General features: G+C 68.2%; 49 protein-coding genes, 1 tRNA gene and 1 pseudogene (1 of these 51 cut by a window edge). 34 read left to right on the plus strand and 17 right to left on the minus strand.

Annotation, left to right across the window (positions count from 1 at the left end; genetic code table 11):
• The 14 genes and pseudogenes from KV106_RS23000 to KV106_RS23065 all read right to left on the minus strand — a co-directional run.
• A protein-coding gene (locus KV106_RS23000; protein ID WP_057592141.1) for a YaeF family permuted papain-like enzyme crosses the window boundary here: on the minus strand, positions 1 to 124 show its beginning. The gene continues 665 nt to the left of window position 1, outside the view; 124 of the gene's 789 nt are visible here — the first part of the coding sequence; it begins with the start codon at positions 122 to 124; its stop codon lies beyond the left edge, outside the window.
• Entirely contained in the window at positions 124 to 1,254 is a 1,131-nt protein-coding gene (locus tag KV106_RS23005) for a sterol desaturase family protein (protein WP_057592142.1), read from the minus strand. The genes KV106_RS23000 and KV106_RS23005 overlap by 1 nt, the downstream gene beginning before the upstream one ends.
• 61 nt (positions 1,255 to 1,315) lie before the next feature.
• Positions 1,316 to 2,206 carry an ABC transporter permease gene (locus KV106_RS23010; RefSeq protein WP_261212580.1) on the minus strand — a complete coding sequence of 297 codons (891 nt, stop codon included), beginning with the start codon at positions 2,204 to 2,206 and terminating at the stop codon, positions 1,316 to 1,318.
• Positions 2,206 to 3,123 (minus strand): ABC transporter permease, encoded by a 918-nt coding sequence (locus KV106_RS23015; RefSeq protein WP_261212581.1) that lies wholly within the window; start codon positions 3,121 to 3,123, stop codon positions 2,206 to 2,208. The genes KV106_RS23010 and KV106_RS23015 overlap by 1 nt, the downstream gene beginning before the upstream one ends.
• 4 nt (positions 3,124 to 3,127) lie before the next feature.
• Positions 3,128 to 4,396 (minus strand): ABC transporter substrate-binding protein, encoded by a 1,269-nt coding sequence (locus KV106_RS23020; RefSeq protein WP_261212583.1) that lies wholly within the window; start codon positions 4,394 to 4,396, stop codon positions 3,128 to 3,130.
• A 58-nt stretch (positions 4,397 to 4,454) separates the two neighbouring features.
• Positions 4,455 to 5,558, minus strand: a complete 1,104-nt coding sequence (locus tag KV106_RS23025; protein WP_261212584.1) for an ABC transporter ATP-binding protein — start codon at positions 5,556 to 5,558, stop codon at positions 4,455 to 4,457.
• A gap of 83 nt (positions 5,559 to 5,641) precedes the next feature.
• Entirely contained in the window at positions 5,642 to 6,454 is an 813-nt protein-coding gene (cobA, locus tag KV106_RS23030) for a uroporphyrinogen-III C-methyltransferase (RefSeq protein ID WP_261212585.1), read from the minus strand.
• Positions 6,451 to 7,356, minus strand: a complete 906-nt coding sequence (gene ybiB / locus KV106_RS23035; RefSeq protein ID WP_261212587.1) for a DNA-binding protein YbiB — start codon at positions 7,354 to 7,356, stop codon at positions 6,451 to 6,453. The genes cobA and ybiB overlap by 4 nt, the downstream gene beginning before the upstream one ends.
• Before the next feature lie 194 nt (positions 7,357 to 7,550).
• Positions 7,551 to 10,286, minus strand: a complete 2,736-nt coding sequence (locus KV106_RS23040) for a nitrate reductase (protein ID WP_409976551.1) — start codon at positions 10,284 to 10,286, stop codon at positions 7,551 to 7,553.
• Positions 10,272 to 11,572, minus strand: a pseudogene (locus KV106_RS23045) (FAD-dependent oxidoreductase); the annotation flags it as partial. The gene KV106_RS23040 and the pseudogene KV106_RS23045, both read right to left, overlap by 15 nt.
• A 90-nt stretch (positions 11,573 to 11,662) precedes the next feature.
• Complete coding sequence (locus KV106_RS23050) at positions 11,663 to 12,472, minus strand: ABC transporter ATP-binding protein (protein ID WP_261212591.1); 810 nt, start codon at positions 12,470 to 12,472, stop codon at positions 11,663 to 11,665.
• Positions 12,469 to 13,392 (minus strand): nitrate ABC transporter permease, encoded by a 924-nt coding sequence (ntrB, locus tag KV106_RS23055; protein ID WP_261212593.1) that lies wholly within the window; start codon positions 13,390 to 13,392, stop codon positions 12,469 to 12,471. The genes KV106_RS23050 and ntrB overlap by 4 nt, the downstream gene beginning before the upstream one ends.
• Before the next feature lie 10 nt (positions 13,393 to 13,402).
• Positions 13,403 to 14,647 carry a CmpA/NrtA family ABC transporter substrate-binding protein gene (locus KV106_RS23060; protein ID WP_261212594.1) on the minus strand — a complete coding sequence of 415 codons (1,245 nt, stop codon included), beginning with the start codon at positions 14,645 to 14,647 and terminating at the stop codon, positions 13,403 to 13,405.
• 350 nt (positions 14,648 to 14,997) lie between these two features.
• A complete protein-coding gene (locus tag KV106_RS23065) occupies positions 14,998 to 16,290 on the minus strand; it encodes a nitrate regulatory protein (RefSeq protein ID WP_261212597.1) in 1,293 nt (430 codons plus the stop codon).
• Positions 16,291 to 16,370: 80 nt separating this feature from the next.
• Between KV106_RS23065 and tsaD the strand changes: the two genes are divergently transcribed.
• Entirely contained in the window at positions 16,371 to 17,423 is a 1,053-nt protein-coding gene (tsaD, locus tag KV106_RS23070) for a tRNA (adenosine(37)-N6)-threonylcarbamoyltransferase complex transferase subunit TsaD (protein WP_057592154.1), read from the plus strand.
• 69 nt (positions 17,424 to 17,492) lie between these two features.
• Here the strand turns inward: tsaD and KV106_RS23075 are convergent, their stop codons facing one another.
• A complete protein-coding gene (locus KV106_RS23075) occupies positions 17,493 to 17,867 on the minus strand; it encodes an Hsp20/alpha crystallin family protein (protein WP_261212599.1) in 375 nt (124 codons plus the stop codon).
• A gap of 122 nt (positions 17,868 to 17,989) precedes the next feature.
• On the opposite strand from KV106_RS23075, the gene KV106_RS23080 reads away from it, so the two are divergent.
• The 27 genes from KV106_RS23080 (at position 17,990) to KV106_RS23210 (ending at position 43,699) form a co-directional block, all read left to right on the plus strand.
• Complete coding sequence (locus KV106_RS23080; RefSeq protein ID WP_261212601.1) at positions 17,990 to 19,270, plus strand: branched-chain amino acid ABC transporter substrate-binding protein; 1,281 nt, start codon at positions 17,990 to 17,992, stop codon at positions 19,268 to 19,270.
• The gene (locus KV106_RS23085; protein ID WP_409976552.1) at positions 19,267 to 20,478 is read left to right on the plus strand and encodes a pyridoxal phosphate-dependent aminotransferase; all 1,212 of its coding nucleotides are present in this window, start codon (positions 19,267 to 19,269) and stop codon (positions 20,476 to 20,478) included. The genes KV106_RS23080 and KV106_RS23085 overlap by 4 nt, the downstream gene beginning before the upstream one ends.
• The gene (locus tag KV106_RS23090) at positions 20,479 to 21,276 is read left to right on the plus strand and encodes a helix-turn-helix transcriptional regulator (protein ID WP_261212606.1); all 798 of its coding nucleotides are present in this window, start codon (positions 20,479 to 20,481) and stop codon (positions 21,274 to 21,276) included.
• A gap of 83 nt (positions 21,277 to 21,359) precedes the next feature.
• Entirely contained in the window at positions 21,360 to 22,277 is a 918-nt protein-coding gene (locus KV106_RS23095) for a DMT family transporter (RefSeq protein ID WP_261212608.1), read from the plus strand.
• A 90-nt stretch (positions 22,278 to 22,367) separates the two neighbouring features.
• Positions 22,368 to 22,634 carry a 30S ribosomal protein S15 gene (rpsO, locus tag KV106_RS23100; protein WP_007837783.1) on the plus strand — a complete coding sequence of 89 codons (267 nt, stop codon included), beginning with the start codon at positions 22,368 to 22,370 and terminating at the stop codon, positions 22,632 to 22,634.
• 207 nt (positions 22,635 to 22,841) lie between these two features.
• Complete coding sequence (gene pnp / locus KV106_RS23105; protein ID WP_261212611.1) at positions 22,842 to 25,184, plus strand: polyribonucleotide nucleotidyltransferase; 2,343 nt, start codon at positions 22,842 to 22,844, stop codon at positions 25,182 to 25,184.
• Between the two features lie 96 nt (positions 25,185 to 25,280).
• Positions 25,281 to 26,279 carry an NAD(P)H-quinone oxidoreductase gene (locus KV106_RS23110; protein ID WP_261212613.1) on the plus strand — a complete coding sequence of 333 codons (999 nt, stop codon included), beginning with the start codon at positions 25,281 to 25,283 and terminating at the stop codon, positions 26,277 to 26,279.
• A gap of 13 nt (positions 26,280 to 26,292) precedes the next feature.
• Entirely contained in the window at positions 26,293 to 27,054 is a 762-nt protein-coding gene (tpiA, locus tag KV106_RS23115) for a triose-phosphate isomerase (RefSeq protein WP_261212615.1), read from the plus strand.
• A 37-nt stretch (positions 27,055 to 27,091) separates the two neighbouring features.
• The gene (gene secG, locus KV106_RS23120) at positions 27,092 to 27,496 is read left to right on the plus strand and encodes a preprotein translocase subunit SecG (RefSeq protein ID WP_261212617.1); all 405 of its coding nucleotides are present in this window, start codon (positions 27,092 to 27,094) and stop codon (positions 27,494 to 27,496) included.
• A gap of 117 nt (positions 27,497 to 27,613) precedes the next feature.
• Positions 27,614 to 27,698: transfer RNA gene (locus KV106_RS23125), tRNA-Leu, on the plus strand.
• 63 nt (positions 27,699 to 27,761) lie between these two features.
• A complete protein-coding gene (locus tag KV106_RS23130) occupies positions 27,762 to 28,121 on the plus strand; it encodes an NADH-quinone oxidoreductase subunit A (RefSeq protein WP_012748607.1) in 360 nt (119 codons plus the stop codon).
• A gap of 12 nt (positions 28,122 to 28,133) precedes the next feature.
• On the plus strand, positions 28,134 to 28,613 hold the full coding sequence (locus KV106_RS23135) for a NuoB/complex I 20 kDa subunit family protein (RefSeq protein WP_057592164.1): 480 nt from the start codon (positions 28,134 to 28,136) through the stop codon (positions 28,611 to 28,613).
• Between the two features lie 12 nt (positions 28,614 to 28,625).
• On the plus strand, positions 28,626 to 29,237 hold the full coding sequence (locus KV106_RS23140; protein WP_057592165.1) for an NADH-quinone oxidoreductase subunit C: 612 nt from the start codon (positions 28,626 to 28,628) through the stop codon (positions 29,235 to 29,237).
• A 1-nt stretch (position 29,238) separates the two neighbouring features.
• Positions 29,239 to 30,492: an NADH-quinone oxidoreductase subunit D gene (locus tag KV106_RS23145; RefSeq protein ID WP_057592166.1), complete on the plus strand. Its 1,254-nt coding sequence runs from the start codon at positions 29,239 to 29,241 to the stop codon at positions 30,490 to 30,492.
• Positions 30,493 to 30,502: 10 nt separating this feature from the next.
• Positions 30,503 to 31,042 (plus strand): NADH-quinone oxidoreductase subunit NuoE family protein, encoded by a 540-nt coding sequence (locus KV106_RS23150; RefSeq protein WP_057592167.1) that lies wholly within the window; start codon positions 30,503 to 30,505, stop codon positions 31,040 to 31,042.
• Positions 31,042 to 32,382: an NADH-quinone oxidoreductase subunit NuoF gene (gene nuoF, locus KV106_RS23155; protein ID WP_057592168.1), complete on the plus strand. Its 1,341-nt coding sequence runs from the start codon at positions 31,042 to 31,044 to the stop codon at positions 32,380 to 32,382. Before KV106_RS23150 ends, nuoF begins: the two co-directional genes overlap by 1 nt.
• 17 nt (positions 32,383 to 32,399) lie before the next feature.
• Complete coding sequence (gene nuoG, locus KV106_RS23160) at positions 32,400 to 34,577, plus strand: NADH-quinone oxidoreductase subunit NuoG (protein ID WP_261212624.1); 2,178 nt, start codon at positions 32,400 to 32,402, stop codon at positions 34,575 to 34,577.
• On the plus strand, positions 34,574 to 35,650 hold the full coding sequence (nuoH, locus tag KV106_RS23165) for an NADH-quinone oxidoreductase subunit NuoH (protein WP_057592170.1): 1,077 nt from the start codon (positions 34,574 to 34,576) through the stop codon (positions 35,648 to 35,650). The genes nuoG and nuoH overlap by 4 nt, the downstream gene beginning before the upstream one ends.
• 17 nt (positions 35,651 to 35,667) lie before the next feature.
• On the plus strand, positions 35,668 to 36,186 hold the full coding sequence (nuoI, locus tag KV106_RS23170) for an NADH-quinone oxidoreductase subunit NuoI (RefSeq protein WP_057592171.1): 519 nt from the start codon (positions 35,668 to 35,670) through the stop codon (positions 36,184 to 36,186).
• Positions 36,187 to 36,221: 35 nt separating this feature from the next.
• Positions 36,222 to 36,881 (plus strand): NADH-quinone oxidoreductase subunit J, encoded by a 660-nt coding sequence (locus KV106_RS23175; RefSeq protein ID WP_057592172.1) that lies wholly within the window; start codon positions 36,222 to 36,224, stop codon positions 36,879 to 36,881.
• Positions 36,878 to 37,186, plus strand: coding sequence for an NADH-quinone oxidoreductase subunit NuoK (gene nuoK, locus KV106_RS23180; protein ID WP_019653383.1), 309 nt, complete (start codon positions 36,878 to 36,880; stop codon positions 37,184 to 37,186). Before KV106_RS23175 ends, nuoK begins: the two co-directional genes overlap by 4 nt.
• 18 nt (positions 37,187 to 37,204) lie before the next feature.
• Complete coding sequence (gene nuoL / locus KV106_RS23185; RefSeq protein ID WP_057592173.1) at positions 37,205 to 39,244, plus strand: NADH-quinone oxidoreductase subunit L; 2,040 nt, start codon at positions 37,205 to 37,207, stop codon at positions 39,242 to 39,244.
• Positions 39,245 to 39,271: 27 nt separating this feature from the next.
• Positions 39,272 to 40,750 carry an NADH-quinone oxidoreductase subunit M gene (locus tag KV106_RS23190; RefSeq protein ID WP_057592174.1) on the plus strand — a complete coding sequence of 493 codons (1,479 nt, stop codon included), beginning with the start codon at positions 39,272 to 39,274 and terminating at the stop codon, positions 40,748 to 40,750.
• A 24-nt stretch (positions 40,751 to 40,774) separates the two neighbouring features.
• Positions 40,775 to 42,262 carry an NADH-quinone oxidoreductase subunit NuoN gene (gene nuoN / locus KV106_RS23195; protein WP_057592175.1) on the plus strand — a complete coding sequence of 496 codons (1,488 nt, stop codon included), beginning with the start codon at positions 40,775 to 40,777 and terminating at the stop codon, positions 42,260 to 42,262.
• Positions 42,263 to 42,289: 27 nt separating this feature from the next.
• Complete coding sequence (locus tag KV106_RS23200) at positions 42,290 to 42,592, plus strand: DUF2818 family protein (protein WP_261212634.1); 303 nt, start codon at positions 42,290 to 42,292, stop codon at positions 42,590 to 42,592.
• Between the two features lie 31 nt (positions 42,593 to 42,623).
• Entirely contained in the window at positions 42,624 to 43,223 is a 600-nt protein-coding gene (locus tag KV106_RS23205) for an NUDIX domain-containing protein (RefSeq protein ID WP_057592177.1), read from the plus strand.
• Positions 43,224 to 43,231: 8 nt separating this feature from the next.
• Positions 43,232 to 43,699 carry a DUF1178 family protein gene (locus tag KV106_RS23210; protein ID WP_057592178.1) on the plus strand — a complete coding sequence of 156 codons (468 nt, stop codon included), beginning with the start codon at positions 43,232 to 43,234 and terminating at the stop codon, positions 43,697 to 43,699.
• Positions 43,700 to 43,842: 143 nt separating this feature from the next.
• Here KV106_RS23210 and KV106_RS23215 read toward each other — a convergent pair whose 3' ends face one another.
• Complete coding sequence (locus KV106_RS23215) at positions 43,843 to 45,630, minus strand: ABC transporter transmembrane domain-containing protein (RefSeq protein ID WP_261212637.1); 1,788 nt, start codon at positions 45,628 to 45,630, stop codon at positions 43,843 to 43,845.
• Between the two features lie 89 nt (positions 45,631 to 45,719).
• Between KV106_RS23215 and KV106_RS23220 the strand changes: the two genes are divergently transcribed.
• From KV106_RS23220 to KV106_RS23240, 5 genes are all read left to right on the plus strand, one after another.
• The gene (locus KV106_RS23220; RefSeq protein ID WP_057592180.1) at positions 45,720 to 46,256 is read left to right on the plus strand and encodes a MarR family winged helix-turn-helix transcriptional regulator; all 537 of its coding nucleotides are present in this window, start codon (positions 45,720 to 45,722) and stop codon (positions 46,254 to 46,256) included.
• Positions 46,249 to 47,751, plus strand: coding sequence for an efflux transporter outer membrane subunit (locus KV106_RS23225; protein ID WP_261212641.1), 1,503 nt, complete (start codon positions 46,249 to 46,251; stop codon positions 47,749 to 47,751). Before KV106_RS23220 ends, KV106_RS23225 begins: the two co-directional genes overlap by 8 nt.
• A 29-nt stretch (positions 47,752 to 47,780) precedes the next feature.
• The gene (locus KV106_RS23230; protein ID WP_261212643.1) at positions 47,781 to 49,121 is read left to right on the plus strand and encodes an efflux RND transporter periplasmic adaptor subunit; all 1,341 of its coding nucleotides are present in this window, start codon (positions 47,781 to 47,783) and stop codon (positions 49,119 to 49,121) included.
• Between the two features lie 54 nt (positions 49,122 to 49,175).
• The gene (locus tag KV106_RS23235) at positions 49,176 to 50,741 is read left to right on the plus strand and encodes a DHA2 family efflux MFS transporter permease subunit (RefSeq protein WP_057592183.1); all 1,566 of its coding nucleotides are present in this window, start codon (positions 49,176 to 49,178) and stop codon (positions 50,739 to 50,741) included.
• 79 nt (positions 50,742 to 50,820) lie between these two features.
• The gene (locus tag KV106_RS23240) at positions 50,821 to 51,714 is read left to right on the plus strand and encodes a LysR family transcriptional regulator (RefSeq protein ID WP_261212646.1); all 894 of its coding nucleotides are present in this window, start codon (positions 50,821 to 50,823) and stop codon (positions 51,712 to 51,714) included.
• On the opposite strand, the gene KV106_RS23245 is transcribed toward KV106_RS23240, so the two are convergent.
• Positions 51,699 to 52,319, minus strand: a complete 621-nt coding sequence (locus KV106_RS23245; RefSeq protein WP_261212647.1) for a cysteine hydrolase family protein — start codon at positions 52,317 to 52,319, stop codon at positions 51,699 to 51,701. The two genes, KV106_RS23240 and KV106_RS23245, sit on opposite strands and share 16 nt — an antisense overlap.
• A gap of 427 nt (positions 52,320 to 52,746) precedes the next feature.
• On the opposite strand from KV106_RS23245, the gene KV106_RS23250 reads away from it, so the two are divergent.
• On the plus strand, positions 52,747 to 53,355 hold a 609-nt coding region (locus tag KV106_RS23250; protein ID WP_261212648.1), incomplete at its 3' end, for an ABC transporter ATP-binding protein.

Here is a 53,355-nt window from a genome sequence, read left to right on the forward strand (position 1 = left end):
TCTGCACCCGCAGGCGCAGGCCGTTGTCTTGCGAGGGCAGGTCGAGCCGGGTGGCGCAGGCCCCGAGCAGCAGGGCGGCGCCCGCGGCAGCGAGGGCCGCGCAGGTCTGGCGGAACGCGCGCATCAGCCCTTCCAGACGAACGGGAACTTCAATTGCTTGAAGAAGCCGTTGGGCACGTAGTCGCCGAGCACGCCGTATTTCTCGGGCCAGAGCCTGGTGCTCTTCACCGCAGTGCCGAACAGGTAGTCGAGGAAGGCGTAGTGCGCCGCGTAGTTCTTGTCGAGCGCTTCCTGGTCCTGGCTGTGGTGCCAGTGGTGGAAGTTGGGCGTCACGATCACGTAGCGCAGCGGGCCGAGCCGCACGCTCACGTTGCAGTGGTTGAACACCGCCTGGAAGCCCACCACCACGATGTAGGCGTCGATCACTTCCTTGCTGAAGCCCAGCACGTAGATCGGCGCCAGCACCAGGGTGCGCGTGATCAGCAGTTCGAGGATGTGCTGGCGCGAGCCGGCCATCCAGTCCATGCTCTTCACGCTGTGGTGCACCGCGTGCAGTCGCCACAGCACCGGCACCTCGTGGTAGGCGCGGTGCGTCCAGTACTGCACCAGGTCGGCCACCAGGATGATCAGCAGCAGCCCGGCCCAGAACGGCAGGTTGCCGACCCAGCCGCGAATGCCGTCGTTGGCGGCCCAGCCGAACAGCTTGTGCACCATGAGGTTGGTGGCCAGCAGCACGAAGCCCACGATCATGTGGTTGACCACGAAGTGGTGGAAGTCGGTCTGCCACTCCTCGCGGAACACGGGCTGGTCCTTGCGCAGCGCGAACAGCTTCTCGATGAAGATGAAGATCAGCGAGGAGCCGAGCAGGTCGAGGATGAACCAGTCGAGGCCGATGTAGGGGGTGTTGTCGGCGAAGTCGTTGACGGGGACCTTGTGGCCGCCGAGCAGGGCCGACAGCACGATCAAGAGGAAGGCGAAGGACGAGAGCCAGCGCGTGCGGTTGAAGATGATGTTGACCAGCGAGAGGCCGCCCGAGACCACCATGGCGACCAGCAGCACCCAGCGCATGAGGTCGACGTTGTAGCTCTTGCGCAGCTCGGGCGTGCTCAGGTACTGCGGGAAGTGGAACACCAGCACGCCGAGGAAGCACAGCACCGCGAGGCTGATGGCGATGGTGCCCGTGACCATGCCCTTGCCACGGCGCAGCTCGCCGTGGCTTTCGGCGAGTTCGTTGAGTTTGTCGATTTCCAGCATGCCCGCCTCTGTCTTGCTTTTTTGTAGGGGCGCGATTTTAGGTCGGGCGGCGCCAAAGCGGTCACCCCCTTCGGGTGGAGCGTCGCCGCAGCAACGCGGCCGCCCCCAGCGCCGCCGCCATGACCAGCAGCGACACCACGGTGGTCACCGTGCCGAGGGCATAGATCGAAGGGGTGGTCACGGTCGAGGTCAGGCCCTGCAGCTCGAGCGGCAGGGTGTTGACGTCGCCGATGGCCTGCGAGGTGCGCGCGATCTCGTCCCACGAGAGGGTGAAGCCGAACATGCCGATGCCCACGATCGAGGGGCCGATCAGCGGCAGCACGACGAAGCGGAAGGTCTGCCAGGGCGTGGCGCCGAGGTCGCGCGCGGCCTCCTCGTAGGCCGGGTTGAAGCGGTTGAAGACCGCGAACATGATGAGCAGCCCGAAGGGCAGGGTCCAGGTGAGGTGGGCGCCGAGGGCGGAGCTGAACAGGCCGAGCGCGGTGCCGTAGCCCTCGAGCAGGGTGGTGGCGTCGATGGCGGTCAGCAGGGCCTTGATGCCGGTGTCGAGCAGCCGGAACTGCAGGCCGATGCCCAGCGAGATGATGATCGACGGCATGATCAGGCTCGCGACCGTGACGAAGAACAGGGTGTTGCCGCCCGCGAGCTTCTTGCGGAACGCGAGGCCCGCGAGCACCGAGAGCACGACGGTGAAGCCCATGACCACGGCGCCCAGCGCGAGCGAACGCCGGAACGCGGCGCCGATGTCGACCGTGCCCAGGCCCTCGGCGAGCTTGTGGAACCAGTGCAGCGAGACGCCCCGCAGCGGGAAGGTCAGGCCGCCTTCGGGGCCCTGGAAGCTCAGCACGAAGATCGTGATCATCGGGCCGTAGAGGAACAGCACGAAGAGGGCGAAGACCGTGGCGAGGGGCCAGAAGCCCTTGTCGCGTTTCTCTCGGATGTGCGGGGTCACTAGAGCTCCTTGCGAATGTCGACCAGCCGCGTCAGCCCCCAGATGATCATCAGCACCACCGCCAGCAGGATCATCGCGTTGGCCGCCGCCAGCGGAAACTGAAGGTACGAGGTCTGCACCTGGATGATCTTGCCGATCGAGGCGATCTGCTGGCCGCCCATCACGCCGATGGTCACGAAGTCGCCCATCACGATGGTGATGACGAAGATCGAGCCGATCAGGATGCCCGTGCGCGACAGCGGCACCACCACGTTCCACAGCGTCTGCCAGCCCGAGGCGCCCGCATCGTTCGCGGCCTCGAGCAGCGAGCGGTCGATGCGCATCATGCTGTTGAAGATCGGCACGATCATGAACATCGTGTAGAGGTGCACGAAGGCCAGCACCACCGAGAAGTCGGAGAACAGCAGCCACTCCACCGGCTGCTGCACCAGCCCCAGGCCCATCAGCGCCTGGTTCACCAGCCCGTTGCGGCCCAAGAGCGGTACCCACGAGATCATGCGGATCACGTTCGAGGTCCAGAACGGCACCGTGCACAGCACGAACAGCACCGTCTGCATCGTCGACGAGCGCACGTGGAAGGCCAGGAAGTAGGCCACCGAGAAACCGATCAGCAGCGTGATGCCCCAGACCAGCAGGCAGAACTTGAAGGTGCTCAGGTAGGTGTTGAGCGTCACGCAGAGATCGCCGTTGTCGGTCAGCCGCGAACAGCCCTCGAACAGGCTCAGGTAGTTGCGCAGCGTGAACGCCGGGATCAGCTCGTACTCGTTGAAGTTCCACAGGCTCACCATCGCCACCAGCGCCAGCGGAACCAGGAAGAACAGCAGGAACACCAGCGCGAACGGCGCCGCCTGCCACCACGCCTTCACGGCATGCAGGGGCGCGGTGGCGGCGTTCGCGCGGGTGGTGGGTGCACTCACGGGATCAGGCCGCGACGAACTCGTTCCACTTGCGGACCATGTACTCGTTCTCGTCCATCACCGCGTTCCAGCAGGCGATGCCGCCCATGCGCTGCTCGTAGCTGCCGCCGTCGCGTACCGCGCCGGCCTTGGCGATCACGTCGCCCTGCGGGCTCTTGATGTCCTGCGCCGCGGGCTTGCCCTCCATCCAGTAGGCCCATTCGTAGGCTTCCATCCTGGTCTTGGCCGTGTCGAGCACCGCGCTGTAGTAGCCCTGACGGTTGAGGTAGGCGCCGGCCCAGCCGTCGAGGAACCAGTTGATGAACTCGTAGGCCGCGTCGAGCTTCTTGCCCGACAGCGTGGCCGGCAGGCCGAAGCCCGAGGCCCAGGCCCGATAGCCCTCCTTGAGCGGCTGGAAGGTGCAGTCGATGCCCTTGCTGCGCACGGCCGTCACGGCCGGCGACCACATCGACTGGATCACCACCTCGCCCGAGGCCATCAGGTTGACCGACTCGTTGAAGTCCTTCCACAGCGCGCGGAACTGGCCGGCCTTCTTGGCCTCGATCAGCGTCTTGATCGTGAGGTCGATCTCGGCCTTGGTCATGTTGCCCTTGTCGGCGTACTTGTGGATGCCCTTGGCCTCCACCACCATCGCCGCGTCCATGATGCCGATCGAGGGGATGTTGAGGATCGCGGTCTTGCCCTTGAACTCGGGGTTCAGCAGCTCGGCCCAGGAGCCGATCGGGCGCTTGATGAGGTCGGGGCGGATGCCCAGCGTGTCGGCGTTGTAGGTGGTCGGGATCAGCGACATGAACTGCGTGGCCGACTTGGCGAAGGCCTTGCTCTTCTCGCCCTCGAGGTAGATCACCTTCACGGGCGCCGTGCCCTGGTCGCCGACCTTCTTGCCCGCCACCTCGCCCTTGGTGAACAGCGAGGTGATCTTGTCGGCGTTCTTCACGCGCTTGCTGTCGATGCCCTTGAGGTTGCCGGTCGGCACGATCTTCTTGAGAGAGAAGAACTCGGTGTCGATCAGGTCGAAGCTGTTGGGCGCCGTCACCGCGCGCTTGGTCACGTCGTCGGTAGTCACGGCCACGTACTGGATCTCGATGCCGGTGTCGGCCTTGAACTTCTCGGCGATCGCCTTGTCCTGGTTCACGGCCGTGCCGAGATAGCGCAGCACCACCTTGTCCTGCGCATGCACGAAGGGCGCGATGCCCGTGGCCAGGATGCCGGCCGTGCCTTGCAGCAGCGTGCGGCGCTTGAGTCCGAGGGTCGGGTCGATGATGTCGGTCATGCTGGGTCTCCTGAAAGAAAGGGGAGGAACGCGGAAGGGAAGAAAGAAATGAGGGGGCTCAGAGCGTCATCGCGATTGCCGCCGTGTCGTCGCGCAGCGCGGCGGCGGGCTGCGGCGAGCGTTCGCCCGGCGGCTTGGCGCCCGGCCCGAGCACGCGCGCATCGGCCTCGGCCCACGACAGCCGCACGGCCTCGCCGAGCGCATAGGGCCGCGCGAGGAACGCCGCCTCGCCGAGCTGCACCGACACGTTCGCGCGCCCGGGTGCGGCCGCGTCGAGCGCGAGGCCCAGCAGCACGTAGGTGCCCTGGTATTCGACGTCGGTGACGGTGGCGGCGATGCCTTCCGACGCCTCGGCGGCCGGTGCGATCCGCATGCGGTCGTTGCGCACCGCGATCGGGCCGGCGGGCGTGTCGAGCACGTTGTGGCCGCCCATGAAGCGCGCCACGAACTCGCTGGCCGGATGGTTGTAGACCGCGTGCGGCGAGCCGACCTGCTCGATCACGCCGTGGTTCATCACCACCATGGTGTCGGCCAGCGCCATCGCCTCCTCCTGCGAGTGCGTGACGTGCACGAAGGTCAGGCCCAGCTCCTTCTGCCAGCGCCGCAGCTCGGCGCGCATCTGGATGCGCAGGAAGGGGTCGAGCGCCGACAGCGGCTCGTCGAGCAGCAGCACGCGCGGCTCGGTGATCAGCGCGCGCGCCAGCGCCACGCGCTGTTGCTGGCCGCCCGAGAGCTCGCCGGGCTTGCGCGCGGCCAGGTGGCCCATCGCGACGCGCTCGAGCAGCGCATTGGCGCGCTGCTGGCGCTCGGCTTTGGCGACGCCCTTCATCTTGAGGCTGAAGGCCACGTTGTCGGTGGCCGACAGGTGCGGGAACAGCGCGAAGCTCTGGAACATCATCGCCGTGCCGCGCGCGGCGGCCGGCAGGTCGGTGATGTTGCGGTTGTCGAGCAGGATGTCGCCGCTGGTCACCGACTCGTGGCCCGCAATCATGCGCAGCGTGGTGCTCTTGCCGCAGCCCGAGGGGCCGAGCAGGCAGCAGTAGCTGCCGCTGGCGATGCGCAGGTCGATCCGGTCGACGGCGGCCGGGGTGCCCGGGGCGTAGCGCTTGCTCAGCGCGACGATCTCGATGGCGGCGGGGACGGGCGTGGCGACGGCATTCATTGCCCGTGGCCGAGCACGATCCATGCCCGCGACCGCCGGGCGGGGCCGCCTCTACGCCTTAGGGCGTACGGCGCGCGCCGGGGTCAGGTGCCGAAGCGGTCCGCGTCCGCGGGCAGGCCGGCGGCGGCCAGGCCGCGCAGCACGTCGCCCACCACGATCACCGCCGGGCTCGCGAGGCCGGCCTCGGCGATGCCGCGCTGCAGCCGGCCCAGCGTGGTCGCGACGTGGCGCTGCTGCGGCAGGCTCGCATGCTGGATCACGGCCACCGGCGTGTCGGCCGGCAGGCCGTGCAGCAGCTCGTGCTCGATATGGGCCGCGCCCGACACGCCCATGTAGATCACCAGCGTGAGCCGCGCGCCGTGCGCGGTCGCGGCCAGCGCGCGCCAGTCGGTCGGATCGTCGGCGGCACCGGCGCCCGTCTTCGCATGGCCGGTGACGAACACCACGCCCTGCGCATGGTCGCGGTGCGTGAGCGGCACGCCCAGCGCGGTGACGGCCGCGAGGCCGGCCGTGATGCCGTTGACCACCGCGCATTCGATGCCGGCCTCGCGCAGGTGCTCGACCTCCTCGCCGCCGCGGCCGAAGATGAAGGGGTCGCCGCCCTTGAGCCGCACCACCGTCTCGCCCTCGCGCACCGCGGTGATCATCAGTCGCTCGATGAAGGCCTGTGGCGTGCTCTTGCAGCCGCCGCGCTTGCCCACGTGCACGATGCGCGCATCGGGCCGGGCATGGGCCTGCACGATGGCGTCGTTCACGAGGTCGTCGACCAGCAGCACCGTGGCGGCCTGGATCGCCTTCACCGCCTTGATGGTCAGCAGCTCGGGGTCGCCCGGGCCGGCGCCCACCAGCGTGCAGCGGCCGGCGATGAGGGAGGGGGTGGGGGCGTTCGTTGTCATGCGTGGGATGCCAGTTGCGTGATGTACCGGACCTGCGTGGCGATCGCCTCGGGCACGGGGAGCTCGCCCGCCAGCACGCGGCGCGTGTAGTCGGCCGTGGTCGCGACGTCGATGTCCTTCGGCAGGCCGGGCACCTCGGGGTCGGTGCCGGGCTGCTGGGCCTGCAGCTCGGTGCGCACGCCGCGCACGAAGCCGTCGATCCGGGCGGTGCGGCGCGGGTCCGACACCACCTCGCCCTCGAGGCCGCGCGACAGCAGCGCCGTCATGCCGGTGAGCTCGAAGGTGTCGGCCATGACGCGCGCGTATTCGGGATGGGTGTAGCTGCCGACCACCACGCAGGCGCCGGCGCCCGGCTGCATCAGCTTGACCACGCTGTGGCCCGGATTGCGCAGGCCGACCACGCGGCGCACGTCGAGCAGCCGCTTGAGGCCCGGGCTCATCAGCTCGGTGGCGGCGAAGGCGGCCTCGCCGGCGGCGATTTCGCGCACCGCGGTCAGCGGCGCGGTGCCCAGCGCCTCGAGCACGTTGGAGGCCAGCACACGCGCGGTCTCGGTGGCGCTGCCGTGCACCAGCACCGGCAGGCCCTCGCGCGCCAGCAGCAGCGCCAGCAGCGGCGTGAGCACCGGCAGCTTGCGCGCGCCGTTGTAGCTCGGCAGCACGACCAGCGGACGCTCGCTGGCGGGAAAGCGCGCCAGCCGCGCATGCGTGGCATCGAGGAAACCGGCCATCTCCTCGGGCGTTTCGCCCTTGATCCGCATCGCGAGGCAGAAGCCGCCGATCTCGAGGTCGGTGACGGTGCCGTCGAGCACCTGGCCGAACAGGTCGCAGGCCTGTTCGCGCGACAACGGCCGGGCGCCGCGCGCGCCCCGGCCGATTTCCTTGATGTAGTGGCTGATTCCCATGGGTAGGCGGATTGTCCCGCAAGGCTTATGCCGGAATGAAAGTCGGCTTATGCATGGTTTCTTGAAAGCGGGCCGCCGGACGCAGAGGACGCGATGGTTGCGCAAAGAGCGCAAAAGAAGACATGAAATTCTTGAGGTTCTCCTTTCGCGTCCTTCGCGCAACCTTCGCGTCCTCTGCGTCCGGAAGTCCGTATTCATACGGCCACCGCAGCCTCGACCGGTGTCGCCCGCACCCGCCGCTTGAGTTCGGGAATGCACGAACCGCAGTTGGTGCCGCATTTCAGAGCCCCCTGCAGCGCTGCCAACCGTTCCGCGGGCGAGCCGTCGCAGCGCCGCAGCTGGCGCTCGATCGCGAGATCGGTCACGTTGAAGCAGGTGCAGACCGGCTTGCCGCGCGACTGCACCGCCACCGGGGCGCGCGCGCCGGGCGACAGCAGCAGCCGGCCGTAGTCCTGCGCCGGCAGCTCCTCGCGCAGCACGGTGGCGATCCAGGCCTCGGCGCTGGTGTCGCCGCCCAGCAGGAAGGCCTCGAGCCGCGCGCCGTCGGACCGGCGCGCCAGCCGCGCCGCGCGGCGCTGGCCGCGGCGGCGGTCGGCATAGCGCAGGGTGTCGGGCGCCTGCAGGCCCAGCAGGCCCTCGATGCGCGAGAGCAGGGCGTCGTCGGGCGCTTCGTGGGCGGCGGCGCGGAACAGCAGGCCGCCTCGGCTGCCGTCGGCGCCCGAGAAGGGCACGCAGGCCGCGAACGGGAAGGCCGCCATCAGCGCCTGCAGCGCGCGGCGCGCGGCCAGCGCGTCGTCGTCGGGCAGCCAGGCCATGGCCAGCAGCGACCAGGGCAGCTCGGCCTTGAGGATCTTGACCGGTACGTGCTTGAGCTCGGGCTGCTTCGAGATGGGGCAGTACGCCGGCGTGGTGACGGTATTGATGCCGGCGAGCGGCGTGCCGGTGGAGGACGAGCCGCCCAGGTACTCGCCGCCCCAGTGCATCGCGACGAAGGCCTGGTCGGGCGCGATCTCCTCGCTGGCGCGCGCGGGCAGCAGGATCGAACCGCGCCGCGAGCTCAGGTGCACCAGGTCGCCCTCGCGCAGCGCGCGCCGCGCCATGTCCTGCGGGTTCATCTGCACCGCGGGCTCGGCCACGTGGCCGAACAGCCGGCCGACGTTGCCGGTGCGGCTCATGCCGTGCCACTGGTCGCGCAGACGGCCGGTGTTGAGCGAGAACGGCCAGCGCGGTTCGCGCGGCTCGGCCAGCGGGCGGTAGACGGTGTCGACGAAGCGCGCGCGGCCGTCGGGCGTGGGGAACACGCCGTTCTCGTAGAGGCGCGCGCGGCCGGCCGTTTCGCCCTCGCGCAGCGGCCACTGCTGCGGGCCGGCGTGCTCGAGCAGCGCCCAGCTCAGGCCGGTGATGTCGAGGTCGCGTCCGCGCGTCGATTCGCGGTGCTCGTTCCAGACCGATTCGGCGTTCTCGTAAGCGAACAGCGTGGCCGCGCGGCCCAGCCGGGCCTCGAGCCGGCGCGCGAATTCGGCCGCGATCGACCAGTCGTGGCGCGCCTCGCCGGCCGGCGGCACGGCGGGGCGCACGCGCGAGATGCGGCGCTCGCTGTTGGTGACCGTGCCTTCCTTCTCGCCCCAGGTGGTGGCCGGCAGCAGCAGGTCGGCGTAGGCGCAGGTGGCGGTGGTGGCGAAGGCTTCCTGCACCACCACGAACTCGGCGCGCTCGAGCGCGCGGCGCACCGTGGCCTGGTCGGGCATCGACTGGGCCGGGTTGGTGCAGGCGATCCACAGCGCGCGGATCTCGCCGTCGGCCGCGGCCTGGAACATCTCGACCGCGGTCTTGCCGGGCTGCGCGGGCACCGAGGGCACGCCCCAGAGCGCCGCCACCTCGGCGCGGTGCGCGGGGTTCGCGAGATCGCGGTGCGCGCTCAGCAGGTTCGCGAGGCCGCCGACCTCGCGCCCGCCCATCGCATTGGGCTGGCCGGTGAGCGAGAACGGCCCGGCGCCCGCGCGCCCGATCTGGCCCGTGGCCAGGTGCAGGTTGATCAGCGCGGCATTCTTCGCGGTGCCGCTCGAGGACTGGTTGAGACCCTGGCAGTACAGGCTCAGCGTGGCCGGCGAGGTGGCGAACAGCCGGGCCGCCTCGAACAGCTGCGCGGTCGACAGGCCGCAGACCCGCGCCACCGTCTCGGGCGTGCAGTCGCCGACCGTGGCCTTCAGCGCTTCGAAGCCGCTGGTGTGGGCCGCGATGTAGTCGGCGTCGATCCAGCCTTCGCGCAGCATCAGGTGCAGCATGCCGTTGAACAGCATCACGTCGGTGCCCGGCTGCAGCGGCAGGAACAGGTCGGCGATCTCCACCGTGTCGGTGCGGCGCGGATCGGCCACCACGATCTTCAGCGCCGGGTTCGCAGCCTTCGCGTCCTCGATGCGTCTGAACAGGATCGGATGGGCCCAGGCGGTGTTGCTGCCGACGATGAACAGGCACTGCGCGTGCCGCAGGTCGTCGTAGCAGGCGGGCGGCGCGTCGGCGCCCAGCGTCTGCTTGTAGCCGGCCACCGCGCTGCTCATGCACAGGCGCGAGTTGGTGTCGATGTTGTTGGTGCCGACCAGGCCCTTGGCGAGCTTGTTGAAGACGTAGTAGTCCTCGGTGAGCAGCTGGCCCGAGACGTAGAAGCCGACCGCGTCGGGGCCGTGGGCCTGCACGATGCCGGCGAAGCGCCCGGCCGCCTGGTCGAGCGCCGCATCCCAGTCCAGCGGCTGCGGTGCCTCGCCGCGGCGTGCGCGCTGCATCGGGCGCAGCAGCCGCGTCTGGCGCGTGATCGGCGCGCTGGCCGTCAGGTGCAGGGTCGAGCCCTTGGTGCAGAGGCGGCCGAAGTTGGCGGGGTGGTCGGGGTCGCCGCGCACGCCCGTGATCTGCGTGCCCTCGGACTCGATGATCACGCCGCAGCCGACGCCGCAGTAGGGGCAGGTGGAGCGGGTGTCGGTCATGCGGCCGCCTTCGGTTCGTCCTCGCCGGCAACGGCTTCACCAAACATCAGCCGGTCGCGGATCTCCTGCACGCTGCGCCCCTCGCGCACCAGCGCGTAGTACCAGCTGCCGTCCACCGTGTCGCCGTAGAGGCAGGCGCCCACCAGCTTGTCGTCCTTGAGCACCAGCTTCTTGTAGACGCCGCCGAAGGGATCGCTCAGCACGATCTCCTCGGTGCCTTCGCCGCCCATGAACTCGCCCGCGCTGAACAGGTCGACGCCCGTGACCTTGAGCTTGGTCGAGGTCAGCGAGCCCTGGTAGCGGCCGATGCCGAACTGCGCGAGATGGTTGGCCGCCACCTTGGCCTGCTCGAACAGCGGCGCCACCAGGCCGTAGGCGATGCCGCGGTGCGCCGCGCATTCGCCCACCGCGTAGATGCGCGCATCGGTCACGGTCTGCAGGGTGTCGGTGACCACGATGCCGCGGTGGCAGTGCAGCCGCATGCGCTCGGCCAGCTCGACGTTGGGGCGGATGCCCACGGCCATCACGACCAGGTCGGCCCGGACCTCGGTGCCGTCCTTGAAGCGGATCGCGGTGACGCGGCCGTGCTCGCCGCCGACCAGTTCCTGGGTCTGCGCGCCCATCCTGAACTTGAGGCCGCGCTCCTCGAGCGACTGCTGCAACAGCCGGGCCGCGGTTTCGTCGAGCTGGCGCTCCATGAGCCATGGCATGACGTGCACCACGGTCACCTCCATGCCGCGCCGCATCAGGCCGTTGGCGGCCTCGAGGCCCAGCAGGCCGCCGCCGATCACCACCGCATGGCGGTGCGTGCGCGCGGTCTCGATCATGCAGTCGGTGTCGGCGATGTCGCGGTAGGCGATCACGCCCTCGAGCTCCTTGCCGGGCACCGGCAGCATGAAGGGGGTGGAGCCGGTGCAGACCAGCAGGCGGTCGTAGGCGGCCTCGGTGCCGTCGTCGGCGCGCACGATGCGCTTCACGCGGTCGACCTCGACCACCTTCTTCCCGGCATGCACCGCGATGCCGTGGTCGCGGTACCAGTCCCAGCCGTTGAGCACGATCTCGTCGAGCGTCTGCTCGCCCGCGAGCACCGGCGACAGCATGATGCGGTTGTAGTTGGGATGCGGCTCGGCGCCGAACACCGTGATCTCGTAGAGGCCGGGTGCGATCTTCAGCAGCTCCTCGAGCGTGCGCACGCCGGCCATGCCGTTGCCGATCAGCACGAGTTTCATCTTCTTCATGGGGCCCTGCCTTTCTGCGACCGAGCGGATATCGAGCGGGCGGGGCGCTGGTGTGCACCGACGTGCCGGGCGGCCCGGCTCGTACCCGGGTCAGGCCGCGGCCTTCTCCACGTGCCCCTGGCGCGTGTAGAGGAAGTCGATCACGGCCTTGCGCGCATGCACGTAGACGGGATCCTCCGCGAGCTCGACGCGGTTGCGCGGGCGCGGGATGTCGACCATGAGCACCTCGCCGATGGTGGCGGCCGGGCCGTTGGTCAGCATCACGATGCGGTCGCTCAGCAGCACGGCCTCGTCCACGTCGTGCGTGACCATCACGACCGTGCTGCGCGTCTTCTGCACGATGGCCAGCAGCTCGTCCTGCAGCTTGGCGCGCGTGAGGGCGTCGAGCGCGCCGAAGGGCTCGTCCATCAGCAGCACCTTGGGCTCCATCGACAGCGCGCGCGCGATGCCCACGCGCTGCTTCATGCCGCCCGAGATCTCGCCGGGGCGCTTCTGCGCCGCGGGCGTGAGGCCGACCAGCGCCAGCGCCGCGTCGGTGCGCGCGCGCAGCTGCGCCTTGTTCTCGGTGGCGGCGAACACGCGCTCGACCGCGAGATAGACGTTCTCGAAGCAGGTGAGCCAGGGCAGCAGCGAATGGTTCTGGAACACCACCGCGCGCTCGGGGCCCGGGCCCTTGATCTCCTTGTTGGCGCACAGCAGCGCGCCCGCGGTGGGCGTGGTGAGCCCGGCGATCAGGTTCAAGAGCGTGGACTTGCCGCAGCCCGAATGGCCGATCAGCGTGATGAACTCGCCTTTGGCCACGTTCAGGTTCACATCGCGCAGCGCGACGAAGCGGCCCTTGGGCGTCTTGAAGGCCTGCTCGACGCCGTGGATCTCGATGTACTTCGACTCGTCGATCATGATTTCACCTCTTCGAACGTGAAGGCCGTCGCGAGCTTGATCAGCGCGAACTCGAGCACCAGGCCGACGATGCCGATCACGAAGATCGCGATGATGATGTTGGCGACGTTGAGGTTGTTCCACTCGTCCCAGACCCAGAAGCCGATGCCCACGCCGCCGGTCAGCATCTCGGCCGCCACGATCACCAGCCAGGCGGTGCCCACGGCCAGCCGCACGCCGGTCAGCATGTAGGGCAGCACGGCCGGGAACAGGATCTTGGTGAGGATCTTCCATTCGCTGAGGTTCAGCACCTTGGCCACGTTCATGTAGTCGCTCGGAACGCGCTGCACGCCCACGGCCGTGTTGATGACCATCGGCCAGATCGAGCAGATGAAGATGGTCCAGATCGCGGCCGGGTTGGCGCCCTTGAACACCAGGAGGCCGATCGGCAGCCAGGCCAGCGGCGAGACGGGGCGCAGCAGGCTGATCAGCGGATTGAACATGCGCGAAAGGAACTCGAAGCGCCCGATCGCGAAGCCGGCCGGAATGCCGACCAGCGCCGCGAGGCCGAAGCCCAGCGCCACGCGCTGCAGCGAGGACAGCACGTTCCAGCCCACGCCCTGGTCGTTGGGGCCCTTGCTGTAGAAGGGATCGCTGAACACCGTGAGCGCCTGCTGCCAGACCGCCAGCGGCGAGGGAAAGCCGGTGGTGCTGCGCATGGCCACGATCTCCCACACCAGCAGCAGCAGGCCGAAGCCCGCGAGCGGCGGCAGCACGCGCATCCAGAAGGCGCGCAAATCGAGCGGCGTGCGCACCCGCGGCTCGGGCGCGGGCAGGGGGCGAACGGGTGCCGCGGTGGCGGCCGCCGGCTTGGCCGCGAGGGCCGGGGCCGACGGCGCGGCGACCGCCTCGAGCGGCGAATGGAAGACTGCGCTGACCATGGTGTTCTCCCTATGCATGGAGCTTGAAGGACTCGGCGTACTTCTTCGGGTCCTTGCCGTCCCAGACCGAACCGTCGAACAGCTTGCTGCTGCGCATCGGGTCCTTGGGCACCGGCGTCTGCGTGGCGGCCGCGGCCTGCTTGTAGATGTCGATGCGGTTGATCTCGGTCGCGACCTTGAGGTAGTCGGGATGCTCCTTGAGCAGGCCCCAGCGCTTGTGCTGCGTGAGGAACCACATGCCGTCGGACAGGTAGGGGAAGCTGACCGCGCCGCCGTTGTAGAACTTCATGTGGTTGGGGTCGTCCCAGCTCTTGCCCAGGCCGTTGACGTAGCGGCCCAGGATGCGCTGGTTGATCGCGTCCACGCTGGTGTTGACGTAGCTCTTGTCGGCGATGGTCTCGGCCATCTTGTTCTTGTTCTGCAGGCCGGCGTCGATCCACTTGCCGGCCTCGAGCACGGCGGCGGTCACGGCGCGCGCGGTGTTCGGGTACTTCTTCGCGAACTCGGCCGTGGTGCCGAGCACCTTCTCGGGATGGTCCTTCCAGATGTCCTGCGTGGTGATGGCCGTGATGCCGATGCCGTCCATGATCGCGCGCTGGCCCCAGGGCTCGCCGACGCAGTAGCCGTCCATGTTGCCCACGCGCATGTTGGCCACCATCTGCGGCGGCGGCACGGTGATGTTCTTGACGTCCTTGAACGGGTCGATGCCGGCCGAGGCGAGCCAGTAGTAGAGCCACATCGCGTGGGTGCCGGTGGGGAAGGTCTGGGCGAAGGTGTATTCGCGCTTCTCGCTGGCGATCAGCTTGGCGAGCGAGGCCGCGTCGACCGCGCCCTTGTCGGCCAGCTTCTTCGACAGCGTGATCGCCTGGCCGTTGTTGTTGAGGGTCATGAGCACGGCCATGTCCTTCTTCGGGCCGCTCAGGCCCAGGTGCATGCCGTAGACCAGGCCGTAGAGCACGTGCGCCATGTCGAGGTCGCCGTTGGCCAGCTTGTCGCGCACGCCGGCCCAGCTCGCCTCCTTGCTCGGCACGATCTTCACGCCGTACTTCTTGTCGATGCCCAGCACCGAGGCCATCACCACGCTGGCGCAGTCGGTCAGCGGGATGAAGCCGATCTTCACTTCCTCCTTCTCGGGCTTGTCGGAGCCCTGGGCCCAGACGGCGGCGCGCAGCGCGGGATCGATCCCGACGGCGCCGATGGCGGCGGCCTGCAGCACGCGGCGCCGGCTCAGTTTGGTTTGCAGCGGATCGGACATGGGGCGGACTCCTGCGAAGAGAAAGGCGGAAGACAAAAACGAAAAGGCGTCCTCACCACCGCGGGGGCTGCTCGCAAACGAGCCAGCCCCGCGGGATAAGGACGCCTTTGTCCGGGTCGGTGGACGGCCCCCGCCATTGGGGGCCCTCTGCCTGGAGGCCCGAAGGCCTCATGAAATGTCTTGAGCAAAGCGCGTGCCAGCCCTGCCGCGCGTGTTTTTGCTATGGCTTTGCTAGCTCGATGCGCCGTATGGGTGCGCCCGGGCCTTCGATTCGGTGGGAAAAGGCGGCCGGCGCGTCGGCAGGCACGGTTGTTGTGCACTGCACCAGAGCGAACCGATCGACGCGCAGGTCAACGCGGCAGGTAGTCGGCCATCGCGAGCACCGACTCGGCCACGTCGACCAGCCGACGGTTCTGGTTCATCGCGGTCTGGCGCAGCATCTTGTGCGCCTCTTCTTCGCTCATCCGGCGGTGTGCCATCAAAAGGCCCTTGGCGCGCTCGACCAGCTTGCGCTCGTTGAGCGAGGCGCGCACGGTCTCGAGCTCGTCGCCCATGGCCTGCAGCCGGCGCGACTGGGCCTGCACCATGTCGAGCACCGAGCGCTCGAGCGTGCGGCCATAGAGCGTGGCGGCCTCGGGCGCGGCCGGACGCGCGGCGGCGGGCGCAGGCGCCAGCACGTCGTCGAAGAAGCGCTCGCCGTCGTCGCGCGGCGCCAGGGTGTCGAGCAGGCGCTGGTAGTCCTCGAGTTCGCGCCGCGCCTGCGCGGTCTTGTGGCCGCACTGCAGGCGCAGGTCGTCGGCCAACTGGTCCTCGACGGTGCGCATGGCGTCGATGCGCGCGCTGCAGCAGTCGAACCAGGCCTGGCTCAGCCGCGGATCGGGCAGGCCGCCCGCGGGCGCCGCGCCCGGATGCACGGTGCCGATGCGGCGCATGCGCTCGAGCCCGGCCAGGGTGCTGTCGCTCTGGCTCTGGCGCCACAGCGCGAGCAGCGCGGGATTCGAGAACTCGGTGAAGACCTGGAAGCAGCGCTCCTGCGACTCGACCAGGTGCAGCCACTGGGCCCGCTGGGCGTCGTCGACGCGGCCCATGGCGAGGGCGGCGGCGCCGAGGGCGCGCTCCTGGCCCGCGAACTCCTTGCCCTGCATGAAGTTGAACAGCGCCACCAGCAGGCGCGAGATCTCGGGGTCGGTGGCGCCGTCGGCGGCCTCGAACACCACCGACAGCAGCCCCGCGACCAGCTTGGCGAAGGCCGCGGTGGCCTGCGCGGGCTGCAGTTCGAGCGCGCCGATGCGCCGGCGCAGGGCCGGCAGGCCGTCCAGGCCCGGCAGCACCCAGGCGATGCGGCTGAACAGACGCGTGTGGTTGCCGTCGCCCGCGCGGCCGTGCGCCTCGGCCTCGAGCCGGTCGAAGCCCAGCCGCACCGCCTGCTCGAGTGCCACGCACTCGGCGATCTGCGGATCGCGCTGGTCGCCGAAGCGCGCGCCGCGCGAGGCCAGGAACAGGTTCGACATGCCGCGCTCGCGCTGCAGCGCATGCACGAGCCGGCCCACGGCGCCGACCAGCTCGCTGGTGCGCGCGAGTTGCTCGAGCGCGTCGATCTCGCTGCGCCGCGCGGCGATCAGGAAGTGCAGTCCGGATTTCATGGGGTGCCCGAACCGCAGCAACATCCGTGCCGTACCCCCGCGCCAGCAGCCCCTATCGCCCGCCGCCTACACTCGCGGCCATGCTGCTTCTAGGAATCGAATCCTCCTGCGACGAGACCGGCGTGGCGCTGGTCGAGTCGCATGGCGACGCGCTGCCGGTGCTGCGCTCGCATGCGCTGCACAGCCAGATCGCGATGCACCAGGCCTATGGCGGCGTGGTGCCCGAACTCGCGAGCCGCGACCACATCCGCCGCGTGCTGCCGCTGACCGATGCCGTGATGGCCGAGGCCGGGCGCGCGCTGGCCGAGGTCGACGTGGTCGCCTACACCCGCGGCCCCGGCCTCGCGGGCGCGCTGCTCGTGGGCGCGGGCGTGGCCTGCGCGCTGGGCGCGGCGCTCGGCAAGCCCGTGCTGGGCGTGCACCATCTCGAAGGCCACCTGCTGTCGCCGTTCCTGAGCGCCGACCCGCCCGAGTTCCCCTTCGTGGCGCTGCTGGTCTCGGGCGGCCACACCCAGCTGATGCGCGTGGACGGCGTGGGCCGCTACGAGCTGCTGGGCGAAACCATCGACGACGCGGCCGGCGAGGCCTTCGACAAGAGCGCCAAGCTCATGGGCCTGCCGTACCCCGGCGGCCCCTGGCTCGCCAAGCTGGCCGAGGGTGGCGATCCGGCGGCCTTCAAGTTGCCGCGCCCGTTGCTGCACAGCGGCGATCTCGATTTCTCCTTTGCCGGCCTCAAGACGGCCGTGCTCACGCAGGCGAGGAAGCTCGGCGATTCGCTCGAGGCGCGCAAGCCCGACCTCGCGGCCTCCACGCAGGCGGCGATCGTCGAAGTGCTGCTGAAGAAGTCGCTGGCCGCGCTCGACCAGGCCGGCCTCAAGCGGCTGGTGGTGGCCGGCGGCGTGGGCGCGAACCGCATGCTGCGCGAGCAGTTGAATGCCGCCTGCGCGAAGCGCGGCGTGCGCGTGCACTACCCCGAGCTGCACCTGTGCACCGACAACGGCGCGATGATCGCGATGGCCGCGGCGATGCGGCTGCAGTCGGGGCTGTCGCAGCCCACCGAGCGCTACGCCTTCGACGTGAAGCCGCGCTGGCCGATGGCCTCGCTGTCGGCGGACCTGCCCGCCACAGCCTGAGAACGCCCATGAAAAAGCCCGCGCGGCTGGTCGCCGCGCGGGCTTTTTCGCAGGTCGGTTGCGCCTGGATCAGTTGATCTGCAGCTGCGAGACCTGGCTGACCGGCACCACCTTGGCGAGCTTCAGGGTCAGCACGCCGTTCTCGAGCCTGGCTTCGCTGGCCGCTGCGTCGATGTCCAGCGGCAGCTCATAGGCGGCCTTGAACTGGCGCTTGGCGTCGGCCTTGCTCTCGATGCGGACCACGGCGCCTTCGATGCCGATGCTCAGGTCCTCGCGGGCGAAGCCGGGCACGTCGAGCGACAGGGTCCAGCTCTTGTCGTCCTGCTCGACCAGCGGCGAGCGGCGCGCGGTGCCGGCGAAGGCATCGTTCACGAAGCGTTCGAAGGCGCGATCGTAGGCGCGGGGGGTGAAGCGGGTGGCGCGGAGAGCGGGTGCGAAAAACATGGAAGTACTCCTGAATGAACACAATGGGGACATGGAATGTGTGTCCCTTACACTGCGCGGCCGTTCAATCCTGAGTGCCGCTTGAAACCTCATCTAGGCCCAGCGGCGCGCGTTTCAAGTCAATGAATTCCAGCTTTTTCGAGCGCCGCCAGGCCTTGAAATTCGCGGCACTGTCGCTATGCGCGAGGCCCTTCGCGGCGCTCGCGCAGACCCCGCCCGCACCCATCCGCCTGGCGCTGATCGAGAGCATGAGCGGCCCGTTCGCCAACACCGGCGAGGCGGTGTTCCGCAACCTGCTGTGGGCCGTGGAGCGCGTGAATGCGCGCGGCGGCATCAGGCTGCCGGGTGGCGCGCGGCCGCTGCAGCTCGACCGCTACGACAGCAAGGGGCAGAACGAGGAAGCGCTGTCGGCGCTGCGCGCCGCGATCGACGATGGCGCGCGCATCGTGCTGCAGGGCAACTCCTCGGCCACCGCGGCGGCGCTGATCGATGCGATCGACAAGCACAACGAACGCGACCCGCAGCGGCGCATGCTGTTCCTCAACTACGCGGCGGTCGAGCCCTCGCTGACCAACGAGCGCTGCAGCTTCTGGCACTTCCGCTTCGACGCCCATGCCGACATGCGCGTGGCCGCGCTGATGGACGTGGTGAAGGACGACGCCGCGCTCAAGCGCATCTACCTGCTGGGGCAGGACTACAGCTTCGGCCAGGCGGTGCTGCGCGAATCGCGGCGCCAGCTCGGCGTGCTGCGGCCCGACGTGGAGATCGTCGGCGACGAGCTGCATCCGCTGGGCAAGGTGAAGGACTTCGCGCCCTACGCCAGCAAGATCATCGCGAGCGGCGCGCAGGCGGTGGTCACGGGCAACTGGGGCAACGACCTCACGCTGCTCGTGAAGGCCGCGCGCGAGGCCGGCTTCAACGGCACCTTCTACACCTTCTACGGCAATGCGCTGGGTGCGCCCGCGGCCATCGGCGATGCCGGCATCGGCCGCGTGATCGCGGTGGCCGACTGGCTGCCGAACGTGCAGACGCCGCAGTCGGAGGCCTTCTACCGCGCCTTCCGCACGCGCTTTCCGAAGCCCGCGGACGACTACGTCCACATGCGCATGCAGCTCTTGATCGAGTCGCTGGCGCAGGCGCTCGAGCGCGCGGGCAACACCGACACCGTGGCGGTGGCGCGCGCGCTCGAGCAGGCCGACGTCACGCTGTACGGCCAGCGCGGGCGCATGCGCGCGGCCGACCACCAGTTCCAGCAGCAGCTCGTGGTCGGCGTGATGGACAAGCAGGGCCGACCGGGCGTGCAGTTCGACGTCGAGGGCTCGGGCTACGGCTTTCGCGTGATCAAGACCATTGCTCCCGAGCGCGCGGAGCTGCCGACTTCGTGCAAGATGAAGCGCCCCTGAAGGCACGAAGCGAAGACACGACGACAACGAAAGAAAAACACAGCATGCGCCAAGCCATCCACAACCTCGAAGCCTCCAAGATCCGCGAAGTCGCCAATGCCGGCCTCGGCCGCAGCGACGTGCTCGCCTTCTGGTTCGGCGAGAGCGACGAGGTCACGCCCGAAGTCATCCGCCAGGCGGCGATCGATTCGCTGCAGCGCGGCGAGACCTTCTACGCCCACAACCTCGGCCTGCCCGAACTGCGCGCGGCGATCGCGCGCTACACCAGCAGCCTGCATCCCGCGGTCGATGCCTCGCGCATCGCCGTCACCTCGGGCGGCGTGAGCGCGCTGATGCTCGCGGTGCAGGCGCTGGTCGATGCCGGCGACGAGGTGGTCGCGGTGACGCCCGTGTGGCCCAACCTCACGGCGCAGCCCGCGATCCTCGGCGCGACGGTGCGCACGGTGCCGCTGGTGCCGGTGCGGGGCGAATGGACGCTGGACCTGCAGGCGCTGCGCGCGGCGGTCAGGTCGACCACCAGGCTGCTGATCGTCAACGCGCCGAACAACCCGACCGGCTGGACGATGACCCGCGAGGAACAGCAGGCCGTGCTCGACCATTGCCGCGAGACCGGCACCTGGATCCTCGCGGACGAGGTCTACGAGCGCCTGTACTTCGAGCCCACGGCCAATGGTTGCGCGCCGAGCTTCCTCGACATCGCGCGGCCCGACGACCGGCTGGTGGTCACGCACAGCTTCTCGAAGAGCTTCCTGATGACCGGCTGGCGCCTGGGCTGGCTGGTGCTGCCGCCCGCGCTGGTCGAGGGCATCGGCAAGCTGATCGAGTTCAACACCTCGTGCGCGAGCGTGTTCACGCAGCGCGCCGGGGTGGTGGCGATCGAGCACACGGCGGAGATCACGCCGCGCGTGGTGACGCACCTCAAGCATTGCCGCGACACGCTGGTGCCGCTGCTGGCAGCCGTGCCGGGCGTGCAGGTGGCGCCGGCCAGGGGCGGCATGTACGCCTTCTTCCGGCTCGAGGGTTTCGACGATTCCTTCGAGGTGGCCAAGCGGCTGGTGGTCGAGGCCGGGCTCGGGCTCGCGCCCGGCAATGCCTTCGCCCCCGAGGGGCAGGGCTGGCTGCGCTGGTGCTTCGCCTCGAAGGATCCGCAGCGGCTGGTGCAGGGCGTGGAGCGGCTGCGCGGCTGGCTCGCGAAGCAGCAGGGCTGAATGTCGCCGAGGCCCGCGCCCGTCGACTCCGTGCGCGTCCGCGGCTCGGCGCTGCCGGGCCTGCAGACGATCGCGGCCGAATCGGCGCGCAGCTTTCCGCGCCACATGCACGACGTCTACGGCATCGGCGTGATCGACCGCGGCGGCCAGCGCTCGGCCAGTGGCCGCGGCGCGGTCGAGGCGGTGCGCGGGGACGTCATCACGGTCAACCCGGGCGAGGTGCACGACGGCGTCGCGCTGCGCGGCGAGGCGCGCGCCTGGCGCATGCTGCACCTGGCGCCCGCGTTGCTGGCCGATGCCGCGCCCGGGCTCGAGCTGACGCGGCCGGTGCTCAACGATCCGGCGCTGCGGTGCGGGGTCGAGCGGCTGTTCGCGCGCGTGGCCGAGGGCGCCGATGCGTTGGCGCTGGAGCAGGGCGTGCTCGAATTGCTGCGCGATGCACCGGGCGCGCTGGCGCCGGAGCCCGCGCCTCGCATCGCCTCCGTGGCGCTGGAACGCGCGCGGGCACGCATCGCCGACGACTGCGTGACCGCGCCCACGCTCGCCGAGCTCGCGCACGAGGCCGGCCTGAGCCGCTGGCAGCTGCTGCGCGGCTTTGCGGCCGCCTTCGGGCTGCCGCCGCATGCCTGGCTGCAGCAGTGCCGGTTGTCGCGCGCGCGCCGGCTGATCGCGCAGGGGCGGGCGCTGGCCGATGCCGCGGCCGGCGCGGGCTTCGCCGACCAGAGCCACATGACGCGGGCCTTCGTGCGCTTCCTGGGCTTCACGCCCGGGGCCTATGCGGCCGCGCACGGCGCCTGAGCCGGTCCCCTGCAATTTCGTTCAAGACCGCCGCGCCTCCGGCGGGAGACGCTCGCGCTTTCTGCAAATGAAAGGCGACAGGTATGTCGGAACGCGGCAAGGGGATGTGGCTGTGCGCGCTCGCGATGGTCACGGTCGGCAGCACGGTGGTCGCGAGCAAGCTGATCGCGGGCGGCCTGCCGCCGTTCACGGCGACCGCGCTGCGCTTCGCGCTGGCGCTGCCGGTGTTCGTGGTGCTGATGCGGTGGATGCGCGTGCGCTGGCCGCGTCCGGACCGGCACGATGCCTGGCTGCTGCTGTGCCAGGCGGCCGCGGGCAGCGTGGGCTACACGGTGCTGCTGATCCTGGGCCTGCGCTGGGCGCCGGCGGCCGACGCGGGCGTGGTGGCCGGCACCCTGCCGGCCATCGCCGCGCTGGTGGCGGTGCTCGCGCTGCGCGAGCGGCCCGGGCGCTACCTGATCGGCGGGATCGTGCTCGCGAGCCTGGGCGTGCTGGCGATCACGCTGCGACCGGGCGGGGAGGGTGGCGCGCGCACGCCGGCCGCGCTGCTCGGCAACCTGCTGGTGCTGGGCGCGGTGGCGTTCGAATCGCTGTTCATCCTGCTCAACAAGCGGCTGCGCGTGCCGCTGCCGCCGCTCGCGCAGTCGAGCGCGATGACCGCGCTGGGGCTGCTGCTGTCGCTGCCGCCCGCGCTGCTCGAGCGTGCCTGGCTGCAGGCGGTGCCGGCCGAGGCGCTGGCCGGTGTGGCCTACTACGCGCTGGTGCCGACGGTGGCGGGCTTCCTGCTCTGGTACGCGGGCGCGGCCCGGCTCAGCGGCGCCGAGGCGGCGCTGTTCACGGCGCTGATGCCGGTGTCGGCGCTGGCCCTCGCGGCCTGGTGGCTGGGCGAACCGGTGGGCTGGTCGCAGGTGGCCGGCGCGGCCTGCGTGCTGGGGGCGGTGGCCCTGGTCTCGCTCGACGGGCGCCGCCGGGAAGGGGTGTCCGGGACGGCCGATGTATAATCCCAAGGCTTTGCATGCCGCAAGGCGCACGGTGAGCGCAGTTCCAGCACCCACCGCAAGTCAAACACCACCGGAACAAAGGAAAAACCAATGATCGCAGCCTCCATCAAGGCCGAAGTCGTCAAGGACAACGCCCGCGCAGCCAACGACACCGGCAGCCCCGAAGTGCAAGTCGCACTGCTGACCGCCCGCATCAACGAGCTCACCCCCCACTTCAAGACGCACGCCAAGGACCACCACGGCCGTCGCGGCCTGCTGCGCATGGTGAGCCGCCGTCGCAAGCTGCTCGATTACCTGAAGTCCAAGGACGCCGACCGTTACACCGCGCTGATCGCCAAGCTGGGCCTGCGCAAGTAAGCCGAATCGCATGAAAAAACGCCTGGGTTAGTCCGCTAGCTCAGGCGTTTTTTACTTCGCGAACCACTTTCGGGGTGCCCTACAGAGCGAAGCTGTGTCATTCCAGGGAAGTTCGAGCCGAGCTTCGCTGGAATGGCATCGTGTTCTGAGAAAGCCCTCCGAGATCCTGCGGATCTTCGATGATCTGCTACTAAAACAGGAGCAAACATGAGCCTCTTCAACAAAGTCACCAAGTCCTTCCAATGGGGCGACAAGACCGTCGTCATGGAAACGGGCGAAATCGCCCGTCAGGCCACGGGCGCCGTGCTGGTCGACATCGACGGCACCGTCGTGCTGGCCACCGTGGTCGCTTCCAAGAGCGCCAAGCCGGGCCAGGACTTCTTCCCGCTGACCGTCGACTACATCGAGAAGACCTATGCCGCCGGCAAGATCCCCGGCAGCTTCTTCAAGCGCGAAGCCAAGCCCAGCGAGCTCGAGACCCTGACCAGCCGCCTGATCGACCGCCCGATCCGTCCGCTGTTCCCCGAGGGCTTCCTCAACGAAGTGCACGTGGTGATCCACACCGTGTCGCTGAACCCCGAAGTCGACGCCGACATCGCCGCGATGATCGCCGTGAGCGCCGCCCTGTCGGTCTCGGGCATTCCGTTCGACGGCCCGATCGGCGCCGCGCGCGTGGGCTACATCAACGGCCAGTACGTGTTGAACCCGGGCCAGACCGCGCGCAAGGATTCGCAGATGGACCTCGTCGTGGCCGGCACCGAAGCCGCCGTGCTGATGGTCGAGTCCGAAGCCCAGCAACTGGCCGAGGAGATCATGCTCGGCGCCGTGGTCTTCGGCCACGAACAGGGCAAGGTGGCGATCAACGCCATCCACGAACTGGTGCGCGACGCCGGCAAGCCGCTGTGGGTCAAGGAAGGCACCTGGGCGCCCGAAGCCAAGGACGAGGCCTTCATCGCCAAGGTCAACGGCCTGGCCGAGGAGAAGCTGCGCGCCGTCTACCAGATCCGCAGCAAGCAGGCCCGCACCCAGGCCCTGCGCGAAGCCAATGCCAGCGTCTACGAGGCCCTGAAGGCCGAAGGCGCCGAATTCGACGCCGGCAAGGTCAGCGACCTGCTGTTCGCGATCGAAGCGCGCATCGTGCGCAGCCAGATCCTGCAAGGCGAGCCGCGCATCGACGGCCGCGACACCCGCACCGTGCGCCCGATCGAGATCCGCAACTCGGTGCTGCCGCGCACCCACGGCTCGGCGCTGTTCACGCGCGGCGAGACCCAGGCGCTGGTCGTGACCACGCTGGGCACCGAACGCGACGCGCAGCGCATCGACGCGCTGGCCGGCGAGTTCGAGGACCGCTTCCTGTTCCACTACAACATGCCTCCCTTCGCCACCGGTGAAGTGGGCCGCATGGGCTCGACCAAGCGCCGCGAAGTCGGCCACGGCCGCCTGGCCAAGCGCGCTCTCGTCGCCGTGCTGCCGAACAAGGAAGAGTTCCCCTACACCGTGCGCGTGGTGTCGGAGATCACCGAGTCGAACGGCTCCTCGTCGATGGCTTCGGTCTGCGGCGGCTGCCTCTCGATGATGGACGCCGGCGTGCCGATGAAGGCCCACGTGGCCGGCATCGCCATGGGCCTGATCAAGGAAGACAACCGCTTCGCGGTGCTGACCGACATCCTGGGCGACGAGGACCACCTCGGCGACATGGACTTCAAGGTGGCCGGCACGACCAACGGCATCACCGCGCTGCAGATGGACATCAAGATCCAGGGCATCACCAAGGAAATCATGCAGGTCGCGCTGGCGCAGGCCAAGGAAGCGCGCATGCACATCCTCGGCAAGATGCAGGAAGCGATGGGCGAGGCCAAGGCCGACGTGTCGCAGTTCGCACCGCGCCTGACCACGCTGAAGATCAACCCCGAGAAGATCCGCGACGTGATCGGCAAGGGCGGCGCGGTCATCCGCGGCCTGCAGGAAGAAACCGGCACGCAGATCAACATCGACGAAGACGGCACCATCACCATCGCGTCGACCGATCCGGCCAAGGCCGAAGAGGCCAAGAAGCGCATCGAGCAGATCACGGCCGAGGTCGAGATCGGCAAGATCTACGAAGGCCCGGTCACCAAGATCCTGGACTTCGGTGCGCTCATCAACCTGCTGCCCGGCAAGGACGGCCTGCTGCACATCAGCCAGATCGCGCACGAACGCGTCGAGAAGGTGACCGACTACCTGAGCGAAGGCCAGATCGTGAAGGTCAAGGTCCTCGAGACCGACGACAAGGGTCGCGTCAAGCTGTCGATGAAGGCACTGACCGAGCGTCCGGCCGGCATGGAATACAGCGAGCGTCCGCCGCGCGAAGACCGCGGTGACCGTGGCGGCGAGCGCCGTGACCGTGGCGACCGCGGCGACCGTGGTGGTGATCGCGGCGATCGCGGTGACCGCGGTGACCGCGGCGAGCGCGCTCCGCGCTTCAACAACGACCAGCAGCAGCCGCGCAACGAGCAGGCTCCGGCCGGCGAGTCGCAGCAGCCGCAGGCTCCGCGCGAGTCGCAGGAGTAAGAAGGCCATGGCGGCCGCGGCATGCGCCGCGCGCCGCCTTTGCCTTTCCGATTGCTGAATGCGCCCGTCGCACGGGCGGCTGGAGGCCAGGAGACCATGAAAGCCATTGAAATCGCTTCGTACGGCGCCCCCGAGGTGCTGCGCGTCACGGATCGTCCCGATCCGGTCGCCGGCGCGGGCGAGCTGCTGATCCGCGTGTCGGCCAGCGGTGTCAACCGCCCCGACGTGCTGCAGCGCATGGGCCACTACCCGGTGCCGCCCGGCGCCTCCGACCTGCCGGGCCTCGAGGTGGCCGGCGAGATCGTGTCGGGCGATGCCGCGGCATTGGCCGAGGCGGGCTTCGCGATCGGCGACCGTGTCTGCGCGCTGATCGCCGGCGGCGGCTATGCACAGCTGTGCGTGGCGCCGGTGGCGCAGTGCCTGCCGGTGCCCAAGGGCTGGAGCGACGTCGAGGCGGCTTCGCTGCCCGAGACCTTCTTCACCGTCTGGAGCAACGTGTTCGAGCGCGGCCGGCTGCAAAAGGGCGAAACCCTGCTGATCCAGGGTGGCTCGAGCGGCATCGGCGTCACGGCGATCCAGATCGCCAAGGCGCTGGGCGCGACCGTGATCGTCACGGCCGGCAGCGACGACAAGTGCGAAGCCTGCCTGAAACTCGGCGCCGATCACGCGATCAACTACCGCACGGCCGATTTCGTCGAAGTGGCGAAGTCGCTGACCGGCGGCAAGGGCGTGGACGTCATCCTCGACATGGTCGCGGGCGACTACGTGGCGCGCGAGGTCGAATGCCTGGCCGAGGACGGCCGGCTGGTGATCATCGCGGTGCAGGGTGGCGTCAAGAGCCAGATCAACGCGGGCCTGGTGCTGCGCAAGCGGCTCACGATCACGGGCTCGACGCTGCGTCCGCGGCCGGTGGCATTCAAGGGCGCGATCGCCAGGGCGCTGCGCGAGAAGGTGTGGCCGCTGCTCGAGAGCGGCGCGGTCAAGCCGGTGATCCACAGCACCTTCGCGGCGGCCGGCGAGCCCAGCGGCGCGGCGCAGGCGCATGCGTTGATGGAATCGAATCAGCACATCGGCAAGATCGTGCTGACCTGGTGACGAGACGAGCACGATGACGACCCACAAGAAACTGATCGCAGGGAACTGGAAGATGAATGGCAGCCTGGCTGCCAACGAGGCGCTGGTGACGGCGCTGCGGCAGGGGCTCGCGGCGAATGCGCCTGCGTGCGACATCGCGCTGTGCGCGCCCGCGCCGTATTTCGCGCAACTGCAGTCGCTGCTGGCGGGTTCGCCGATGGCGCTGGGCGCGCAGGACATTTCCGCGCAGGCGCAGGGCGCCTTCACGGGCGAGCAGTCGGCGGCGATGCTGAAGGACTTCGGTGTGCGCTATGCCATCGTCGGCCATTCGGAGCGCCGCCAGTACCACGGCGAGACCGACGATGCCGTGGCCGCGAAGACCGCGGCCGCGCTGGCCAACGGCATCACGCCGATCGTCTGCGTCGGCGAGACGCTGGCGCAGCGCGAAGCGGGCCAGACCGAGGAAGTGGTGAAGCGCCAGCTGGCGGCGGTCATCCACGTGAACGGCCACTGCATCAGCGAGATCGTGGTCGCCTACGAACCCGTGTGGGCCATCGGCACCGGCAAGACCGCCACGCCCGAACAGGCGCAGGCGGTGCACGCGGTGTTGCGTGCGCAACTGCATCACGCCGCGAGCGAGCACGCGGCCGGCATCAAGATCCTCTACGGCGGCAGCATGAATGCCGCCAACGCGGCCGAACTGTTGGCGCAAGCCGACATCGACGGCGGCCTGATCGGTGGCGCTTCCCTGAAGGCCCCCGACTTTTTGCAGATCATTTCCGCCGCCGTCCGCTGAAGCGGGCAGGGCAGGCATCAATTAGGAGTAAGAACGAATGAACGTGGTCCTCAACCTTCTGGTCGGCGTGCAGATGCTGTCGGCGCTGGTGATGATCGGGCTGATCCTGATCCAGCACGGCAAGGGCGCCGACATGGGCGCGGCCTTCGGCAGCGGCAGCGCCGGCAGCCTGTTCGGCGCCAGCGGCAGCGCGAACTTCCTCTCGCGCACCACGGCCGTGCTGGCCGCGGTGTTCTTCGCCTGCACGCTGCTGCTGGCCTACTTCAGTCACGCACGTCCCACGGGTGGCGGCAGCCTGCTGGAGCGTGCGGCCATCGGCGTGCCCGCCACGCCGGCTTCGGGTGCGGCAGGCCAGATTCCCTCGGGCCAGTCGGGCGCGGCGCCTGCTACGGCTCCCGCGAGTGCGCCCGCGGCTGGCGCGGGACAGATTCCCAGCAAGTAACTCTGATGTTTTCAGAGTGACCCGTAAGAAATGGCTTCATTTCAGGGTAAACTCTAAAGCTGTTCGGAAAGCCAAACCTCTTTGTAGGCACCTCATGCCATCCGAACAGAAAAAACCGCGGTCGTGGTGAAATTGGTAGACACGCTATCTTGAGGGGGTAGTGGCGAAAGCTGTGCGAGTTCGAGTCTCGCCGACCGCACCAAATCTCACCGACAGGACGCCTCATGAAGGTGCTTCTGTCGGTGGCAAGCGGTGAAAGCTCCCGATGAACCTCGATTCCTACCTTCCCGTCCTTTTGTTCATTCTGGTCGGGGTCGGCGTAGGCGTCGCTCCACAGGTCATCGGATACATCCTCGGCCCCAATCGGCCTGACGCAGCCAAGAACGCGCCTTACGAGTGCGGCTTCGAGGCCTTCGAGGATGCGCGCATGAAGTTCGACGTGCGCTATTACCTGGTTGCCATTCTCTTCATCCTGTTCGATCTGGAGATTGCCTTTCTCTTCCCGTGGGCCATTGCGCTCAAGGAGATCGGTGCTGTCGGCTTCTGGGCCATGATGATCTTTCTCGCCATCCTCGTCGTGGGCTTCGCCTACGAGTGGAAAAAAGGCGCGCTCGACTGGGAATAAGGAAGCTACACGATGGCCATTGAAGGCGTTCTCAAGGAAGGCTTCGTCACGACCACCTACGACTCGGTGGTGAACTGGGCGAAGACCGGATCTCTGTGGCCGATGACGTTCGGTCTGGCTTGCTGTGCGGTCGAAATGATGCACGCGGGCGCGGCCCGCTACGACATCGACCGTTTCGGCATGCTGTTCCGTCCGAGCCCGCGTCAGTCCGACCTGATGATCGTGGCCGGCACGCTGTGCAACAAGATGGCGCCGGCACTGCGCAAGGTCTACGACCAGATGCCCGAGCCGCGCTGGGTGCTCTCGATGGGTTCGTGCGCCAACGGCGGCGGCTACTACCACTACAGCTACTCGGTGGTGCGTGGCTGCGACCGGATCGTTCCGGTCGACGTCTACGTGCCGGGCTGCCCGCCCACCGCCGAAGCGCTGCTCTACGGGATCATCCAGCTGCAGCAGAAGATCCGCCGCACCAACACCATCGCGCGTGCCTGAGGAATTGCCGAGATGACCGACTTTGCAATTTCTCCGGAGGCGCTGCAGGCGACTCTGGTGCAGACCCTGGGCGACAAGGCTCGGAGCGTGACCGTTGCGCTGGGTGAAGTGACTGTGGTGGTGGGTGCTGCCGACTACATCGACGCGGCACTGCTGCTGCGCGACGCGCCGGGCTGCCGCTTCGAGCAACTGATCGATCTCTGCGGCATGGACTATTCCGACTACCGCGAAGGCGAGTGGGAAGGCGAGCGCTACGGCGTCGTCTCGCACCTGCTGTCGGTGAGCCTCAACCAGCGCGTGCGCCTCAAGGTGTTCGCGCCCAGCGAAGACCTGCCGGTGGTCGACTCCCTGCAGCCGGTGTGGAACGCGGCGACCTGGTTCGAGCGCGAGGCCTTCGACCTCTACGGCATCGTGTTCGAAGGCCACGACGACCTGCGCCGCATCCTGACCGACTACGGCTTCATCGGCCATCCGTTCCGCAAGGACTTCCCGGTGTCGGGTCATGTCGAGATGCGCTACGACGAAGAGCAGAAGCGCGTGGTCTACCAGCCGGTATCGATCGAGCCGCGCGAGATCACGCCGCGCGTGATCCGCGAAGACAACTACGGCGGCGGACTCCACTGACATGGCCGAAATCAAGAACTACACCCTCAACTTCGGTCCCCAGCATCCCGCGGCACACGGCGTGCTGCGCTTGGTGCTCGAGCTCGACGGCGAAGTGATCCAGCGCGCCGACCCGCACATCGGCCTGCTGCACCGCGCGACCGAGAAGCTCGCCGAATCGCGCACCTTCATCCAGTCGCTGCCCTACATGGACCGCCTCGACTACGTGTCGATGATGTCCAACGAGCACGCCTACTGCCTCGCCATCGAGAAGATGATGGGCCTCGAGGTGCCGATCCGCGCGCAGTACATCCGCGTCATGTTCGCCGAGATCACCCGGCTGCTGAACCACCTGCTGTGGCTCGGCGCGCACGGCCTCGATTGCGGTGCGATGAACATGCTCATCTACTGCTTCCGCGAACGCGAAGACCTGTTCGACATGTACGAGGCGGTGTCGGGCGCGCGCATGCACGCGGCCTACTTCCGTCCGGGCGGCGTGTACCGCGACCTGCCGGACGTGATGCCGCAGTACAAGGTCAGCAAGATCAAGAACGCGAAGGCGATCGAGAAGCTCAACGAGAACCGCCAGGGCTCGCTGCTCGACTTCGTCGACGATTTCTGCAAGCGCTTCCCGAAGATGGTCGACGAGTACGAGACGCTGCTCACCGACAACCGTATCTGGAAGCAGCGCACCGTGGGCATCGGCGTGGTCACGCCGGAGCGCGCGCTCAACCTCGGCTTCACCGGCCCGATGCTGCGTGGCTCGGGCGTCGAATGGGACCTGCGCAAGAAGCAGCCCTACGACGTCTACGACCGCATGCAGTTCGACGTGCCGGTCGGCCGCACCGGCGACTGCTACGACCGCTACCTGGTGCGCGTCGAGGAGATGCGCCAGGCCAACAAGATCATCCAGCAGTGCGCGGCATGGCTGCGCGCCAACCCCGGCCCGGTGATCACCGACAACCACAAGGTCGCCGCGCCCGCGCGCGAATCGATGAAGGCGAACATGGAGGAGCTGATCCACCATTTCAAGCTCTTCACCGAAGGCTTCCACGTGCCCGAGGGCGAGGCCTATGCCGCCGTCGAGCATCCGAAGGGCGAGTTCGGCATCTATCTCGTGAGCGACGGCGCCAACAAGCCGTACCGTTTGAAGATCCGCGCCCCTGGCTTCCCGCACCTCGCCGCCCTCGACGAAATGTCGCGCGGCCACATGATCGCCGACGCTGTCGCGGTGATCGGCACGATGGACATCGTGTTCGGCGAAATCGACAGGTGAGAAAGAGCGAATGACTTCCTCTACCCATGACACTCACGCGGCGCCTTCGGCGCCGCTGAAGCCTGAGACCCTCGAACGCTTCGCGCGCGAGGTGGCCAAGTACCCCGAGGCCGGCAAGCAGTCGGCCGTGATGGCCTGCCTGGCGATCGTGCAGCAGGACGAGGGTTTCGTGAGCGCCCAGCGCGAGCGCGAGATCGCCGAGTACCTCGGCATGGCGCCGATCGCGGTGCACGAGGTCACGACCTTCTACAACATGTACAACCAGCATGCGGTGGGCAAGTACAAGCTCAACGTCTGCACCAACCTGCCGTGCCAGCTGCGCGATGGCGTCACCGCTCTCGTGCACCTCGAGAAGAAGCTCGGCATCAAGATGGGCGAGACCACGGCCGACGGCCTGTTCACGCTGCAGCAGAGCGAATGCCTGGGCGCCTGCGCCGATTCGCCGGTGATGCTGGTCAACGACCGCACGATGTGCAGCTTCATGAGCAACGACAAGCTCGACCAGCTCGTCGATGGCCTGCGCAGTGCAACCCCCGGGGAGGCTTCGTGATGACGCCCGATCAGGTTCTTTCGCAGTTCCGCGCCACCGGCGTGCAGACCTGCTTCCATGACCGCCACATCGGCGCCCAGATCTATGCCGGCCTCGACGGCACCAACTGGCATCTCGCCGACTACGAGGCGCGCGGCGGCTACCAGGCGCTGCGCAAGATCCTCACCGAGGGCCTGACGCCCGACCAGGTGATCGCCGAAGTCAAGGCCTCGGGCCTGCGCGGCCGCGGCGGCGCCGGTTTCCCGACCGGCCTGAAGTGGAGCTTCATGCCGCGCCAGTTCCCGGGCCAGAAGTACCTGGTCTGCAATTCGGACGAAGGCGAGCCGGGCACCTGCAAGGACCGCGACATCCTGCAGTTCAACCCGCACATCGTGATCGAGGGCATGGCCATCGCCGCCTATGCGATGGGCATCAGCGTGGGCTACAACTACATCCACGGCGAGATCTTCCAGAGCTACGAGCGCTTCGAGGAAGCCCTCGAGGAGGCGCGCGCCGCCGGTTATCTGGGCGACAAGATCATGGGCAGCACGTACAACTTCCAGTTGCACGCCGCCCACGGCTTCGGCGCCTACATCTGCGGCGAGGAAACCGCGCTGCTCGAATCGCTCGAAGGCAAGAAGGGCCAGCCGCGCTTCAAGCCGCCGTTCCCGGCCAGCTTCGGCCTGTACGGCAAGCCGACCACCATCAACAACACCGAGACCTTCGCGGCGGTGCCCTGGATCATCCGCAACGGTGGCCAGGCGTACCTCGAGTGCGGCAAGCCGAACAATGGCGGCACCAAGATCTATTCGGTCAGCGGCGACGTCGAACTGCCGGGCAACTACGAAGTGCCGATGGGCACGCCGTTCTCCAAGCTGCTCGAACTGGCCGGCGGCGTGCGCAAGGGCCGCACGCTCAAGGCCGTGATTCCCGGCGGCTCGTCGGCACCGGTGCTGCCGGCCGACATCATGATGCAGTGCACGATGGACTACGACTCCATCTCCAAGGCCGGCTCCATGCTGGGGTCGGGCGCGGTGATCGTGATGGACGACAGCCGCTCGATGGTCGAGTCGCTCAAGCGCCTCTCGTATTTCTACATGCACGAATCCTGCGGCCAGTGCACGCCGTGCCGCGAAGGCACCGGCTGGCTCTACCGCGTGGTCGACCGCATCCACAACGGCCAGGGCAAGCCCAGCGACCTGCAGCTGCTGGACTCCGTCGCTGGCGACATCATGGGCCGCACCATCTGCGCCCTCGGCGACGCGGCGGCCATGCCGGTGCGCGCCATGATCAAGCACTTCCGCCACGAGTTCGAAGCCTTGATCCCGGGCTACGTCCCGAAAGCAACGGTCCAGGCCTGAGCGCGAGAAAAAGACATATGGTTGAAATCGAACTCGACGGCAAGAAGGTCGAAGTGGCCGAAGGCAGCATGGTCATGCATGCTGCCGACAAGGCCGGCACCTACATTCCGCACTTCTGCTATCACAAGAAGCTCAGCATCGCGGCCAACTGCCGCATGTGCCTGGTCGACGTCGAAAAGGCGCCCAAGCCGATGCCGGCCTGCGCCACGCCCGTCACGCAGGGCATGATCGTCCGCACCAAGAGCGAGAAGGCGATCAAGGCCCAGCAGTCGGTCATGGAGTTCCTGCTGATCAACCATCCGCTGGACTGCCCGATCTGCGACCAGGGCGGCGAATGCCAGCTGCAGGACCTGGCCGTGGGCTACGGCGGTTCCTCCTCGCGCTACGAGGAAGAAAAGCGCGTCGTGTTCCACAAGGACGTGGGCCCGCTGATCAGCATGGAAGAGATGAGCCGTTGCATCCACTGCACGCGCTGCGTCCGCTTCGGCCAGGAAGTGGCCGGCGTGATGGAGCTCGGCATGTCGCACCGCGGCGAGCACTCGGAAATCGAAACCTTCCTCGGCGACTCGGTCGACTCCGAGCTCTCGGGCAACATGATCGACATCTGCCCGGTCGGCGCGCTCACGAGCAAGCCCTTCCGCTACAGCGCCCGCACCTGGGAACTGTCGCGCCGCAAGTCGGTGAGCCCGCACGACTCCACCGGCGCCAACCTGATCGTCCAGGTCAAGAACAACCGCGTGATGCGCGTGGTGCCGCTCGAGAACGAAGACGTCAACGAATGCTGGATCGCCGACCGTGACCGCTTCTCGTACGAAGCGCTCAACGGCGGCGAGCGCCTGACGCAGCCCATGCTCAAGCAGGGCGGCCAATGGCAGCAGGTCGACTGGCAGACCGCGCTCGAGTACGTGGCCAACGGCCTCAAGCAGATCAAGGCCGACCATGGCGCGCAGAGCATCGGCACGCTGGTCAGCCCGCACAGCACGCTCGAGGAGCTGCAGCTCGCCGCGCTGCTCACGCGCGAGCTCGGCAGCGACAACATCGACTACCGCCTGCGCAACGCCGAATTCACGGCCTTCGAAGGCATCCGCTGGCTCGGCACCTCGATCGCCTCGCTGACCCAACTGCAGCGCGCCTTCGTCGTCGGCTCGAACCTGCGCAAGGACCATCCGCTGTTCGCGCAGCGCATCCGCCAGGCCGTGCGCAAGGGCGCCGCGCTCAGCGTGCTGACCTCGAAGCAGTTGATGGCCGACGCCGAAGCCTGGGCCATCCAGCCCGCGCAGGCCGCCATCGTCGATGCCGGCCAATGGATCGAAGTGCTGGCCGCGATCGCGACCGTGGTGGGCCAGTCCACCGGCGCCGCTTCGCCGCTGGCACCCGCCAACGCGCCCGACGCCACCGCGCAGGCCATCGCCGCCTCGCTGCTGAGCGGCGAGCGCAAGGCCATCCTGCTGGGCAATGCGGCCGCGCACCATGCGCAGGCCGGCAGCCTGCTCGCGCTGGCCAACTGGATCGGCGCGCAGACCGGCGCCAGCGTCGGCTACCTGACCGAAGCCGCGAACACCGTGGGCGCGCAGCTCGTGGGCGCGTTCCCGAAGAACGGCGGCCTTCACGCCGGCCAGATGCTCGCCGCCGGCTCCGGCCTCAAGGCCGTGCTGCTGCTGAACACCGAGCCGGTGTTCGACTCGGCCGCCGGCGCCGCTGCCGCCGACACCATCGGCAATGCGCAGATGGTGGTCACGCTGAGCCCGTTCAAGGCCAATCTCGAATTCAGCGACGTGCTGCTGCCGATCGCGCCGTTCACCGAAACGCCCGGCAGCTTCGTCAATGCCGAAGGCCGCCTGCAGAGCTTCCACGCCGTGGTCAAGCCGCAGGGCGAGGCCCGTCCGGCCTGGAAGGTGCTGCGCGTGCTCGCCAACCTGCTGGGCCTGCAAGGCTTCGCGTTCGAATCGACCGCCGACGTGCTGCGCACGGTGGGCGACAACGGCGCGCTGCCGGCCGATGCGCTGCGCAACGCCACCGGTGCCGCTGCGGCGGCCGACAACGGCGCGGCCGCGCCCGTGGTCGCGAGCATCTACCAGCTCGATTCGATCGTGCGCCGCGCGCCGTCGCTGCAACTGACCGCCGACGCGCGCAACGCGGGCCATGGCATCGGTGCCGCGCCCGCCAGCGCTCAGGCCGAGGAGGTGTCGGCATGATCGACGCCATTCACGGCTTCGGCCAGGGTCTCGTCGCCGCCGGCTGGTGGACCGGCGTGGTCTGGCCCGTCATCTGGACGCTGATCAAGATCATCGTCGTGGTCATCCCGCTGATGCTGGCGGTGGCCTACCTCACGCTGTGGGAACGCAAGGCCATCGGCTTCACGCAGATCCGCGTGGGCCCGAACCGCATCGGGCCGCTGGGCCTGCTGCAGCCGATCGCCGACGCGCTCAAGCTGATGACCAAGGAAATCATCCTTCCGACGGTCGCCAACAAGGGCCTGTTCCTGCTCGGCCCGATCATGACCATCATGCCGGCGCTCGCCGCCTGGGCCGTGATTCCCTTCGGTCCCGACGTCGCGCTCGCCAACATCAACGCCGGCCTGCTGTTCGTGATGGCCATCACCTCGCTCGAGGTCTATGGCGTGATCATCGCGGGCTGGGCCTCGAACTCGAAGTACGCCTTCCTGGGCGCGCTGCGTGCATCGGCCCAGATGGTGAGCTACGAAATCGCGATGGGCTTCTGCTTCGTCGTGGTGCTGATGGTCACCGGCAGCCTGAACATGAGCGAGATCGTGAACGTCCAGGGCAAGGGCATGTTCGCCAACCTCGGCGTCGGCTTCCTGTCGTGGAACTGGCTGCCGCTGCTGCCGATCTTCGTCGTCTACTTCATCTCGGGCCTGGCCGAGACCAACCGCCACCCCTTCGACGTGGTGGAAGGCGAATCGGAAATCGTCGCGGGTCACATGATCGAGTACTCGGGCATGAGCTTCGCGATGTTCTTCCTGGCCGAGTACGCGAACATGTGGCTGGTCTCGATCCTGACCGTCATCCTGTTCCTCGGCGGCTGGCTGCCCCCGTTCGAGTTCCTGAGCTTCATCCCGGGCTGGATCTGGCTCGGCGCCAAGACCTTCTGCGTGGTCACCATGTTCCTGTGGGTGCGCTCGACGTTCCCGCGCTTCCGCTATGACCAGATCATGCGTCTGGGCTGGAAGATCTTCATTCCCGTCACCCTCGTGTGGCTGGTCGTGGTCGGTGGCTGGATGCAGACGCCGTTCAACATCTGGAAATAACTGGAAGCGCCAACACCATGTCTGCGCACACCGCAACCCCGTCCGCGCCGTTCTCGCTCAAGGACTTCCTCGGCAGCTTCATGCTGTTCGAGCTGTTCAAGGGCCTGGCCATCACGGGCAAGTACGCCTTCAGCCGCAAGATCACGGTGCAGTTCCCCGAAGAGAAGACGCCGCTGTCGCCGCGCTTCCGCGGCCTGCACGCGCTGCGCCGCTACGAGAACGGCGAGGAACGCTGCATCGCCTGCAAGCTCTGCGAGGCCGTGTGCCCCGCGCTCGCGATCACCATCGAATCCGATGTGCGCGACGACGGCTCGCGCCGCACCACGCGCTACGACATCGACCTGACGAAGTGCATCTTCTGCGGCTTCTGCGAAGAGAGCTGCCCGGTCGACTCGATCGTGGAGACCCACATCTTCGAATACCACGGCGAAAAGCGCGGCGACCTGTACTTCACCAAGGACATGCTGCTGGCCGTGGGCGACCGCTACGAAACAGAAATCGCGGCGAACAAGGCGGCTGACGCCAAGTACCGCTGAGCCGGCCTGGCCTGAACCCCTACGAATTCGAACTCATGGACGTCAAGACCGGTCTGTTCTATCTGTTTGCCGCGGTGCTGCTGTTCGCATCGTTCCGCGTCATCACCGCCCGCAACCCCGTGTACGCGGCGTTGTACCTCGTGCTGGCCTTCTTCCAGGCTTCGGCCATCTGGCTGCTGCTGCGCGCCGAATTCCTCGCGATCTCGCTCGTGCTGGTGTACGTGGGCGCGGTGATGGTGCTGTTCCTGTTCGTCGTGATGATGCTGGACATCAACGTCGACAGCCTGCGGCAGGGCTTCTGGAAGCACTTCCCGCTGGCGGCGGCCGTCGGCGCGCTGATCGCGCTCGAGATGGCGGCCGTGCTGATGGGCGGCTTCCGCCTCGGCGAGGCACCGCGCGCGGTGGCCGCGGCCAACAGCTCCAACACGCTCGAGCTGGGCAAGCTGCTGTATTCCGAATACCTCTATCCGCTGGAAATCGCCGCCGTCATCCTGCTGGTGGCCATCATCGCCGCCATCGCGCTGACCCTGCGCACCCGCAAGGACAGCAAGTACGTCGACCCGGCCGACCAGGTGCGCGTGAAGGCGCGCGACCGCGTCCGCGTGGTGCAGATGCCGGTCACCCGCGCGGCGGAGCCCGTGGTGGAAGCCCCGGCCGAAGCGGCGGCGCCGGCAGCAAAGGAGAACAAGGCATGACGCTCACCCTCGGACACTTCCTCTCGCTGGGCGCGATGCTGTTCGCGCTGTCGGTGATCGGCATCTTCCTGAATCGCAAGAACCTGATCGTGCTGCTGATGGCCATCGAGCTGATGCTGCTCGCGGTCAACATGAACTTCGTCGCCTTCTCGCACTTCCTGGGCGACATGCACGGCCAGATCTTCGTGTTCTTCATCCTGACGGTGGCCGCGGCCGAGTCGGCCATCGGCCTCGCGCTGCTGGTGCTGCTGTTCCGCAACAAGTCGAACATCAACGTCGACGAACTCAACTCGCTCAAGGGCTGATCCAAGGCTGACACCAGAATGAGCGCAACCCTTTCCGCATCCACGCTGCTGGCCGTTCCCATGGCCCCCCTGGTCGGGGCGGCCCTGGCCGGCATCTTCGGCACCAAGTTCGGCGGCAACCACATCGGCCGCAAGATCACGCACTCGCTGACCATCCTCGGCGTGTTCGTCGCCTTCGTCATCTCGGCGCTGACGCTCAAGTCGGTCATCGTCGACGGCGCCCGCTTCAACCAGACCCTCTACGAGTGGATGGTCGTCGGCGGCCTCAAGATGGAAGTCGGCTTCATGGTCGACGGCCTCACCGCGATGATGATGTGCGTCGTGACCTTCGTGTCGCTGATGGTCCACATCTACACCATCGGCTACATGGAAGAAGACGAGGGCTACAACCGCTTCTTCGCCTACATCTCGCTCTTCACCTTCTCCATGCTGATGCTCGTGATGAGCAACAACATGTTGCAGCTGTTCTTCGGCTGGGAAGCGGTGGGCCTGGTGTCGTACCTGCTGATCGGCTTCTGGTTCAACAAGCCGACCGCGATCTTCGCGAACATGAAGGCCTTCCTGGTCAACCGCGTGGGCGACTTCGGCTTCATCCTCGGCATCGGCCTGATCGCGGCCTACGCCGGCACCCTCAACTACACCGAAGCCTTCGCCAAGGCCGGCACGCTCGGCGGCATCACCTTCCCGGGCACCGACTGGATGCTGATCACCGTGATCTGCATCTGCCTGTTCATCGGCGCGATGGGCAAGAGCGCGCAGTTCCCGCTGCACGTGTGGCTGCCCGACTCGATGGAAGGCCCGACCCCGATCTCGGCGCTGATCCACGCGGCGACCATGGTGACGGCCGGCATCTTCATGGTGGCGCGCATGTCGCCGCTGTTCGAGCTGAGCGACACGGCCCTGAGCTTCATCCTCGTGATCGGTGCCATCACCGCGCTGTTCATGGGCTTCCTCGGCATCATTCAGAACGACATCAAGCGCGTGGTGGCGTACTCCACGCTGTCGCAGCTGGGCTACATGACGGTGGCGCTCGGTGCCTCGGCCTACTCGGTCGCGGTGTTCCACCTGATGACCCACGCCTTCTTCAAGGCGCTGCTGTTCCTTGGTGCGGGCTCGGTCATCATCGGCATGCACCACAACCAGGACATCCGCTGGATGGGCGGCGTGCGCAAGTACATGCCGATCACCTGGATCACCTCGCTGCTGGGCTCACTGGCGCTGATCGGCACGCCGCTGTTCTCGGGCTTCTACTCGAAGGACAGCATCATCGAGGCGGTGAAGGAAAGCCACCTGTGGGGCGCGAACTTCGCCTACTACGCGGTGCTGATCGGCGTGTTCGTCACGGCCTTCTATTCGTTCCGCATGTACTTCCTGGTCTTCCACGGCAAGGAACGCTACGACCAGAACCCCGATGCGCACCACGACGACCATCACGCGCACGACGACCACGGCCATGGCCACGGTCACGACGACCACAAGCCGCACGAATCGCCCTGGGTGGTGTGGCTGCCGCTGGTGCTGCTCGCGATCCCCTCGGTGGTCATCGGTTTCCTGACGATCCACCCGATGCTCTACGGCGAGTTCTTCAAGGACGCGATCTTCGTCGACGCGACGAAGCACCACGCCATGAAGGAGCTCGAGGAGGCCTTCCACGGTGCCGGCGCGATGGCGCTGCACGGCCTGCAGACCATGCCGTTCTGGCTGGCGCTCGCGGGCGTGGCGCTCTCGTACTACATGTACATGGTCAACCCGGCGCTGCCGGCCGCGATCAAGCGCGCCTTCGGCCCCGTGTACCGCCTGCTCGAGAACAAGTACTACCTCGACTGGATCAACGAGAACATCATCGCGCGCGGTGCCCGCGCCCTCGGCATGGGCCTGTGGAAGGGCGGCGATCAGGCACTGATCGACGGCGCGGTCGTCAATGGCTCGTGGAAGCTGGTGGGCCGCATCTCGGGCGTGGTCCGCTGGCTGCAGTCGGGCTACATCTATCACTACGCCTTCGCGATGCTGCTCGGGATCTTCGTCCTGATGACGTACTTCGTCTGGTTCAAACGCTAAGCCGCAAAGCGCTGGAGTAAAAGAAAAATGGGTTTGTTGAGCCTTGCCATCTGGGTGCCGATCGCATTCGGTGCCGTGCTGCTGGCGTTCGGTCGCGACGAGCATGCCAAGGGCGTGCGCTGGGTGGCGCTCGTCGGGTCGATCGTGAGCTTCCTGGTCACGCTGCCGCTGATCACGCGGTTCCAGAACGGCACCGCCGCGATGCAGTTCGTGGAGAAGGCGCCCTGGATCGAGCGTTTCAACATCAACTACAACCTGGGCGTCGACGGCCTGTCGGTGTGGTTCGTGCTGCTGACCGCGTTCATCACGATCATCGTGGTGATCTCGGCCTGGGAAGTGATCACCGAGCGCGTCAACCAGTACATGGGCGCGTTCCTGATCCTGTCGGGCCTGATGATCGGCGTGTTCTCGGCCATCGACGGCCTGCTGTTCTACGTCTTCTTCGAAGCCACGCTGATCCCGATGTACCTGATCATCGGCATCTGGGGCGGCCCGAACAAGATCTACGCGGCCTTCAAGTTCTTCCTCTACACGCTGCTCGGCTCGCTCTTGATGCTGGTGGCGCTGATCTACCTGTACAACACCTCGGGCGGCAGCTTCGACATCCTCGCCTGGCACAAGCTGCCGCTGAGCGGCCATGCCCAGACGCTGCTGTTCTTCGCCTTCTTCGCGGCCTTCGCGGTCAAGGTGCCGATGTGGCCGGTCCACACCTGGCTGCCCGACGTGCACGTCGAGGCCCCGACCGGCGGCTCCGCCGTGCTGGCCGCGATCATGCTGAAGCTCGGTGCCTACGGCTTCCTGCGCTTCTCGATGCCGATCGCGCCCGATGCCGCGCACGAATGGGCCTGGCTCATGATCGCGCTGTCGCTGATCGCCGTGATCTACGTCGGCCTGGTCGCGATGGTGCAGCAGGACATGAAGAAGCTGGTGGCCTATTCGTCGGTCGCCCACATGGGCTTCGTGACGCTCGGCTTCTTCATCTTCAACGAACTCGGCGTGGCCGGCGGCATCGTGCAGATGATCGCCCACGGCTTCGTGTCGGGCGCCATGTTCCTCGGCATCGGCGTGCTCTACGACCGCGTGCATTCGCGCCAGATCGCGGACTACGGCGGCGTGGTCAACACCATGCCCAAGTTCGCCGCCTTCATGCTGCTGTTCGCGATGGCCAACTGCGGCCTGCCGGGCACCGCCGGTTTTGTCGGCGAGTGGATGGTGATCCTGGGCGCGGTCAAGGCCAACTTCTGGATCGGCCTGGCCTCGGCCACCGCGCTGATCTTCGGCGCCGCCTATACCTTGTGGATGTACAAGCGCGTCTACCTCGGCCCGGTCGGCAACGACCACGTGAAGGAACTCAGCGACATCAATGCGCGCGAATTCCTGATGCTGGCGCTGCTGGCGATCGCGGTGCTGTGGATGGGCCTGTTCCCCAAGCCCTTCACCGACGTGATGGATGCCTCCGTGACCCAGCTGCTGCGTCATGTGGCGGTGTCGAAGATCCCCTCCTGATGGCTGGCTGAAGAAGAGAACGAGATGATTGACAAACTCAGCTGGGTCACGATCTACCCTGAAATCGTGTTGCTGGTCATGGCCTGCATCATCGCGCTGGTCGACCTGTCGGACACCAGCGCCCGCCGCACCCGCACCTACGTCCTGACCCTGATCACGCTGGCCGTGGTGGCCGCGATGACCGGCATGGCCGCGAGCGAGGGCAAGGCCATCTACGGCTTCGGCAACATGGTCGTGAGCGACCCGATGGGCAACTGGCTCAAGTGCTTCGCCTCGCTGGCGCTGATGGTCACGCTGGTCTACGGCCGTCCCTACGCGGCCGACCGCGACATGCTGCGCGGCGGCGAGATGTTCACGCTGGGCATGTTCGCGCTGCTGGGCATGTTCGTGATGATCTCGGGCAGCAACTTCCTGCTGATCTACCTCGGCCTCGAACTGCTGACGCTCTCGAGCTACGCGCTGGTGGCGCTGCGCCGCGACAACGCGGTCGCCAGCGAAGCCGCCATGAAGTACTTCGTGCTCGGCGCCATGGCCAGCGGCTTCCTGCTCTACGGCCTGTCGATGATGTACGGCGCCACCGGTTCGCTCGACGTGAACGAGGTGTTCAAGGCGATCGCGAGCGGCAAGGTCAACCACCAGGTGCTGGTGTTCGGCCTGGTGTTCATCGTGGCCGGCCTGGCATTCAAGGTCGGTGCCGCCCCGTTCCACATGTGGGTGCCCGACGTCTACCAGGGCGCGCCCACGGCGATCACGCTGATGATCGGCGCGGCGCCCGAACTCGCGGCCTTCGCGATCATCATCCGCCTGCTGGTCGAAGGCCTGCTGCCGCTGGCGATCGACTGGCAGCAGATGCTCGCGGTGCTGGCCATCGCCTCGCTGGTGGTCGGCAACCTGGCCGCCATCGCGCAGACCAACCTCAAGCGCATGCTGGCCTACTCGACCATCTCGCAGATGGGCTTCGTGCTGCTCGGCCTGGTGGCCGGCGTGGTCAACGGCAACACCTACAACGCCCAGTTCGCCTACAGCGCGTCGATGTTCTACATCGTGACCTACGTGCTCACGACCCTGGCAAGCTTCGGCACCATCCTGCTGCTGGCGCGCGAAGGCTTCGAGAGCGAGGAGATCACCGACCTGGCCGGCCTCAACCAGCGCAGCCCGCTGTATGCCGGCGTGATGGCGATCACCATGTTCTCGCTCGCGGGCATCCCGCCGCTGGTCGGCTTCTACGCCAAGCTGGCGGTGCTGCAGGCGCTGATCGCCTCGGGCCAGGCCCTCTACATCGGCCTCGCCGTGTTCGCGGTGCTGATGTCGCTGGTCGGCGCCTTCTACTACCTGCGCGTGGTCAAGGTCATGTACTTCGACGCACCGGTCACGGCCAGCACCGTGTCGGCGCCGCGCGACGTGCGCACCGTGCTGACGATCAACGGCGCGCTGATCCTGATCCTCGGCATCGTGCCGGGCGGCCTGATGACGCTGTGCGCCAAGGCCATCGTCGCCACGCTGGCGAACTGAAGCGCCGCGCGCCAGGGCCCGCACAAGGTGTCGCAGACGGCTTCGGTCTGGGTGGTGTTGCTGCTGGCCCTGCTGGCGGCCAACCTGCCGTTCGTCAACGAGCGGCTCTTCGGCGCCGTGGCGATCGGCGCGCGCAAGACACTGGCCGTGCGCTTCGGCGAGCTGGTGGTGCTGTATTTCATCGCCGGCGGCATCGGCCTGCTGTTCGAGCGCAGGGCAGGGCAGATCGCCGCGCAGGGCTGGGAGTTCTATGCGGTGACCGGCGCGCTGTTCATCGTGCTGGCCTTCCCGGGCTTCACGTGGCGCTACCTGATGAAGCACCGGCACTGAGGCCGCCATCCACCCGATCACGGAGCGCACCATGACCACCAGCACCCCCGCGGACGCGCACCTGCGCGAAGAGCTCACCTCGCGCGAATCGCTCGCCAAGGGCAACTTCCTCGAAGTCCGCCGCGACACCGTGAAGCTGCCCGATGGCCACAGCGCCACGCGCGAATACGTCGTGCATCCGGGGGCCGTGGTGGTGATTCCGCTGCTCGACGATGGCCGCGTGGTGCTCGAGCGCCAGTTCCGCTACCCGGTGGGCCAGGTGATGATCGAATTCCCCGCGGGCAAGCTCGACGCGGGCGAGGATCCGCTGGTCTGCGGCCAGCGCGAACTGCTCGAGGAAACCGGCTACCGCGCGCGCGAATGGGCGCGTGCCGGCGCGATGCACCTGGCCGTGGGCTATTCGACCGAAATCATCCACATCTACTTCGCGCGCGGACTCTCGCTCGGCGAGCGGCAGCTCGACCACGGCGAGTTCCTCGACGTGTTCACCGCCACGCCCGACGAACTGCTGGGCTGGTGCCGCGACGGCTCGGTCACCGACGCCAAGACCCTGGCCTGCGCGCTGTGGCTGCAGAACACGGGTTCGGGTGCATGGGCTCTCGACTGGCAGGGCGACTCGGCCCGGGGATAATCGCGCGCATGAAGGTCCTCGATCTCCAATGCGCGCACGGCCACGGCTTCGAAGGCTGGTTCGGGTCCAATGAGGATTTCGAAAGCCAGCTCGCGCGCGGACTGGTCGAGTGCCCGGTCTGCGCCGACACCGCGATCGTCAAGCTGCTGAGCGCGCCGCGCCTGAACCTGGGCAACGCGAAGGCGCCCGAGTCCGAGCGTTCGAACGCCGGCGCTCCCGCACCGGCCTCCGCGAACCTGCCGGCCGAGATGTCGCCCGAGGCGCGCTGGATGCGCGCCGTGCGCGAGGTGCTGGCCAAGACCGAGGACGTCGGCGACCGCTTCGCCGACGAGGCCCGCAAGATGCACTATGGCGAGACCAAGGAGCGCGGCATCCGCGGCCAGGCGACGCCCGAACAGACCGAGGCGCTGCTCGACGAGGGCATCGCGGTGATGCCGCTGCCGATTCCGGCGGGGCTCAAGGAAACCCTGCAATAGCCCCCGAAGGTCGGGCCACACCAGAAACAAGAAAGGAGAGCCCAGGCTCTCCTTTTCCTTTTCCTTTTCCTTTTCCTTTTCCGAATTCCTTCTGCGACTTCTGCGAAACCTTCGCGTCTTCCGCGTTCGGTCCCCGATCCCGTTCAGCTGGTGAACTGCAGCGCCGCCAGCCGTGCATAGACCCCGCCCTGCGCCACCAGCGCCGCGTGCGTGCCCTGTTCGACGATGCCGCCATGGTCGAGCACCACGATGCGGTCGGCCTTCTGCACGGTGGCCAGCCGGTGCGCGATCACCAGCGTCGTGCGGCCTTCCATCGCCGACTCGAGCGCGGCCTGCACCATGCGTTCGCTTTCGGCGTCGAGCGCGCTCGTGGCCTCGTCGAGCAGCAGCAGCGGGGGATTCTTGAGCATGGCGCGCGCGATCGCGATGCGCTGGCGCTGGCCGCCCGACAGCCGCACGCCGCGTTCGCCGAGGAAGGTGTCGTAGCCCTGCGGCAGGGCCTGCAGGAAGTCGTGCGCGAAGGCGGCGCGCGCGGCGGCATGCACCTCCTCGACGCTGGCCTCGGGCCGGCCGTAGCGGATGTTCTCGAGCGCGCTGGCCGAGAAGATCACGGCATCTTGCGGCACCAGGCCGATGCGCGTGCGCAGGTCGTGCAGCGCCAGCGAGGACAGCGGCGCGTCGTCGAGCAGCAGCTGGCCCGACTGCGGGTCGTAGTAGCGCAGCAGCAGCTGGAACACGGTGCTCTTGCCGGCGCCGCTCGAGCCGACCAGCGCCACCGTCTCGCCCGGCGTCACGGCCAGCGAGAAGTCGCGCAGCGCCGGCGTCCCGGGCCGCGAGGGGTAGTGGAAGCTGATCCGGTCGAACACGATCGCGCTGCCCGCGGCGGGCACGGGCGAGCGCACCGGCGCGGCCGGCGAGACGATGGCCGCGGGCGCGTGCAGCAGCTCCATCAACCGCTCGGTGGCGCCGGCGGCGCGCAGCAAGTCGCCGTAGACCTCGCCGAGCACCGCGGTGGCGCTCGCGAGGATCGCCACGTAGACCACGGTCTGGCCCAGGTGGCCGGCCGTGATGTCGCCGCGCAGCACCGCCTGCGTGCCCTGGTACAGGCCCCACAGCAGCGCCGCCGAGGTCGCGATGATGATGAAGGCGACCAGCACCGAGCGCGCCTTGGTGCGGCGCACGGCGGTGCGGAAGGCGTTCTCGGTCGAACCTTCGAAGCGGTCGGCCTCGCGGTCCTCGGCGGTGTAGCTCTGCACCACGGGGATCGCGTTCAGCACCTCGGCCGCGATCGCGCTCGAGTCGGCCACGCGGTCCTGGCTGGCGCGCGACAGCCGGCGCACGCGGCGGCCGAACCACATGCTCGGCAGCACCACCACCACCAGCAGGCCGAGCACCTGCACCATCACGTAGGGATTGGTCCAGACCAGCATCGCGAGCGCGCCCACGCCCATCACCGCGTTGCGCAGGCCCATGCTCAGCGAGGAGCCGACCACCGTCTGCACCAGCGTCGTGTCGGCCGTCAGGCGCGACAGCACCTCGCCGGTCTGGGTGGTCTCGAAGAACACCGGGCTCTGGCGCAGCACCCGGCTGTAGACCGCGTTGCGCAGGTCGGCCGTGACGCGCTCGCCGAGCCAGCTCACCGTGTAGAAGCGGGCCGCCGAGAACAGCCCGAGCGCGACCGCGACCGCGAACAGGGCGCCGAAATGCTCGCGCAGCGCCATCGTCTGCGCGCCCTTGTCGGGGTTGACCAGGCCGCCGTCGATCAGGCTGCGCAGGGCGATCGGGAACACCAGCGTCGTGACCGCCGCCATGACCAGGAACACGGCCGCCAGGGTGATCTGCACACGGTAGGGATGAAGAAAAGGGCCCAGTCCCGACAGCGATCGGGGCGAGCCCTTGGCCGTGGAGGCCGGCGAGGGGGAGGAAGCCATGGGCCGCGATTCTAGCGAGTCGCGAGAGAACCTTTGCCTTCACAAAGGTCGCCTTGACAATAATTGCCATGGCAGCTAATATTCGAGCCATGAACGATGCCACTGCTCCCGATGACGCTCCGGTTTCGCCGGACGAGGTGCGCCGTGCGCCCGATTTCTACCGGGCGGAGTCGTATTCGACCGAGGAAAGCATCGGCTACCTGATGCGCCGGATCGTCACCACGGTGGCGCAGTCGGTGGAAACCCGCATGTGCGAGCCCGGCAGTCCGACCTATCCGCAGTGGGTGCCGCTCTACAAGCTGCACATCGGCGCGGCCACCACGGTGGCCGAACTGGCGCGCGCCTGCGAGCTCGACACCGGCGCCATGACGCGGCTGCTCGACCGGCTCGAGGCCAAGGGCCTGTGCCGGCGCGTGCGTTCGCTCGAGGACCGGCGCGTGGTCAACATCGAGCTCACCGACGAAGGCCGCGCGGCCGCCAAGGAAGTGCCCCACGTCCTGAGCCGCGTGCAGAACGAATTGCTGGCGGACTTCACCGCCGATGAATGGGGGCAGCTCAAGTCCTACTTGCGCCGCATCCTCGACAACGCACAGGCCCTCGCGGCCCGTGGAGGAAAAAATGACTGATTCATTCGCCGCGCGCGCCCTGCGCCGCACTCCCGTCATGGTCGCCGCGCTGCTGGTGGTCGCGCTCGCCGGCTGCGCCGACATGGCCGGCATCGGCGGCCATGCCAAGCTGCGCGATGCCGGCTCGCTCGGTATCGCCTCGGCCGACAAGGCCGCCGCTCCCGCCCTCGACAGCCAATGGTGGCTGGCCTTCGGCGATGCGCAGCTCAACGGCCTGGTCGACCAGGCGGTGGCCGGCAACCCCAACCTGCAGGTCGCGCAGGCCCGCCTCGCGCGCGCGCAGGCCAATGCCGACGTCGCAGGCGCGGCGCTCAAGCCCAAGGTCGGGCTCGACTTCAATGGCACGCGCCAGAAGTTCAACACCAACTACATCTATCCCGAACCGCTGGGTGGCTCGATCCAGAACGTCGGCCTGCTGCAGCTCGGCGCGAGCTGGGAGCTCGACTTCTTCGGCAAGAACCGCACCGCGCTCGATGCCGCGATCGGCGCCGCCAATGCCGCCGCCGCCGATGCCGACGCGGCCCGCGTGCTGCTCGCGAGCAACGTGGCGCGCAGCTACTTCCAGTGGGCGCGGCTGAACGACCAGCTCGCGGTGGCGCAGCGCACGCTGGCACAGCGCGACGAAACCCTGAAGCTGGTGCGCGACCGCGTCTCGGCCGGCCTCGACACCCGGCTCGAACTGCGCCAGAGCGAAGGCGGCCTGCCCGAGGCGCGCCAGCAGATCGAGGCGCTCGACGAGCAGATCGCAATCGCCAAGCACGCGCTCGACGCGCTCGTGGGCCAGCCCGGCGCGAGCGACGCCCTCAAGCCGCCGCTGATCGCGAGCGTCAAGCCGATCGTGCTGCAGCCGAACATCCCGGCCGACCTGCTGGGCCGCCGCGCCGACATCGCGGCCGCGCGCTGGCGCGTCGAGGCCGCCACCAGCGACGTGGCCAATGCCAAGACCCTGTTCTATCCCAACGTCAACCTCACGGCCTTCGTCGGCTTCCAGAGCCTGGGCTTCGGCAAGCTCCTGAAGTCGGGCAGCGAGCAGTGGGGCGTGGGCCCGGCGATCCACCTGCCGATCTTCGAGGGCGGCCAACTGCGCGCCAACCTGCGCGGCAAGTCGGCCGACCTCGATGCCGCGGTCGAGAGCTACAACGCCACCGTGATCGATGCCGTGCGCGACGCCGCCGACCAGGTCACCAGCATCCAGTCGATCGCGCGCCAGCAGGCCGAGCAGCGCGCCGCGCAGACGGCCGCCGAGGGCGCCTACGACATCGCCGTGCAGCGTTACCGCGCGGGCCTCGGCAACTACCTCAACGTGCTGACCGCCGAGACCTCGGTGCTGGCGCAGCGCCGGCTCGCCGTCGACCTCGCCGCGCGCGCGCTCGACACCCAGGTCGCGCTGGCGCGTGCGCTCGGCGGCGGCTGGCAGCCTCCGTCGAACACCGCGAGCGCCGCCTCCGGCGCCACCACCACGGCATCCGCGACCCCGTCGGCCGCGACCCACTGAATCTCTCTTTCGAATCCGGAAAGACCATCATGAGCGACAACAACACACAGACCACCGCTGCTCCTTCCTCCGCCGCGGTCCCCGAAGCAGGCAACGGCAAGCGCCGCCGCGCCCTCACCGCGCTCACCGTCGCGGTGGTCGTGGTCGGCGGCGGCTGGGGCCTCTACGAATGGCTGGTGGCCAGCCACTACGAGGACACCGACAACGCCTACGTGCAGGGCAACGTGATCCAGATCACGCCGCAGATCGGCGGCACCGTGATGGCGATCAACGCCGACGACACCGACTACGTGAAGGCCGGCCAGCCGCTGGTGCAGCTCGACCCGGCCGATGCCAAGGTCGCGCTCGAGCAGGCCGAGGCCGCGCTCGCGCAGACCGTGCGCCAGACCCGCACGCTGTACGCCAACAACGGCTCGCTGGCCGCGCAGGTCACGCTGCGCCAGAGCGACATCGTCAAGGCCCAGAGCGACATCGCCAAGGCCCAGGACGACCTGCAGCGCCGCCGCGCGCTGTCGGGCAACGGCGCGGTGTCGAAGGAAGAACTCAACCATGCCGAGACCACGCTCGCCAACGCGAAGAGCGCGCTGGCCGCGGCGCAGGCCGGCGTGATCGCCGCGCGCGAGCAGCTCGCCAGCAACCAGTCGCTGACCGAGGGCACCAGCGTGGCCGAGCACCCGAGCGTGCTGGCCGCCGCCGCCAAGGTGCGCGAGGCCTACCTGGCCACGCAGCGCGTCGCCATGCCCGCGCCGGTCGACGGCTACGTCGCCAAGCGCACCGTGCAGCTCGGCCAGCGCGTCGCGGCCGGCACGCCGATGATGTCGATCGTGCCGCTCAACCAGCTGTGGGTCGACGCCAACTTCAAGGAAGTGCAGCTGCGCAACATCCGCATCGACCAGCCGGTGAAGCTCACCGCCGACGTCTACGGCAAGAAGGTCGAATACACGGGCAAGGTCGCCGGCCTGGGCGTGGGCACCGGCAGCGCCTTCGCGCTGCTGCCCGCGCAGAACGCCACCGGCAACTGGATCAAGGTGGTGCAACGCGTGCCGGTGCGCATCGCGCTGGACGCCGAGCAGCTCAGGACCAACCCGCTGCGCATCGGCCTGTCGATGGACGTCGAGGTCGACATCACGCAGAAGGGCGGCAAGATGCTCGCCGACGCGCCGCGCGCCACCGCGCTCACGCAGACGCAGGTCTACAGCCAGCTCGACCGCGGCGCAGATGCCGAGGTCGACCGCATCGTGGCCGCCAACCTCGGCAACAGCCCGGCCGCGAAGGCGGTGCACGTGCCCTCGGTGCCGGCGAGTCCCGCCGCGCCCGCGATGTCGCCGGCCTCGGCCGCGCAGATCCCCGCGCAGGGCCAACGGGGTTGATCGCCACGGCATTGCCGTTGCGACCGCTCTCCCTCCACACGTCGCGCTGAAACCATGGCCACCGCCGCCGCTCCAGCCTACGTACCGCCGCCTCCGCTCGAGGGCTCCGCCCGCGTGTGGGGGACGATTGCGCTTTCGGCCGCCACCTTCATGAACGTGCTCGACTCGTCGATCGCGAACGTGTCGCTGCCGGCGATCTCGGGCGACCTCGGCGTGAGCACCACGCAGGGCACCTGGGTCATCACCAGCTTCGCGGTGGCCAACGCCATCGCGGTGCCGCTCACCGGCTTCATGACGCAGCGCTTCGGCCAGGTCCGCCTGTTCATGGCGAGCGTGATCCTGTTCATGGTCAGCTCGCTGCTGTGCGGGCTGGCGCCGAACATGACGACCCTGATCGCCTTCCGCGCGCTGCAGGGCTTCGTCGCCGGTCCCATGATCCCGCTGTCGCAGACGCTGCTGCTGTCGAGCTATCCGCGCGCCAAGGCCGGCCTCGCGATGGCCATGTGGTCGATGACCACGCTGGTCGCGCCGGTGATGGGGCCGCTGCTCGGCGGCTGGATCACCGACAACATCTCCTGGCCCTGGATCTTCTACATCAACATCCCGGTGGGCATCGTCGCCGCGGCCATCACCTGGGTGCTGTACCGCAAGCGCGAGAGCATCACGCGCAAGGTGCCGATCGACGCCATCGGCCTCGCGCTGCTGGTGATCTGGGTCGGCGCGCTGCAGCTCATGCTCGACAAGGGCAAGGAGCTCGACTGGTTCCACTCGGCGCAGATCGTCACCCTCGCGGTGGTGGCCGTGGTCGGCTTCGCCTTCTTCCTGATCTGGGAGCTGACCGACAAGCACCCGGTGGTCGACCTGTCGCTGTTCAAGCGCCGCAACTTCTGGTCGGGCGCGGTCGCCACCGCCGTGGCCTACGGCCTGTTCTTCGGCAACGTGGTGCTGCTGCCGCTGTGGCTGCAGCAGTGGATGGGCTACACCGCGACCCAGGCCGGCATGGTGATGGCGCCGGTGGGGCTGCTGGCGATCTTCCTGTCGCCGGTGGTGGGCCTGACCATCGCCAAGGTCGACCCGCGCCGCTACGCCACCTTCTCGTTCCTGGTGTTCGCGCTGGTGCTGTGGATGCGGTCGAACTTCAACACCCAGGCCGACTTCGGGACCATCATGATCCCGACCTTCATCCAGGGCATCGCGATGGCGTTCTTCTTCATCCCGCTGGTGACGGTCACGCTCTCGGGCCTCTCGCCCGACCGCATCCCGGCCGCCTCGGGCCTGTCGAACTTCCTGCGCATCACGGCCGGCGCCATGGGCACCTCGATCGCCACCACGCTGTGGGAGAACCGCGCGACGCTGCACCATGCGCAGCTCGCGGAGTCGATCAACCAGGGCAATGCAGCGGCGACCAGCGCGATGTCGGGCCTCGCGAGCAACGGCTTCAGCACCGAGCAGGTGATGGGCCAGATCAACCGCCTGGTCGACCAGCAGTCCTTCATGCTGGCCTCGAACGACATCTTCTATGCATCGGCGGTGCTGTTCCTGCTGCTGATTCCGCTGGTGTGGTTCGCGCGGCCGCAGTCGGGCGGCGCGGGCAGCGACGCGGCGGCCGGCGCGCACTGAGTCCGCACTCGCCGCATCTCCCATCGACCCCCGGGTTTCGCAAGAGGCCCGGGGGTTTTGTTCGCATACAGTCGCGCGCATGGATCAGTTCGCCGCCTTGAAGGCATTTCGCGCGGTGGTCGAGGCCGGCGGCTTCACGGCCGCGGCCGAGGCCATGGATGTCTCGCACACCGTCGTCTCGCGCCAGGTCAAGCAGCTCGAGGCCGCGCTCGGCGTGCAATTGCTCAACCGCACCACGCGCCGCTTCGCGCTCACCGAGGCCGGCCAGACCTACTACGCGCACAGTCGCCAGATCCTCGACCAGCTCGAGGCCGCGGCGCTGGCCGTCGCGCGGCACCAGGTCGAGCCCACGGGCCTGCTGCGCATCAACGCGCCGATGTCCTTCGGCCTGGAGGCGCTCGCGCAATGGCTGCCGGCTTTTCTCGAAGCGCATCCGCAGCTCAAGGTCGACCTGGTGTGCAACGACCGCTTCGTCGACCTGATCGAGGAGGGCTTCGACGTGGGCCTGCGGCTGGCCTATGCGCTGTCGGACTCGACGCTGGTCGTCAAGCGCCTCGCGAGCTTCGAGGAGTGGTGGGTGGCCTCGCCCGATTACCTGCGGCGGCGCGGCACGCCGGTCGTGCCCGCCGACCTCGCGGCGCACGAGTGCCTCAACTACTCGCTCGCGGGCAAGGCAGGGCAGCCGAGCTTCACCGCGCGCGACGGCGGCGTGCACACGGTCGAGGTCGGCGGCCGGCTGCAGGCCAACAGCGGCATCGTGCTGCGCACGGCCGCGCTGGCCGGCACCGGGCTCGCGCTCTCGCCGGCCTTTCTCCTGCGCGACCACCTCGCGCGCGGCGAACTGGTGCGCGTGCTGCCGGACTTCGGCCAGCCGGCGTTGAACCTCTACGCGCTCTATCCGCAGAACCGGCACCTGTCGCCCAAGGTGCGCGCCTTCGTCGATTTCGCGGCGGCGCGTTACGGGGCCGGCTGATCGAGCAGACCCAGCAACTCGTCGGTGGAGCGCACCTCGGCCACCACGTCAGACACGCCACGCAGCGCCGCGCGATGCAGTTCGCGGTGGCCGAGCACGCCGCCGTCCTCCAGGTCTAGGTCGCGCGTCGCGCAGGCATCGCCCGCGATCAGGTTCTGGTAGCCGCGCGGCGCGGCATCGAAGGCGGTGGCCGACACGCACATGTGGGTCATGAGGCCGGTGAGGATCAGGGTGCGGATGCCGCGTGCCTGCAGCTCGGCATCGAGCGAGGTGCCCGCGAAGGCGCTCGGCGTCGCCTTCGTCAGCACCGCGTGCCGCGCGTCGGGATGCAACTCGGGATGAATCTCGAAGGCCGCGCTGTGCTGCGCGAAGATCGGGCTGTCCGCGGGCGCGAGGTGCTGCACATGGAACACCGGCATCGCGTGCCGGTCCGCCGCCTCGATCAGCCGCCGCGCCTGGCGCAGCGCGGGCAAGCCATCGGGGATCGGCATGCGCCCATCGAAGTACTCGTTCTGGAAATCGATCGCGATCAGTGCCGTGGTGGCGGGATCGAGGCGGGTGGTCGGCTGTGCGCCGGTGAGCGTGCGGATGCTGGGATGCTGCATGGTCTTCTCTGGATGACGGAGGAAGACCGAAGCGTACGAAGCATCGGTGTGCCGTTGTAGTGGCGTGGCCGCACAAGACTTGTGCGGATTTCGCGGGGACGGCGCGCGGTCCGAAGCCACCCGGCTGCCGCCGATGGACCGTGCGCGATGCCGATGCGATGTAGCGCGGAAGTGCGCGTGAAAACGCGGCCATCGCACGAGCCCAGGCCGTGGCGGTTCGCATGCTTTGTCGTCGCGACGACAGTGTGCGAATCGCATGCGTGCTGCGGCGGTCTCACCGTTCGAGAAGGTTGCACTGCAGCATAGGCATTTGCCCCAGTATGCAAGCGAGAGGCGCCCCCCAACAATCGGTCCGCGCTCGATGGTGGCGCTGTGAGAACAAACGCATGACAGACTTTTTCGGTCACTACCCGGGCGGCTTCGCGAGATGAGCGACGTCATTCTCGAAACACGCCAGCTCACCAAGGAATTCAAGGGTTTCACCGCGGTCAGCAAGGTCGACCTGTCGGTGGTGCGCGGCTCGATCCACGCGCTGATCGGACCCAACGGCGCGGGCAAGACCACCTGCTTCAACCTGCTCACGAAGTTCCTCGAACCCACCAGCGGCACGATCCTCTTCAACGGCCAGGACATCACGGGCGAGCGCCCCGCGCAGATCGCGCGGCGCGGCATCATCCGCTCGTTCCAGATCTCGGCCGTGTTCCCGCACCTCACGCTGCTGGAGAACGTGCGCCTGGGGCTGCAGCGCCGCCTGGGCACCTCGTACCACTTCTGGAAGAGCGAGAAGTCGCTCGAGCCCTTGAACGCCCGGGCGCGCGAGCTGCTCGCCGAGGTGGGCCTCGAAGAACTCGCCGAAGAGCAGACCGTGAACCTGCCCTACGGCCGCAAGCGCGCGCTCGAGATCGCGACCACGCTCGCGATGGAGCCCGAGCTGATGCTGCTGGACGAACCCACGCAGGGCATGGGCCATGAGGACGTGCACCGCGTGGCCGAGCTGATCAAGCGCGTGTCGGCGGGCCGCACCATCCTGATGGTC

The organism is Variovorax endophyticus, assembly GCF_025376855.1.
Classification (GTDB): domain Bacteria; phylum Pseudomonadota; class Gammaproteobacteria; order Burkholderiales; family Burkholderiaceae_C; genus Variovorax.

Bases quoted from the DNA above. Each gene is read 5' to 3' on its own strand.
- KV106_RS23005 (WP_057592142.1), bottom strand. From the start codon at position 1,254: ATGCTGGAAATCGACAAACTCAACGAACTCGCCGAAAGCCACGGCGAG.
- KV106_RS23020 (WP_261212583.1), bottom strand. From the start codon at position 4,396: ATGACCGACATCATCGACCCGACCCTCGGACTCAAGCGCCGCACGCTG.
- KV106_RS23025 (WP_261212584.1), bottom strand. From the start codon at position 5,558: ATGAATGCCGTCGCCACGCCCGTCCCCGCCGCCATCGAGATCGTCGCG.
- cobA (WP_261212585.1), bottom strand. From the start codon at position 6,454: ATGACAACGAACGCCCCCACCCCCTCCCTCATCGCCGGCCGCTGCACG.
- ybiB (WP_261212587.1), bottom strand. From the start codon at position 7,356: ATGGGAATCAGCCACTACATCAAGGAAATCGGCCGGGGCGCGCGCGGC.
- KV106_RS23050 (WP_261212591.1), bottom strand. From the start codon at position 12,472: ATGATCGACGAGTCGAAGTACATCGAGATCCACGGCGTCGAGCAGGCC.
- ntrB (WP_261212593.1), bottom strand. From the start codon at position 13,392: ATGGTCAGCGCAGTCTTCCATTCGCCGCTCGAGGCGGTCGCCGCGCCG.
- KV106_RS23060 (WP_261212594.1), bottom strand. From the start codon at position 14,647: ATGTCCGATCCGCTGCAAACCAAACTGAGCCGGCGCCGCGTGCTGCAG.
- KV106_RS23065 (WP_261212597.1), bottom strand. From the start codon at position 16,290: ATGAAATCCGGACTGCACTTCCTGATCGCCGCGCGGCGCAGCGAGATC.
- tsaD (WP_057592154.1), top strand. From the start codon at position 16,371: ATGCTGCTTCTAGGAATCGAATCCTCCTGCGACGAGACCGGCGTGGCG.
- KV106_RS23075 (WP_261212599.1), bottom strand. From the start codon at position 17,867: ATGTTTTTCGCACCCGCTCTCCGCGCCACCCGCTTCACCCCCCGCGCC.
- KV106_RS23080 (WP_261212601.1), top strand. From the start codon at position 17,990: ATGAATTCCAGCTTTTTCGAGCGCCGCCAGGCCTTGAAATTCGCGGCA.
- KV106_RS23090 (WP_261212606.1), top strand. From the start codon at position 20,479: ATGTCGCCGAGGCCCGCGCCCGTCGACTCCGTGCGCGTCCGCGGCTCG.
- KV106_RS23095 (WP_261212608.1), top strand. From the start codon at position 21,360: ATGTCGGAACGCGGCAAGGGGATGTGGCTGTGCGCGCTCGCGATGGTC.
- rpsO (WP_007837783.1), top strand. From the start codon at position 22,368: ATGATCGCAGCCTCCATCAAGGCCGAAGTCGTCAAGGACAACGCCCGC.
- pnp (WP_261212611.1), top strand. From the start codon at position 22,842: ATGAGCCTCTTCAACAAAGTCACCAAGTCCTTCCAATGGGGCGACAAG.
- KV106_RS23110 (WP_261212613.1), top strand. From the start codon at position 25,281: ATGAAAGCCATTGAAATCGCTTCGTACGGCGCCCCCGAGGTGCTGCGC.
- tpiA (WP_261212615.1), top strand. From the start codon at position 26,293: ATGACGACCCACAAGAAACTGATCGCAGGGAACTGGAAGATGAATGGC.
- secG (WP_261212617.1), top strand. From the start codon at position 27,092: ATGAACGTGGTCCTCAACCTTCTGGTCGGCGTGCAGATGCTGTCGGCG.
- KV106_RS23130 (WP_012748607.1), top strand. From the start codon at position 27,762: ATGAACCTCGATTCCTACCTTCCCGTCCTTTTGTTCATTCTGGTCGGG.
- KV106_RS23135 (WP_057592164.1), top strand. From the start codon at position 28,134: ATGGCCATTGAAGGCGTTCTCAAGGAAGGCTTCGTCACGACCACCTAC.
- KV106_RS23140 (WP_057592165.1), top strand. From the start codon at position 28,626: ATGACCGACTTTGCAATTTCTCCGGAGGCGCTGCAGGCGACTCTGGTG.
- KV106_RS23145 (WP_057592166.1), top strand. From the start codon at position 29,239: ATGGCCGAAATCAAGAACTACACCCTCAACTTCGGTCCCCAGCATCCC.
- KV106_RS23150 (WP_057592167.1), top strand. From the start codon at position 30,503: ATGACTTCCTCTACCCATGACACTCACGCGGCGCCTTCGGCGCCGCTG.
- nuoF (WP_057592168.1), top strand. From the start codon at position 31,042: ATGACGCCCGATCAGGTTCTTTCGCAGTTCCGCGCCACCGGCGTGCAG.
- nuoG (WP_261212624.1), top strand. From the start codon at position 32,400: ATGGTTGAAATCGAACTCGACGGCAAGAAGGTCGAAGTGGCCGAAGGC.
- nuoH (WP_057592170.1), top strand. From the start codon at position 34,574: ATGATCGACGCCATTCACGGCTTCGGCCAGGGTCTCGTCGCCGCCGGC.
- nuoI (WP_057592171.1), top strand. From the start codon at position 35,668: ATGTCTGCGCACACCGCAACCCCGTCCGCGCCGTTCTCGCTCAAGGAC.
- KV106_RS23175 (WP_057592172.1), top strand. From the start codon at position 36,222: ATGGACGTCAAGACCGGTCTGTTCTATCTGTTTGCCGCGGTGCTGCTG.
- nuoK (WP_019653383.1), top strand. From the start codon at position 36,878: ATGACGCTCACCCTCGGACACTTCCTCTCGCTGGGCGCGATGCTGTTC.
- nuoL (WP_057592173.1), top strand. From the start codon at position 37,205: ATGAGCGCAACCCTTTCCGCATCCACGCTGCTGGCCGTTCCCATGGCC.
- KV106_RS23190 (WP_057592174.1), top strand. From the start codon at position 39,272: ATGGGTTTGTTGAGCCTTGCCATCTGGGTGCCGATCGCATTCGGTGCC.
- nuoN (WP_057592175.1), top strand. From the start codon at position 40,775: ATGATTGACAAACTCAGCTGGGTCACGATCTACCCTGAAATCGTGTTG.
- KV106_RS23205 (WP_057592177.1), top strand. From the start codon at position 42,624: ATGACCACCAGCACCCCCGCGGACGCGCACCTGCGCGAAGAGCTCACC.
- KV106_RS23210 (WP_057592178.1), top strand. From the start codon at position 43,232: ATGAAGGTCCTCGATCTCCAATGCGCGCACGGCCACGGCTTCGAAGGC.
- KV106_RS23215 (WP_261212637.1), bottom strand. From the start codon at position 45,630: ATGGCTTCCTCCCCCTCGCCGGCCTCCACGGCCAAGGGCTCGCCCCGA.
- KV106_RS23220 (WP_057592180.1), top strand. From the start codon at position 45,720: ATGAACGATGCCACTGCTCCCGATGACGCTCCGGTTTCGCCGGACGAG.
- KV106_RS23225 (WP_261212641.1), top strand. From the start codon at position 46,249: ATGACTGATTCATTCGCCGCGCGCGCCCTGCGCCGCACTCCCGTCATG.
- KV106_RS23230 (WP_261212643.1), top strand. From the start codon at position 47,781: ATGAGCGACAACAACACACAGACCACCGCTGCTCCTTCCTCCGCCGCG.
- KV106_RS23235 (WP_057592183.1), top strand. From the start codon at position 49,176: ATGGCCACCGCCGCCGCTCCAGCCTACGTACCGCCGCCTCCGCTCGAG.
- KV106_RS23240 (WP_261212646.1), top strand. From the start codon at position 50,821: ATGGATCAGTTCGCCGCCTTGAAGGCATTTCGCGCGGTGGTCGAGGCC.
- KV106_RS23245 (WP_261212647.1), bottom strand. From the start codon at position 52,319: ATGCAGCATCCCAGCATCCGCACGCTCACCGGCGCACAGCCGACCACC.